The sequence below is a fragment of the Saccharopolyspora taberi genome (assembly GCF_039534165.1).
GTDB classification, from domain to species: Bacteria; Actinomycetota; Actinomycetes; order Mycobacteriales; family Pseudonocardiaceae; genus Saccharopolyspora_D; species Saccharopolyspora_D taberi.
Genome location: NZ_BAAAUX010000013.1, coordinates 9,855 through 67,107, shown reverse-complemented (window position 1 = coordinate 67,107; position 57,253 = coordinate 9,855). Strand labels below are relative to the sequence as shown.

At 71.1% G+C, this 57,253-nt stretch carries 53 protein-coding genes and 1 tRNA gene (1 of these 54 running past the window's edge); 21 read left to right on the top strand and 33 right to left on the bottom strand.

Annotated elements, in window-relative coordinates; all coding sequences use genetic code 11:
- The 3 genes from ABD691_RS13670 to ABD691_RS13660 form a co-directional block, all read left to right on the top strand.
- On the top strand, positions 1–1,982 hold the 3' portion of the coding sequence (locus ABD691_RS13670) for an ATP-dependent Clp protease ATP-binding subunit (protein WP_344680015.1). It extends 577 nt beyond the left edge of the window; 1,982 of the gene's 2,559 nt are visible here — the last part of the coding sequence; its start codon lies off the left edge, out of view; the stop codon is at positions 1,980–1,982.
- Between the two features lie 306 nt (positions 1,983–2,288).
- Complete coding sequence (locus ABD691_RS13665) at positions 2,289–2,480, top strand: hypothetical protein (RefSeq protein WP_344680014.1); 192 nt, start codon at positions 2,289–2,291, stop codon at positions 2,478–2,480.
- On the top strand, positions 2,477–3,886 hold the full coding sequence (locus ABD691_RS13660; RefSeq protein WP_344680013.1) for an MFS transporter: 1,410 nt from the start codon (positions 2,477–2,479) through the stop codon (positions 3,884–3,886). Before ABD691_RS13665 ends, ABD691_RS13660 begins: the two co-directional genes overlap by 4 nt.
- 10 nt (positions 3,887–3,896) lie before the next feature.
- Here the strand turns inward: ABD691_RS13660 and ABD691_RS13655 are convergent, their stop codons facing one another.
- On the bottom strand, positions 3,897–4,613 hold the full coding sequence (locus ABD691_RS13655) for a DedA family protein (protein ID WP_344680012.1): 717 nt from the start codon (positions 4,611–4,613) through the stop codon (positions 3,897–3,899).
- Positions 4,614–4,638: 25 nt separating this feature from the next.
- Between ABD691_RS13655 and ABD691_RS13650 the strand changes: the two genes are divergently transcribed.
- A complete protein-coding gene (locus ABD691_RS13650; protein WP_344680010.1) occupies positions 4,639–7,887 on the top strand; it encodes an ATP-binding protein in 3,249 nt (1,082 codons plus the stop codon).
- A 380-nt stretch (positions 7,888–8,267) separates the two neighbouring features.
- Here ABD691_RS13650 and ABD691_RS13645 read toward each other — a convergent pair whose 3' ends face one another.
- From ABD691_RS13645 to ABD691_RS13635, 3 genes are all read right to left on the bottom strand, one after another.
- Positions 8,268–9,149 (bottom strand): MIP/aquaporin family protein, encoded by an 882-nt coding sequence (locus ABD691_RS13645; RefSeq protein ID WP_344680009.1) that lies wholly within the window; start codon positions 9,147–9,149, stop codon positions 8,268–8,270.
- Positions 9,150–9,357: 208 nt separating this feature from the next.
- On the bottom strand, positions 9,358–10,182 hold the full coding sequence (locus ABD691_RS13640; protein ID WP_344680008.1) for an ABC transporter permease: 825 nt from the start codon (positions 10,180–10,182) through the stop codon (positions 9,358–9,360).
- Positions 10,179–11,132 (bottom strand): ATP-binding cassette domain-containing protein, encoded by a 954-nt coding sequence (locus ABD691_RS13635; RefSeq protein WP_344680007.1) that lies wholly within the window; start codon positions 11,130–11,132, stop codon positions 10,179–10,181. The genes ABD691_RS13640 and ABD691_RS13635 overlap by 4 nt, the downstream gene beginning before the upstream one ends.
- Before the next feature lie 122 nt (positions 11,133–11,254).
- Between ABD691_RS13635 and ABD691_RS13630 the strand changes: the two genes are divergently transcribed.
- Positions 11,255–12,253 carry an endonuclease/exonuclease/phosphatase family protein gene (locus ABD691_RS13630; RefSeq protein WP_344680006.1) on the top strand — a complete coding sequence of 333 codons (999 nt, stop codon included), beginning with the start codon at positions 11,255–11,257 and terminating at the stop codon, positions 12,251–12,253.
- Positions 12,254–12,291: 38 nt separating this feature from the next.
- Here the strand turns inward: ABD691_RS13630 and ABD691_RS13625 are convergent, their stop codons facing one another.
- From ABD691_RS13625 to ABD691_RS13590, 8 genes are all read right to left on the bottom strand, one after another.
- Complete coding sequence (locus tag ABD691_RS13625; protein WP_344680005.1) at positions 12,292–13,674, bottom strand: FAD-binding oxidoreductase; 1,383 nt, start codon at positions 13,672–13,674, stop codon at positions 12,292–12,294.
- A gap of 436 nt (positions 13,675–14,110) precedes the next feature.
- A complete protein-coding gene (locus ABD691_RS13620) occupies positions 14,111–14,413 on the bottom strand; it encodes an antibiotic biosynthesis monooxygenase family protein (protein ID WP_344680004.1) in 303 nt (100 codons plus the stop codon).
- A gap of 144 nt (positions 14,414–14,557) precedes the next feature.
- Positions 14,558–15,343, bottom strand: coding sequence for a type I methionyl aminopeptidase (gene map / locus ABD691_RS13615; RefSeq protein WP_344680003.1), 786 nt, complete (start codon positions 15,341–15,343; stop codon positions 14,558–14,560).
- Positions 15,344–15,437: 94 nt separating this feature from the next.
- Positions 15,438–17,378: a YhgE/Pip family protein gene (locus tag ABD691_RS13610; RefSeq protein ID WP_344680002.1), complete on the bottom strand. Its 1,941-nt coding sequence runs from the start codon at positions 17,376–17,378 to the stop codon at positions 15,438–15,440.
- Positions 17,375–18,052 carry an ATP-binding cassette domain-containing protein gene (locus ABD691_RS13605; protein ID WP_344680001.1) on the bottom strand — a complete coding sequence of 226 codons (678 nt, stop codon included), beginning with the start codon at positions 18,050–18,052 and terminating at the stop codon, positions 17,375–17,377. The genes ABD691_RS13610 and ABD691_RS13605 overlap by 4 nt, the downstream gene beginning before the upstream one ends.
- Positions 18,053–18,186: 134 nt before the next feature.
- A complete protein-coding gene (locus tag ABD691_RS13600; protein WP_344680000.1) occupies positions 18,187–18,705 on the bottom strand; it encodes a 2'-5' RNA ligase family protein in 519 nt (172 codons plus the stop codon).
- Complete coding sequence (locus ABD691_RS13595; RefSeq protein WP_344679998.1) at positions 18,705–19,604, bottom strand: HhH-GPD family protein; 900 nt, start codon at positions 19,602–19,604, stop codon at positions 18,705–18,707. The genes ABD691_RS13600 and ABD691_RS13595 overlap by 1 nt, the downstream gene beginning before the upstream one ends.
- 76 nt (positions 19,605–19,680) lie before the next feature.
- Positions 19,681–20,202 carry a beta-class carbonic anhydrase gene (locus ABD691_RS13590; RefSeq protein WP_344679997.1) on the bottom strand — a complete coding sequence of 174 codons (522 nt, stop codon included), beginning with the start codon at positions 20,200–20,202 and terminating at the stop codon, positions 19,681–19,683.
- Between the two features lie 189 nt (positions 20,203–20,391).
- On the opposite strand from ABD691_RS13590, the gene ABD691_RS13585 reads away from it, so the two are divergent.
- Positions 20,392–20,952, top strand: a complete 561-nt coding sequence (locus ABD691_RS13585; RefSeq protein ID WP_344679995.1) for a hypothetical protein — start codon at positions 20,392–20,394, stop codon at positions 20,950–20,952.
- Positions 20,953–20,989: 37 nt separating this feature from the next.
- On the opposite strand, the gene disA is transcribed toward ABD691_RS13585, so the two are convergent.
- From disA to ABD691_RS13570, 3 genes are all read right to left on the bottom strand, one after another.
- A complete protein-coding gene (gene disA / locus ABD691_RS13580) occupies positions 20,990–22,099 on the bottom strand; it encodes a DNA integrity scanning diadenylate cyclase DisA (protein WP_344679994.1) in 1,110 nt (369 codons plus the stop codon).
- A 58-nt stretch (positions 22,100–22,157) separates the two neighbouring features.
- Positions 22,158–23,537: a DNA repair protein RadA gene (gene radA, locus ABD691_RS13575; RefSeq protein ID WP_344679993.1), complete on the bottom strand. Its 1,380-nt coding sequence runs from the start codon at positions 23,535–23,537 to the stop codon at positions 22,158–22,160.
- Positions 23,538–23,701: 164 nt separating this feature from the next.
- On the bottom strand, positions 23,702–24,343 hold the full coding sequence (locus ABD691_RS13570; RefSeq protein ID WP_344679992.1) for a copper chaperone PCu(A)C domain-containing protein: 642 nt from the start codon (positions 24,341–24,343) through the stop codon (positions 23,702–23,704).
- A 276-nt stretch (positions 24,344–24,619) separates the two neighbouring features.
- Here ABD691_RS13570 and ABD691_RS13565 point away from each other — a divergent pair, with 276 nt between their 5' ends.
- The 7 genes from ABD691_RS13565 to rlmB all read left to right on the top strand — a co-directional run bounded on the left by ABD691_RS13565 (position 24,620) and on the right by rlmB (position 29,868).
- Positions 24,620–25,108, top strand: coding sequence for a CarD family transcriptional regulator (locus ABD691_RS13565; RefSeq protein WP_344679991.1), 489 nt, complete (start codon positions 24,620–24,622; stop codon positions 25,106–25,108).
- A gap of 20 nt (positions 25,109–25,128) precedes the next feature.
- Positions 25,129–25,803 (top strand): 2-C-methyl-D-erythritol 4-phosphate cytidylyltransferase, encoded by a 675-nt coding sequence (ispD, locus tag ABD691_RS13560; RefSeq protein ID WP_344679990.1) that lies wholly within the window; start codon positions 25,129–25,131, stop codon positions 25,801–25,803.
- Entirely contained in the window at positions 25,800–26,276 is a 477-nt protein-coding gene (ispF, locus tag ABD691_RS13555) for a 2-C-methyl-D-erythritol 2,4-cyclodiphosphate synthase (RefSeq protein WP_344679988.1), read from the top strand. The genes ispD and ispF overlap by 4 nt, the downstream gene beginning before the upstream one ends.
- A gap of 85 nt (positions 26,277–26,361) precedes the next feature.
- A complete protein-coding gene (locus tag ABD691_RS13550) occupies positions 26,362–26,562 on the top strand; it encodes a hypothetical protein (RefSeq protein WP_344679987.1) in 201 nt (66 codons plus the stop codon).
- 58 nt (positions 26,563–26,620) lie between these two features.
- Positions 26,621–27,304, top strand: coding sequence for an HAD family hydrolase (locus tag ABD691_RS13545; protein WP_344679986.1), 684 nt, complete (start codon positions 26,621–26,623; stop codon positions 27,302–27,304).
- Between the two features lie 109 nt (positions 27,305–27,413).
- Positions 27,414–28,808 (top strand): cysteine--tRNA ligase, encoded by a 1,395-nt coding sequence (gene cysS / locus ABD691_RS13540; protein WP_344679985.1) that lies wholly within the window; start codon positions 27,414–27,416, stop codon positions 28,806–28,808.
- A 100-nt stretch (positions 28,809–28,908) separates the two neighbouring features.
- Positions 28,909–29,868, top strand: coding sequence for a 23S rRNA (guanosine(2251)-2'-O)-methyltransferase RlmB (gene rlmB / locus ABD691_RS13535; RefSeq protein WP_344679984.1), 960 nt, complete (start codon positions 28,909–28,911; stop codon positions 29,866–29,868).
- Positions 29,869–29,871: 3 nt separating this feature from the next.
- Here rlmB and ABD691_RS13530 read toward each other — a convergent pair whose 3' ends face one another.
- Complete coding sequence (locus ABD691_RS13530; protein ID WP_344679983.1) at positions 29,872–30,699, bottom strand: LURP-one-related family protein; 828 nt, start codon at positions 30,697–30,699, stop codon at positions 29,872–29,874.
- A gap of 140 nt (positions 30,700–30,839) precedes the next feature.
- Here ABD691_RS13530 and ABD691_RS13525 point away from each other — a divergent pair, with 140 nt between their 5' ends.
- From ABD691_RS13525 to ABD691_RS13515, 3 genes are all read left to right on the top strand, one after another.
- A complete protein-coding gene (locus ABD691_RS13525; RefSeq protein WP_344679982.1) occupies positions 30,840–32,273 on the top strand; it encodes an MBOAT family O-acyltransferase in 1,434 nt (477 codons plus the stop codon).
- Positions 32,274–32,427: 154 nt separating this feature from the next.
- Entirely contained in the window at positions 32,428–32,763 is a 336-nt protein-coding gene (locus ABD691_RS13520) for a hypothetical protein (RefSeq protein ID WP_344679981.1), read from the top strand.
- A gap of 102 nt (positions 32,764–32,865) precedes the next feature.
- Positions 32,866–34,146 (top strand): alginate O-acetyltransferase AlgX-related protein, encoded by a 1,281-nt coding sequence (locus ABD691_RS13515; RefSeq protein ID WP_344679980.1) that lies wholly within the window; start codon positions 32,866–32,868, stop codon positions 34,144–34,146.
- Positions 34,147–34,567: 421 nt separating this feature from the next.
- Here ABD691_RS13515 and ABD691_RS13510 read toward each other — a convergent pair whose 3' ends face one another.
- From ABD691_RS13510 to ABD691_RS13490, 5 genes are all read right to left on the bottom strand, one after another.
- On the bottom strand, positions 34,568–35,722 hold the full coding sequence (locus ABD691_RS13510) for an SGNH/GDSL hydrolase family protein (protein WP_344679979.1): 1,155 nt from the start codon (positions 35,720–35,722) through the stop codon (positions 34,568–34,570).
- A gap of 12 nt (positions 35,723–35,734) precedes the next feature.
- On the bottom strand, positions 35,735–36,622 hold the full coding sequence (locus ABD691_RS13505) for a metal ABC transporter permease (RefSeq protein WP_425565074.1): 888 nt from the start codon (positions 36,620–36,622) through the stop codon (positions 35,735–35,737).
- Complete coding sequence (locus ABD691_RS13500) at positions 36,619–37,467, bottom strand: metal ABC transporter ATP-binding protein (RefSeq protein WP_344679978.1); 849 nt, start codon at positions 37,465–37,467, stop codon at positions 36,619–36,621. Before ABD691_RS13500 ends, ABD691_RS13505 begins: the two co-directional genes overlap by 4 nt.
- Before the next feature lie 106 nt (positions 37,468–37,573).
- The gene (locus ABD691_RS13495; protein ID WP_344679977.1) at positions 37,574–38,779 is read right to left on the bottom strand and encodes a metal ABC transporter solute-binding protein, Zn/Mn family; all 1,206 of its coding nucleotides are present in this window, start codon (positions 38,777–38,779) and stop codon (positions 37,574–37,576) included.
- A gap of 187 nt (positions 38,780–38,966) precedes the next feature.
- Complete coding sequence (locus tag ABD691_RS13490; protein ID WP_344679976.1) at positions 38,967–40,052, bottom strand: ABC transporter ATP-binding protein; 1,086 nt, start codon at positions 40,050–40,052, stop codon at positions 38,967–38,969.
- A 184-nt stretch (positions 40,053–40,236) separates the two neighbouring features.
- Here ABD691_RS13490 and ABD691_RS13485 point away from each other — a divergent pair, with 184 nt between their 5' ends.
- A complete protein-coding gene (locus ABD691_RS13485; protein WP_344679975.1) occupies positions 40,237–41,337 on the top strand; it encodes a LacI family DNA-binding transcriptional regulator in 1,101 nt (366 codons plus the stop codon).
- Positions 41,338–41,442: 105 nt separating this feature from the next.
- Here the strand turns inward: ABD691_RS13485 and ABD691_RS13480 are convergent, their stop codons facing one another.
- The 8 genes from ABD691_RS13480 to ABD691_RS13445 form a co-directional block, all read right to left on the bottom strand.
- Complete coding sequence (locus tag ABD691_RS13480) at positions 41,443–43,041, bottom strand: polyamine aminopropyltransferase (RefSeq protein WP_344679974.1); 1,599 nt, start codon at positions 43,039–43,041, stop codon at positions 41,443–41,445.
- A 12-nt stretch (positions 43,042–43,053) separates the two neighbouring features.
- Positions 43,054–43,479 (bottom strand): DUF350 domain-containing protein, encoded by a 426-nt coding sequence (locus ABD691_RS13475; protein WP_344679973.1) that lies wholly within the window; start codon positions 43,477–43,479, stop codon positions 43,054–43,056.
- A 39-nt stretch (positions 43,480–43,518) separates the two neighbouring features.
- The gene (locus tag ABD691_RS13470; protein WP_344679972.1) at positions 43,519–44,673 is read right to left on the bottom strand and encodes a hypothetical protein; all 1,155 of its coding nucleotides are present in this window, start codon (positions 44,671–44,673) and stop codon (positions 43,519–43,521) included.
- Positions 44,670–45,107: a DUF4247 domain-containing protein gene (locus ABD691_RS13465; RefSeq protein ID WP_344679971.1), complete on the bottom strand. Its 438-nt coding sequence runs from the start codon at positions 45,105–45,107 to the stop codon at positions 44,670–44,672. The genes ABD691_RS13470 and ABD691_RS13465 overlap by 4 nt, the downstream gene beginning before the upstream one ends.
- Positions 45,104–45,724: a DUF4178 domain-containing protein gene (locus ABD691_RS13460; protein WP_344679970.1), complete on the bottom strand. Its 621-nt coding sequence runs from the start codon at positions 45,722–45,724 to the stop codon at positions 45,104–45,106. The genes ABD691_RS13465 and ABD691_RS13460 overlap by 4 nt, the downstream gene beginning before the upstream one ends.
- A 283-nt stretch (positions 45,725–46,007) precedes the next feature.
- Positions 46,008–48,560, bottom strand: a complete 2,553-nt coding sequence (gene otsB / locus ABD691_RS13455) for a trehalose-phosphatase (protein ID WP_344679969.1) — start codon at positions 48,558–48,560, stop codon at positions 46,008–46,010.
- 150 nt (positions 48,561–48,710) lie between these two features.
- Positions 48,711–50,150 (bottom strand): alpha,alpha-trehalose-phosphate synthase (UDP-forming), encoded by a 1,440-nt coding sequence (locus ABD691_RS13450; RefSeq protein WP_344679968.1) that lies wholly within the window; start codon positions 50,148–50,150, stop codon positions 48,711–48,713.
- 370 nt (positions 50,151–50,520) lie between these two features.
- Positions 50,521–51,975 carry a threonine/serine exporter family protein gene (locus ABD691_RS13445; RefSeq protein ID WP_344679967.1) on the bottom strand — a complete coding sequence of 485 codons (1,455 nt, stop codon included), beginning with the start codon at positions 51,973–51,975 and terminating at the stop codon, positions 50,521–50,523.
- Between the two features lie 234 nt (positions 51,976–52,209).
- On the opposite strand from ABD691_RS13445, the gene ABD691_RS13440 reads away from it, so the two are divergent.
- Positions 52,210–52,282: transfer RNA gene (locus ABD691_RS13440), tRNA-Thr, on the top strand.
- On the opposite strand, the gene ABD691_RS13435 is transcribed toward ABD691_RS13440, so the two are convergent.
- The 4 genes from ABD691_RS13435 to ABD691_RS13420 form a co-directional block, all read right to left on the bottom strand.
- Positions 52,274–52,564, bottom strand: coding sequence for a hypothetical protein (locus ABD691_RS13435; protein WP_344679966.1), 291 nt, complete (start codon positions 52,562–52,564; stop codon positions 52,274–52,276). The genes ABD691_RS13440 and ABD691_RS13435 overlap by 9 nt on opposite strands.
- A 127-nt stretch (positions 52,565–52,691) precedes the next feature.
- Positions 52,692–52,904, bottom strand: a complete 213-nt coding sequence (locus ABD691_RS13430) for an antitoxin (RefSeq protein ID WP_344679965.1) — start codon at positions 52,902–52,904, stop codon at positions 52,692–52,694.
- A 74-nt stretch (positions 52,905–52,978) separates the two neighbouring features.
- Positions 52,979–53,575: an NPCBM/NEW2 domain-containing protein gene (locus tag ABD691_RS13425; protein WP_344679964.1), complete on the bottom strand. Its 597-nt coding sequence runs from the start codon at positions 53,573–53,575 to the stop codon at positions 52,979–52,981.
- Between the two features lie 4 nt (positions 53,576–53,579).
- Positions 53,580–54,248 carry an NPCBM/NEW2 domain-containing protein gene (locus tag ABD691_RS13420; protein ID WP_344679963.1) on the bottom strand — a complete coding sequence of 223 codons (669 nt, stop codon included), beginning with the start codon at positions 54,246–54,248 and terminating at the stop codon, positions 53,580–53,582.
- A gap of 258 nt (positions 54,249–54,506) precedes the next feature.
- Between ABD691_RS13420 and ABD691_RS13415 the strand changes: the two genes are divergently transcribed.
- The 3 genes from ABD691_RS13415 to ectB all read left to right on the top strand — a co-directional run.
- On the top strand, positions 54,507–55,235 hold the full coding sequence (locus tag ABD691_RS13415; RefSeq protein WP_344679962.1) for a S1 family peptidase: 729 nt from the start codon (positions 54,507–54,509) through the stop codon (positions 55,233–55,235).
- Between the two features lie 406 nt (positions 55,236–55,641).
- On the top strand, positions 55,642–56,142 hold the full coding sequence (gene ectA / locus ABD691_RS13410) for a diaminobutyrate acetyltransferase (protein WP_344679961.1): 501 nt from the start codon (positions 55,642–55,644) through the stop codon (positions 56,140–56,142).
- A gap of 102 nt (positions 56,143–56,244) precedes the next feature.
- Positions 56,245–57,253: diaminobutyrate--2-oxoglutarate transaminase (gene ectB, locus ABD691_RS13405; protein ID WP_425565070.1), on the top strand; the 1,009-nt coding region annotated here is incomplete at its 3' end.

The following is a 57,253-nucleotide window of genomic DNA, read 5'->3' as shown; positions in this document are numbered from 1 at the left end:
TCGAGCGGATCATGCAGGTCCTCTCGCGGCGCACCAAGAACAACCCGGTCCTGATCGGCGAGGCCGGCGTCGGCAAGACCGCCGTCGTCGAGGGGCTGGCGCAGAAGGTCGTCAAGGGCGAGGTGCCCGAGACGCTCAAGGACAAGCAGCTCTACACCCTCGACCTGGGTTCCCTGGTCGCGGGCTCCCGCTACCGCGGTGACTTCGAGGAGCGCCTGAAGAAGGTGCTCAAGGAGATCAAGACCCGCGGCGACATCATCCTGTTCATCGACGAGATCCACACCCTGGTCGGCGCGGGCGCCGCCGAGGGCGCGATCGACGCGGCGAGCATCCTCAAGCCGATGCTGGCCCGCGGTGAGCTCCAGACGATCGGTGCGACCACGCTGGAGGAGTACCGCAAGTACGTCGAGAAGGACCCGGCGCTGGAGCGCCGCTTCCAGCCGATCCAGGTCGGCGAGCCCTCGCTGGAACACACCATCGAGATCCTCAAGGGCCTGCGGGACCGCTACGAGGCGCACCACCGGGTGTCGATCACCGACGGCGCGCTGGTGTCGGCGGCCACCCTGGCCGACCGCTACATCAACGACCGCTACCTGCCGGACAAGGCGATCGACCTGATCGACGAGGCAGGCGCCCGGATGCGCATCCGCCGCATGACCGCGCCGCCGGACCTGCGGGAGTTCGACGAGAAGATCGCCGACGTCCGCCGGGACAAGGAGTCCGCGATCGACGCGCAGGACTTCGAGCGCGCCGCCCGCCTGCGGGACGAGGAGAAGCAGCTCCTCGGCCAGAAGGACGAGCGGGAGAAGCAGTGGAAGGCCGGTGACCTCGACGTGGTCGCCGAGGTCGACGACGAGCAGATCGCCGAGGTGCTGGCGAACTGGACCGGCATCCCGGTCTTCAAGCTCACCGAGGAGGAGACCACCCGTCTGCTCCGCATGGAGGACGAGCTGCACAAGCGGATCATCGGCCAGGACGACGCGGTCAAGGCCGTGTCGCAGGCGATCCGCCGCACGCGGGCGGGCCTGAAGGACCCGAAGCGCCCGTCCGGCTCGTTCATCTTCGCCGGTCCGTCCGGTGTCGGTAAGACCGAGCTGTCCAAGGCGCTGGCGGAGTTCCTCTTCGGTGACGACGACGCGCTCGTGCAGATCGACATGGGCGAGTTCCACGACCGCTACACCGCCTCGCGGCTGTTCGGCGCCCCTCCGGGCTACGTCGGCTACGAGGAGGGCGGCCAGCTCACCGAGAAGGTCCGCCGCAAGCCGTTCTCCGTGGTCCTGTTCGACGAGATCGAGAAGGCCCACCAGGAGATCTACAACACCCTGCTGCAGGTGCTGGAGGACGGTCGCCTGACCGACGGCCAGGGCCGCACGGTGGACTTCAAGAACACGGTGCTGATCTTCACCTCGAACCTCGGCACGCAGGACATCTCCAAGGCCGTGGGCCTGGGCTTCTCCGCCGGTAGCGACACCGAGTCGAACTACGAGCGGATGAAGAACAAGGTCAACGAGGAGATGAAGAAGCACTTCCGGCCGGAGTTCCTCAACCGGATCGACGACGTGATCGTCTTCCACCAGCTGACCGAGAACGAGATCATCCAGATGGTCGACCTGCTCGGCGGCCGGGTGGAGAAGGCCCTCAAGGGCAAGGACATGTCGCTGGAGCTGACCACGCTGGCCAAGAAGCTGCTGGCCAAGCGCGGGTTCGACCCGGTGCTGGGCGCCCGGCCGCTGCGCCGGACCATCCAGCGCGAGATCGAGGACAAGCTGTCCGAGAAGATCCTGTTCGGCGAGATCGAGCCCGGTCAGATCGTGATCGTCGACGTCGACGGCTGGGACGGCGAGGGCTCCGACGACAAGGCCCAGTTCACCTTCCGCGGTGAGGCGAAGCCGTCGCTGGTGCCAGACGCGCCGCCGGTCGACCTGGCCGGTTCCGCCGGTTCGTCCGAGGACAAGCAGGAGGGTTCCTCCGACCAGGAGTGACCCGCCGCAGCTGACGAGGGCCCCGCCGTTGAGGCGGGGCCGTCGTTCGTTTCAGGGGGCTGTTTGGCGCGAACCCGCTCGCCGACGACGTGAAGGTCATGAGCGCGGCGAACCTGTGCTCGGACGCCACCCCGGCCGTGGGATCATCCAGGCGTATGTCTTCCGGATGTTCGGGACGAAGAAAGCACTGTTCCTGGAGCTCGTTCAGGCTTCGTTCGAGCAGGTCAGCGACGGCATGCGGGTGAGGGGAGGACCGGCCTGGATGCGCTCTCGGTGAGGGCCGCGGTGCGGGCGTGCTTCGCACGGATGTGGGAGGCAGCCGAGGACGGCACCGGACTCGAACCGGTGACGGTCAAGACATTCCTCGCGTTCGGGATGCTGCTGAACGCCGGTGCTGCGATGGGCGTCGAGCAGGTCGACGCGGCGTGGGCCGATGGTGTCCGCACCCGGATCCAGCCGGGTCTGTTCGCGCATATATCGACCGAGGCGAACCGATGAGCGCCCGCAGCGACGTCGCAGCCCAGCGGGATGGACGGCTGAGCGTCGCCCTCGTCTGCACGGCGCTGGCCGGAGCGGTGATCGGCAGTGTCGGAGCGCCGCTCATCACTCCGGTCGCCACGGGAATGCACGTGTCCCTGGATGCCGCGCAGTGGACGTTGACGGTGACGTTGTTCAGCGGCGCGATCGCGGGCCCGGTTCTCGGCAGGCTTGGCAGCGGCCCGTACCGCCGGGTCACGATCCTGGCCACCCTCGCCCTGGTCATGGCGGGTGGGCTGCTCACGGTGCTCCCGCTTCCGTTCGCGGCGTTGTTGATCGGACGTGGACTGCAGGGGCTCGCGGTCGCGGTTGGGGCGCTGTTGATGAGTGTTGCCCGCGCGCACCTGCCACCGGAGCGCTCGGCGTCCACGATCGCCGCGTTATCGGTCGCGTCGACCGTCGGCATCGGGGTCGGCTACCCGGTGGTCAGCCTTCTCGACCAGCTCGCAGGACTGCGCGCCGCCTACGGACTCGGATTCCTCCTTTCCGCCGCCGCGCTGGCCATCGCCTGGCGGGCACTGCCCGCGGAGGCACCCGGGAAGCTGCCCCGGATCGACATCCCGGGGGCGCTGCTCCTCGCCGCCGGCACCCTCGGGCTCCTTCTGGTCATCGCCGACCCCGCGGTGTGGGGGACCGCGTGGCTGACCGGTGGTCTCCTCGTCGGTTCCGCCGTGGTCCTGGCCGTGTGGGCGTTCGTCGAACTGCGCTCCACGGCGCCACTGGTGGACCTCCGGCTGCTCGGTCAGGGGCCAGTCCTGCGCGCGAACCTGGCGGTACTCGTGGCCGGGACGGGGTTGTACCTGCTGTTCAGCCTGTTCACCCGTTACGTGCAGACCCCCGCCGATGCCAACTACGGATTCGCGCTTCCCGGTGTCGCCGCAGGTGCAGCGCTGATCCCGTTCTCGCTGCTCGGATTCGTCGCAGGAAAATCAGTTCCGCGTCTCATCGCGCGCATCACCGAACGTTGGACGTACGCGTTCTCGCTCCTGATCGCCGTTGCCGGCGCACTGCTGTTCGTCGTCGCCGACGAGTCGCTCATCGCCGTCCTCGGCGCGATCGCCCTGCTCGGCTTCGCCGTCGGGGGTGTCTTCGCGGTGATGCCCAAGCTCGTCCTCGTCGGCGTGCCCCAACAAGAAACGGCCAGCGTGCTTTCGATCAACCAGATCGCCCGCAGCATCGGAATGAGCATCGGCAGCGCACTCGCAGGCTTCCTGCTGGCGGCCACCACCCCGAACGGCGCAATGCTGCCGGACCAAGACGGCTACCTCACCGCCGCACTGTGGGCACTGCCCCCGCTCGCCGCCAGCGCCCTCATCATCGCCACGAACCGATCCCGGCGACCAGCTCAAGCGTCACCAACGTCCTGACCCGCAACATCTAGCGCACGCGGGGCAGCTGCTCGGTGGGGGCGTTGTCGGCGCCGACCGCGGCGAACTGCTCGGTCGGGGCCTCGGCGACCCGCCGCTCCTCGCGGTTGCCCCGCACCCGCTTGACCACGAACCACACCAGGCCGAGCACGACGGCCACCACCACGGCCTTCGACAGCACGCCCGCGTACTGCTCGACCAGGTGCCAGTTCTCCCCGAGGTAGAAGCCCGCCAGCACGAACACCGTGTTCCACAGCAGGCTGCCCAGGGTCGTGAACAGCACGAACGTGCCGATCCGCATCCGGTCGACGCCCGCGGGCAGCGAGATGAAGCTGCGGAACAGCGGGATCATCCGGCCGAAGAACACCGCCTTGACCCCGTGCCGGGCGAACCACGCCTCGGTGCGGTCCACGTCGGAGAGCTTGACCAGCGGCATCCGCGCCGCGATCGCGCGGGTGCGCTCCCGGCCGAGCCGGGCGCCGATGCCGTAGAGGGTGAGCGCGCCGACCAGCGAGCCGAGCGTGGTCCACAGGATCGCGCCCGGCACGGTCATCCCGCCGCGGCTGGCGGTGAAGCCGGCCAGCGGCAGGATGACCTCGCTGGGGATCGGCGGGAACAGGTTCTCCAGCGCGATGATCAGGCCCGCGCCGGGTCCGCCGAGCGCCTCCATCACGCCGATCACCCAGGCGGTGAAACCCGTTGGTTCGGCGGGGACGGCTGACTGCATCGGCGGGCTCCAAACGACGGGCGGTATGTCCGTTATCGCCATGATCCCAGCCGGTGCGGCCGATGCCGCCGTCGCGGGCGTGATCTGCGTCATGATCTGCCGGTCCGGCGGCGGAGAAACCGGCAGCGCGGTCCCGGAGATCTCTGCGAAGCTGGGGGGCGTGCGTCTGGCGTTGCTGGGACCGTTCCAGCTGTTCGCGGCCGATGGCCGCCCGATCGAGATCGGCGGCGCGCGGGTGCGGATGCTGCTGGCGCGCCTGGCGCTGGCCGCCGGCCGCAGCACGTCCACCGAAACCCTGATCGACGACCTCTGGGGCGCAGCCCCGCCCACTGGCGCCCTCAACGCCCTCCAGTCCCTGGTCTCCCGCGCGCGCCGCGCGCTCCCCGCCGACGTCCCGCTCCGCTCCACCTCCACGGGCTACGCCCTGGAGCTGGACGCCGACTCCGTCGACGTCCACCGCTTCGCCCGGCTCGCCGCCGAAGGCCGCCGCCTGCTCCGCGACGGCGGTCCGGCGCCCGCGGCCGAGGCGCTCCGCGAGGCGCTGCGCCTCTGGCGCGGCGAACCGCTCCTCGACTTCGTCGACTCGCCGTTCGCGGCGGCGGAGGCCGCACGGCTCGCCGAGCTGCGCCTGAGCGCGCTCGCCGACCGCGTCGAGGCGGACCTGCGCGCTGGGCGCGGTTCGGAACTGGTCGCCGAGCTGGGCGGACTGCGCGCCGCGCATCCGACCAGCGAGCGCTTCGCGGCGCTGCACCTGCGCGCCCTGCTCGCGGCCGGGCGGCGGGCGGACGCGCTGGCCGCGTACGACGGGCTGCGCCGCAGGCTGGCCGACGAGCTCGGCACGGACCCTTCGCCGGAGCTCCAGGAGCTGCACGCGGCGATGCTCCACGGCGAGTCCGTGGATCCGAAGGAGGACGCCGAGCTCGTGCTGCCGACCAGGTTGAGCAGCTTCGTCGGCCGGGAGACCGAGATCGAGCAGGTCCGGACCGAGCTGGAGCGGTCGCGGTTGGTGACGCTGTTCGGGCCGGGCGGAGCGGGCAAGACGCGGCTGGCGGTGGAGACCGCCGCGGGGACGTCCGGGCGGCGGTGGTTCGTGGAGCTGGCCCCGGTCCGGCAGGACGAGGACTTGGTGTCGGCGGTGTTGACAGCGGTCGGCGTCCGCGACGGGCGGCTGCTGGAGACCGCTCACACCGACGCGCTGACCAGGCTGGTCGAGGTGTTCTCGGCGGGGCCGGGGCTGCTGGTGCTGGACAACTGCGAGCACGTCATCGGTGCCGCCGCGCAGTTCGTGCACGAGCTGCTGGGGTGGTGCCCGGGGCTGCGGGTGCTGGCGACCAGCCGGGAGCCGTTGGCGCTGACCGGGGAGGCGCTGCTGCCGGTCGGTCCGCTCGGGCTGCCCGACGGCGGGGCGCCGGAGGACTCCGACGCGGTCCGGCTGTTCGCCGACCGGGCGCGCGCGGCGCGACCGGACTTCGCGCTCGACGAGCGCACGATCGGCGACGTGGTGGAGATCTGCCGCAGGCTGGACGGCATGCCGCTGGCGATCGAGCTCGCCGCGGCCCGGTTGCGGGCGATGGGCGTGCGCCAGGTCGCGGCCCGGCTCGACGACCGGTTCCGGCTCCTGACCAGCGGCAACCGGACCTCGATGCCCCGGCACCGGACGCTGCGCGCGGTCGTGGAGTGGAGCTGGGACCTGCTGGAGAAGCCGGAGCGGGTGCTGGCGCGGAGGCTGTCGGTGTTCGCCGGTGCGGTGCGCCCGGAGTCGGTAGCCGAGGTGTGCGGGGACGCCGAGCTGCCCGCCGAGGACGTGTTCTACGTGCTCGCTTCGCTGGTGGAGAAGTCGTTCGTGGAGGCGGTCGACGGTGACCGCTACCGGATGCTGGAGACCGTGCGGGCCTACTGCGACGACCGGCTGGTGGAGGCCGGGGAGCGCGACCGCGTCCGGACCGCGCACGCGGAGCACTTCCTGGCCGCGTCGGAGCGGGCGGCGGCGGGACTGCACACCGCGGACCAGATCGAGTGGCTCCAGCGGCTAGACGCGGATCAGGACAACGTGCTGATCGCGCTGCACTGGGCGATCAGCACCGAGGACGCCGACCGCGCGGTCCGGTTCTGCGCGGCGCTGGCCTGGTACTGGTCGATGTCGGCCCGGCAGGGGGAGCTGACGGCGAGGCTGGACGCGGCGTCGGCGCTGCCCGGGCAAGCGCCCGCCGACGCGCGGGCGCTGGTCGAGCTGATGCGCGCGGTGATGGCGGACAAGAAGGGCTGGACCGAGCGGACCCGCGACGCGGTGACCAGGGTCCGCGACTCCGGTGCGATGCGCCGCTACCTGCACGCGGCGGTGATGGAACCGGTGGCCTGGATGATGGTCGGTGATCACGAGGCGATGGCGGACTCGGTCCAGCGGGCGCTCGCCCACCCGGACCCGTGGGCACGCGCGGCGGGCACGTTCGCCCGCGGGTTCGGCGCCGAGCACCGCGGCGACCCGGCCGCGGCGGAGGAGGACATGCGGGCGTCGGTCCGGGCGTTCCGCGAGGTCGGCGACCGCTGGGGGATCGCGCAGAGCATCGGCAGCCTCGCGGGGTTCCGGGGCCTGCGCGGCGACCACGCCGGAGCCATCGAGGCGCTGGAGGAGTCGGCCGCGTCGCTGCGCCAGCTGCGGGCGAGCGAGGACATCGTGCCGACGACGGTCCGGATCGGAATGGAACACGTGCGCTCGGGCAACCTCGCCGAAGGCAGGCGAAGGCTGGAGGAGGCGGCAGCCGTGGCCGAGTCGGGCTACGCGATCTTCAACCGGGTCACAGCGCTGACGGCCCTGGGCGACACGGCGAGACTCGCGGGCGACCACGACCAGGCCCGAACCTGCTTCGCCAAGGCGGCGGAATGCCTGACCAGCTCCCCCGGCGACAACCACCCGGCGGCCCAGCTGATGTTCGCTTCGGAAGCCAGGCTCGAACTCGACTCCGACGACCTCCCGGCCGCCCGCGACCGCATCCGCCGAGCGGTCGAGGTCGCGATGGAACTGCCGGTGATGCCGCTGATGGCCCTGCTGGCGGAGAACGCGGCCCTGGTCCTGTTCGCCGAAGGCGACCAGGCCGAAGCGGCCAGGATGCTCGGAGTGGCCGTCGCACTGCGCGGCCTCCTGGACGAGGGCGACCCCGAGATCCGCGCGCTCCGAGCGAAGCTCGACACCCCGGAGCTGCGCGCGGAGCGCGCCCGCGGAGCGGCGCTGCCGCACGAGGAGGCCCTCGCCGCGCTCCGCGAAGCGGTGCGGTGAGGTGCGGGACGAGAACCCGAAGCACCCAACGCGCCCAGCAAATGCCCCCACCTACAAGGGCGGGGTTTGGTTCTCATCCCGTCGACCTGGCAAAGCCCGATCAGGCCGTGTCAAGGGGGCACCAACGCACAAACCGCAGCGCCCAAGCAGAACGGCCCCCTTGACGCGGTCTGATAGCCCTCCGTGGAGGTCGACGGGATGAGAACCACCCCAACCGAACCGCAGCGGACAGCGGAGACTCATCCCGGAGACCTGCCAGGGGTCTGGGGCCGGCGAGGACCCCAGAAACCACCCACGAAACCGCAGCCGAACCGGCAGAGCCGCTTCGCCCCGAACCGGCAGAGCCGCTCCGCCCCCAACCCGGAGACCCGAGCAGCCCCCTAATCCCCCACCCGCCCGGGCTCGGGCCCGGAAACGCGAGCGGCAACGACGTGCCCGATGAACAAGTCGTACACGACGGCCCCGATCACGGCCCCGACCAAAGGCCCGACGATCGGAATCCAGAAATAAGCGCTGAACCACTGGTAACTCCCAGGCAGCGCGATATCACCCCAACCGGTGAAGAACGTCCACAGCCGCGGGCCGAAATCGCGAGCCGGATTGATCGCGTATCCGGCGTTGGGCCCGAACGTCAGTCCGATCGTGGTGACAACCATTCCGATCAGGAACGGGCCGAGGTTCGCCGCGGGCGCCGTGTTCCGGTTGTCGATCAGCGCGAAGATCAGCATCACCAGGACGCCGGTGCCCACCACCTGGTCGAGCAGCGGGCCCCACCAGGAACCGTCGAAGTACTTCGCCGGGAACGTCGCGAAGATCGCGAAGGTGTCCAGCGACTGGTCGCGGGCCACGCCCGCCTTGGTGTTGAACGCGTCGATCGCCCAGCTGTACACCGAGTAAACCAGCGCGGCTGCCAGGAACGCCCCGACCAGCTGCGCGATCCAGTACGGCACGACCTTGACCCACGGGAACGCCCGCCGCACCGCGAACGCGAGCGTCACCGCTGGGTTGATGTGGGCGCCGCTGACCCCGCCCGCGACGTAGACGCCGAACACCACGGCGAACCCCCAGCCGAAGGCGATGATCAGCCAGTTCGCCGGTCCGAACGCCACTTCCTGCCTGCCGGAACCGGGAAGCCCGGCCACGGCCACCGCGACCGACGCGCAGCCCAGCAGGATCAGCACGAAAGTCCCCAGGAATTCGGCGAGCATTTCGCCGCCCAGCCCTTGTCGATAACCTGGTCGACGTTGGTTTTGCTCGGCCATCGGTCCACCCCCGCCCGAATAGCACGAGACCGCGGTGAACCCGCTCGTCCCGAATTGTCAATCGACACCGGCAGTGTAGGACGCACCGGCCATTCGGGCCGCCGAGACAATTCGCGCCGGGGGCGGGCCCTCCCCGTTCCCCGTGGGGAGAGCCCGCCCGGACCGCCGCCGGTGCGCCCCGAATCGCACCGGCGGCCGGGGCGCCGGGTCAGACCCGGCGGCGGTAGGCCCACATGGCCAGCGGGAAGAAGACCGCGACCAGCACGACCATCCAGATCAGGGTCGCGGTCAGCGGCCCGGCGACCGGTCCGCCGATCATCAGCCCGCGCGCGGTGTCGGCGAGCTTGGTGACCGGGTTGACCGAGTTCCACGCCTGCAACCAGCCGGGCATGGTCTCGGTGGGCACGAACACGTTGCTGCCCATGGTCAGCGGGAACATGAACGACATCGCCACGCCGGGCAGCGCCTGCGGGCTCTTGACCAGCATGCCCAGGAACACCGAGATCCAGCACATGGCCAGCGCGAACGCGATCACCACCACGATCGCCAGCGCCACCGACGCCACGTCGGTCCGGATCCGGAAGCCCATCAGGGTCGCCACCAGCAGCAGCACCGCGATCGACACCAGGTACCGCACGACGTCGCCGAGCACGGCGCCGATCAGCGGCGCGGAACGGGCCACCGGCAGGCTGCGGAACCGGTCGAACACGCCCTTGGTGATGTCGGTGTTGAGCTGCATGCCGGTGCCCAGGCTGGCGAAGACCATGTTCATCGCCAGCACGCCGGGCAGCGTGATGTGCAGGTAGCCGGTGGTGTCGCCGTGGTTGATCGCGCCGCCGAACAGGTAGACGAACATGACCAGGAACAGGATCGGCTGGAGCGTGACGTCGAGCAGGCCCGCGGGCGACTTGCGGATCTTGAGGATGCTGCGCCCGGCCAGCGTCAGCCCGTGCCGGATCGTGCGCAGCGGCCCGATGCGGGTGGGTGGCGCGGCGGTGGCCGCCGGGGCGGGTGCTTCCAGGGTCGTGGTCATGCGGCGTTCTCCTCGGAGGTCGGCTGGCCGGTGATCGCGAGGAAGACCTCGTCCAGGCTGGGCAGCCGCAGCGCCAGCTCGTCGGCCGTGATCCCGGCGTCGTCGAGCCTGCGGACCAGCGTGGACAGCAGCACCGGGTCGTCGACCGGCGCGGTCAGCAGCCCGGTGTCCTCGTCGACGTGCGGCGCGGCGTCGGTCAGCTCGGCGAGCAGGCCGCGCACCACCGGCAGGTCGGACAGGTCGGACGGGCGGACCTGGAGCGTCTGGCCGCCGGTGCGCCGCTTGAGCTCGTCGGCGCGGCCGTCGGCGACCACGCGGCCCCGGTCGATCACGCTGATCCGGTCCGCCAGCTGGTCGGCCTCCTCCAGGTACTGGGTGGTCAGCAGCACCGTCACGCCCTCGTCGGACAGGGTGCGGACCAGGTCCCACACCTGGTTGCGGCTGCGCGGGTCCAGTCCGGTGGTCGGCTCGTCCAGGTACAGCACGTCCGGGCGGCCGACCAGGCTGGCGGCCAGGTCGAGCCTGCGGCGCATGCCGCCGGAGTAGGTGCGGATCGCCCGGCTCGCGGCGTCGGTGAGGTCGAAGCGTTCGAGCAGCTCGGTCGCGCGCGCCCGCGCGTCCCGGCGCGAAAGCTCCAGCAGCCTGCCGATGAGCACCAGGTTCTCCAGCCCGCTCAGCTCCTCGTCGACCGAGGCGTACTGGCCGGTGAGCCCGATCCGGGCGCGGACCGAGACGGGTTCGCGCGCCACGTCGTGCCCGGCGACGACGGCCCGCCCGGCGTCGGGCCGCAGCAGGGTCGCCAGGATCCGCACCGCCGTGGTCTTGCCCGCGCCGTTCGGGCCGAGCACCCCGAGGATCGTGCCGGTGGGCACCTCGAGGTCGATCCCGGCGAGCGCGGTGGTGTCGCCGAAGCGTTTGACCAGGCCCTCTGCCTGGATCGCGAATGACATGAAACCTCCCTGTCGGGCACTGCGTCCTACTTTCGGGGGGACTGCTGACATCGGGCGCACAGCGCGCTGACAGGCTGGGTGACCCGGATGACACGAGCTGTCAGCGGCTGACAGGGGGAGATGTGGACCAGACGCTCACCGAGCTCGAACCGGCCGAGCAGCCGCCGGTGCGGCGCAAGTCCGCGAAGGTCACGGCGCTGCTGGTGGTGCTCGGGTCGGGGTTCGTCGCCTGGGCCGCGCTGCCGCTGGCCGACCTGGACTCCAACCGGTACACCGCCGCGCTGGTCGCGCTCACCCCGTACGCGGTCCCGCTCGGGCTGGTGGTGACCCTGCTGGCGCTGGTGCTGCGCCGCTGGCTGACCGCGCTGGTGGTCGGCGCGGTCGCGGTGGCGCTGGTGACGACCGTCGTCCCGCGCGCGATCCCGGACTCGCCGACGCCGGTCCAGGGCGTCCCGCTGCGGGTGCTGTCGGCGAACCTCTACTTCGGAGAGGCCGACCCGGTCCGCGTGGTCGAGCTGGTGCGCGACAACCAGGTCGACGTGCTCAGCCTCCAGGAGCTCACCCCGGACGAGGTCGAGGCGCTGGACGCGGCCGGGCTGCGCTCGCTGCTGCCGCACCGGGTCTTCCAGGACCACGCCGGCGCTGAAGGCAGCGGGATCGCGTCGCGCTTCCCGCTGCGGGAGCTCTCGCTCGTGCCGCCGACGACGATGCGCCAGCCCTCGGCGCTGGTCGACGTTCCGGGGCCGCGGGACGTGGAAGTGGTGGCCGTGCACCCGGTGATCCCGGTCGGTTCGGACTCCAACGGCGACTGGGTGCGGGAGCTGAACGCCCTGCCGCACGCGGGGAAGACGCCCCGCGTACTGGCCGGCGACTTCAACGCCACCCTCGACCACAGCCCGCTGGGCGCCCTGCTGACCCGCGGCTACCGCGACGCGGCGGCGATCACCGGTTCCGGGCTCAGCCCGACCTGGCCGGTCCGGGACACCTGGCTCGCTCCGCCGCCGGTGACCATCGACCACGTGCTGATCAGCGACGGGATCGCGGTGCAGGACTACCGGACGTTCGAGGTCGCCGGGGCCGACCACCGGGCCGTGCTGGCCCACGTCGTCGTGCCGGGCTGAGACCTGGATTCGCAGACTCGTCCTGCTTGGCGGTTCCCTCAGACCGATTGCGGGAAGCGGAACACGCCCTGCGGGTCGAACGTGCGCGAAACCCCTTGGAGCCGCGCCAGGTTCGGCCCGTAGTACGCCTGCTGCCAGTTCGGCAGGTCCGGGTCGATGTAGTTCACGTACCCGTTGCCGACGCCCATGCCTTCGAGCGCGGTCACCATCTCGTGCACCATCGCCCGCGTCGCGGGCTCGTCCTCGACCGTCGTGTCCGCGTAGACCTGCACCGCGGCCAGCGCGTCGCGGTGCGGGAACGCGGTCGCCGTCGAGTCCACTTCGGACACCGCGCCGCCCAGCGGGTCGATGATCAGCAGGCTGCCCGGGTGCTTCCTGCTCAGCTCCACGACCGCGTCCGGATCGGCCGGGGCGCCGATGATCCGGGAGGACGCGACGTACGCGCCGCGGGAGCCGTCGGTGCCGAAGTGCCGCATCGCTTCGAGGTAGGTCGTCTCGCGCACCATCCGGTCGGGCACCTCGACGCCCGCGCGGCGGACGAGGTCGTCGAGCAGGGCGGTGGCCTCCGGCGCGCCGCCGACGAAGCAGCCGCCGATCCGGATCTCCGGCTGGGGGCCGCCGAACAGCAGCACGTTCGCCCACATCTCCGGCGGCGCGGCGGCGATCCACGACTGCCACGCGCCGAGCACCGCCGCCGGCGCACCGGTGCCGAACGGCAGCGAGAAGACCGTGACCCCGGGCGCCGGGTCGGTCCGGAAGGTCATCGACGTGACGATGCCGAAGTTCCCGCCGCCGCCACCGCGTAAGGCCCAGAACAGGTCGGGTTCGCTGCCTGGGGAGGCAGTGCGCACATGGCCGTCGGCGGTGACGACCTCGGCGGCGGTCAGGTGGTCGCAGGTGAGGCCGTACTTGCGGGTCAGCACGCCGATTCCGCCGCCGAGGGTCAGGCCCGAGACGCCGACGCTGCTGCACGTCCCGCCGGGCAGCGCCCGCCCGGCCCCGGCGACCGCGGTGTAGACGTCGCCGATCCTGGCGCCCGCGCCGACCGTCACCAGGTCGCCCTGGACGTCCACTGCGGACAGATCCGCCACGTCCACCACGAGCCCGTCCGGCGGGACGGAGTAGCCGGCGTAGCTGTGGCCGCCGCTGCGGGCGGCCAGCGGCACGCGGGTTCCCGCCGCGTCGAGACACGCCTGGACGTCGGCGACGGAAGCGCACCGCGCCACGGCGGCCGGGATGTTCGAGTCGTACAGCTTGTTGAAGGGAAGCCGGGCGGTGTCGAAACCGGGTTCGCCGGGCAGGAACAGCTGTCCGCCGAGGTTCGCCCGCAGCGCCTCCCAGTCGACGGCGGGTGCGGCGGTGGCCCTCGGGGCGGTCCGGCCGGCGAAGGTGGCAGCGGCGGCGACGCCGATTCCGCCCAAGAATGCTCTCCTGCTCCACGTCATGGTCGTCTCCCGATTTCTTCGTGGTGGTTGATCAGCGAAGACGACAGGAGGCTAATCCGGGCTCACCGGAATGCGGACGGAATTCGGCTGTTCAGCGGCTCAAGTTGCGGCCATTGGTCTACACCAATAATTCCCGCATTGCACAGGGTGAAACGCGGGCAGAACGGATCGGGCCGTGCGGGACCGCAGTGAGTGGGGGAAGATCGCGCGAAATGCGCGCTGGGGGAATCCGCGTTCGGCGCGGGAGCCGGCCCGACGTGCGGGTCGATCAGTGTCCGGCTGCGGGGCTCGATCAGGGCCCGGCCGCAGGGCTCGATCAGGGCCCAGGTGGCGCGGCGTGATCAGCGCGAAGGGCGCGGGATGCGGCCCTGCGGCCCGGGCCGAGCGCGGGCCCGGGCCGCAGGGCAGACCGTCACTTGTGGCTTTCCAGGACCAGCTCGAACTCCAGCAGGTTCGCGCCGGTGGCCACCGGGTTCTTGCTCTCGCGGGCGTGCGCCTCCTTCGCGCCGCCCTTGGCCCAGTTCTGGAAGTCCTCCTCGGTCTCCCACTTGGTGTAGACGAAGTACCGGGTCTCGCCGCCGACCGGGCGCAGGAGCTCGAAGCCCAGGAAGCCCGGCGCGTCGTCCACCGAACCGTGCCGGTCGGCGAACCGCTTCTCCAGCTCGGGGCCCTTGCCCTCGGGAACCTCGATCGCGTTGATCTTCACAACTGCCATACCGCCAGCCTAGCCCGCGTCCGGGCCACTGTCGCCAACGAGCCCGGCCCGGAAAAGAGCCGGTGAACATCGAACAACCGGAGAACACCGCTTTTTCGAACTCAACAGTTCCTGGCAATTCAATAAATCAGCGCGGAAACAGCACTACGGCCGCTGGGTTTCCGATTCGCGCCGGGTGAGCACCAAGGCGGCGTCCTCGGTGATGGCGACCGTGTGCTCGGAATGCGCCGTGCGCGAGCCGTCGGCCGACCGGATGGTCCAGCCGTCGGCGTCGTGCACGATCCGGTCGGTCGTGCGGGCGAACCAGGGTTCCAGCGCGAGGGTCAGCCCCGGCCGGAGCGTGAGGCCGCGCCCCGCCCGGCCCCTGTTCGGGACGTGGGGCCCCTCGTGCATGGTGCGGCCGAGGCCGTGGCCGCCGTACTCGTCGTTGACCGGATAGCCGTAGTCGCGGGCCACCGCCCAGATGGCCGCGGAGATGTCGCCAAGGCGGTTGCCCGGACGCGCCACCTCGATCGCCGCCTCCAGCGCTTCCTCTGTGGCGCGGATGATCCGCAGGTCCTCCTCGGCGGCGGTCCCGACGACGACCGTGCGTGCCGAGTCGGCCACCCAGCCGTCGACGCTGACCGCGAGGTCCGCGGTGAGCACGTCGCCATCGCGCAGCGCGTAGTCGTGGGGCAGCCCGTGCAGGACGGCGTCGTTTACCGACAGGCAGATGACGTTGCGGAACGGGCCCCGGCCGAAGGACGGCGCGTAGTCCCAGTAGCACGACTCCGCCCCGCGCTGCTTGATCATGCCGCGAACGTGGTGCTCCAGGTCGAGGAGGTTGACGCCCACGTCGGCGAGCTCGCCGACCTCGGAGAGCACCTCGGCCACGAAACGCCCGGCCACGTGCATCCGTTGGACCTCCGCGGGCGTCTTCAGCTCGATCACGAGTACCTCACTTGCTCGGTGTGTCGGTATTTCTATACCGGCACTGTACCGGTTGCCGGTATAGAAATACCGCGCGCGGTCGATCGAGCCGTGCTCAGAGCTCCAACTGCGGGTGCAGCCTCCCGATGGTCCAGGTCCGCTGCCGCATCACGGCGAAAGTCGTCAGGAACAGCGAAACCACGAGGAACCCGGCGAGCACGACCGCGTCGCGCAGCAGGTTCTCCTCCAGGCCGCCGGAGATCGTCACCCGCAGGCCGTCGACCAGGTAGGTCATCGGCAGGTACGGGTGGATCGCCTGGAACGGCGCCGGAGTGGTCTCCATCGGGTACAGGCCGCCGCTGGCGGTGAGCTGGACGATCAGCAGCACCAGCGACAGCAGATCACCGACGGCGCCCAGCGCGGTGCGCAGGAAGTGGTCGATGGCCACGAACGCCGTCGCTGCCAGAGCCACCAGCCCGAGCGTCCACAGCACGTGCACGGGCTGGAGCCCGAGCCCGAAGTCGACCGCCGCGTACAGCACCATGCCGCCGATGATCCCCAGCGCCGCCGCGGGCAGGAACCCGGCGAAGGTGATCGTCGCGGCGCCGACCCGGTTCGCCAGCGCGCGCGTGTTGACCGGCTTGAGCAGCAGGTACGCGAACAGCCCGAACACCCACAGGGCGATCGAGAAGAAGAACGGCGCCAGGCCGCGCCCGTAGACCTTGGCCGGGTTGAGGTTGACCGTCTCGATCGTCGTCGGCGATCCGAGGACGTCGGCGGCGTGGGCCACCTGCGTCGGGTTCGTCGGCGGGATCCGCTGCAGCCCACCGTTGATCAGGTTCTCCAGCCGCTTGGCGCCGTCGTTGAGCTGGTCGGCGCCCGTCTTGAGGACACCGCTGCTGGCCACCAGCGTGCTCAGCCCGCTGGTCACCCCGTTCGCTCCGCCGGAAAGCTCCGAGGTACCCGAGGTCAGCTTGTCCATCGGCGCCGTGCTCTCCCGGACGTGCTTCTGCAACGGCTCGATGTCCCGCTGCAACGCGAGGGCCTGCTTGTTCGCGTCCTGCGCCGTGCGCAGCGCCTGCTGCGCGTCGCTGTCGGCGGTCGCGGTGGCGTCGGCGAGCTTGCGCGCGTTGTCCAGCGCGCGCTTGTAGACCTCGTCCTCGGCGACCGCCGGGAACTTCCGGCCCAGCTCTTCGAGATCGGCCACGCCGCTCCCCGCGCGGTCGCGGATGAACCCGGTCGCGGTCTTGATCGAGCTGAGGCTGCTGACCGCCGTGCTGCTGGCGTTGACCAGCGAGTTGACCGCGCCCGGCAGCCGATCGGCGGTGAAGTCGGTGACGTCGTCGAGCTTGGCGTCCAGTTCGGCGGTGGCCTCCGAGATGTCGCCGACCCCGCGCGAGATCCGGCCCGCGCCGTCCCGCACCCCGCCCAGCCCCCTGGTCATCGCCGCCGTGCCCTGCTGGCTCAGCTCGGTGCCCTTGACCAGGTCCTTCGACGCCTGCGACGCGAGCTGGAGCTTCTCCCTGGCCTGGTCCAGCTCCCCGTAGAGCGCCCGCGCGTAGGTCGCGTGCGCGGCCGCGTTGATCTGGTTCTGCAGCTCGGACTTGACCGTGTCGGCCATGATCCCGGCGATGTAGCCGTTCGCGTCGTTCTTGGTGATCAGCAGCTCGGCCCGCTTCGGATCGGCCTCGGCGGCGCTGGCGAGCTTCGAGCTGAACTCCGGCGGCACCTCGATCGTGAAGTAGTAGCGACCGTGCTCCAGCCCCCGGCGGGCGTCGGCGGAGTCGGTGAAGTGCCAGTCGAAGATGCGGTTCGCCCTGAGCTGCCGGACGAACTGGTCGCCCGCGTCGATGTGCTCGCCGTTGGCGTCCACCGGCCGGTCGGCGTTGACCACCGCCACCGGGACCGTGTCGAGCCTGCCGTAGGGGTCCCAGTTCGACCACAGGTAGAGCCCGCCGTAGAGCAGCGGAACCAGGATCAGCACCACCGGCACCAACCGCCGCAGCGGTCCGCGGAAGCGCCGCAGCTCCAGCCATGCCAGCCGGATCGCCTTCACCAGCCACCTCCGCCCCAGGCCAGGACATCGGTCGGTTCGTCGTACTCGGGCCGCGGCAACCGGATCACCACGGCGTCCCCGGACGGCGCCTCGGTGCTGCTGGCGATCACCGTCATCCCGGTCTGCACCAGCAGCCGCAGCGCCGTCCACACCCGGGTCCGCCCGGCCGCGGTGAGCCCGGCCTCCACGTCGTCGACCACGATCGCCGCGGGCGCGGCGGCGGCTGCCAGCGCGATGGACAGCAGCAGCCGTTCGGCCGGGTGCAGCTCCCAGATCAGGTCGGACGGGTACGGGTCGACGCCGACCCTCGCGAGCAGTTCGTCGACGGCGGGCCTGCTGATCCCGCTGATCAGCCGCCGCTCGGTGATCACCCCGCGCACCGTGTGCTGCTCGTCGAGCTCGAAACCGGGGCGCAGCCGGGCGGGCAGCACCAGCTGCCGCACCGCCCTCGCCTGCGACGGCAGCACGTGCCCGGACACCTCCAGGTGCCCGGAGGCGAGCCGGAGCCTGCCGGAGAGCGCGAGCAGCATCGCGGTCCTGCCGCTGCCGCCGGGTCCGGTCAGCACGCCGAGCTCGCCCGGCCGGACGCGCAGGTCGATGCCCTCGAACACGATGCCCTCGGGGCCGATGGCGGTGATGCCCCTGGCGAGGAAGTCGGCGCCGTCGATGTCCATCGGGCTCCTCACGTCGCTGACCGATCCAAAGTGGCTGCCCGCGCGGAAGCGGGCAACTCGTAGCATCAGCCACCGGCGGCGTCCACTGTGGAACATCGCGCCCGCATCGCCCGTTGGGGTGATCTCCGGCCGTGTCAGCGGGTCAGCAGGACCTCGGTCTCGCCGGTCCGGGTGTCGGTCACGCCGACCTCCGCGATCGGCGCGCGAACCGCTTCCGGCGGCGCGAGCTCGGCGAATCCCGCCGCGAGCTGGGCCGCGGTGAGGCCCTGCGCGAGCGTGCAGTGCGGGATCCACGCGCCGGGGAAGTAGTACGCCGACGGCGCGGTGACCTTGCCCGCGAGGACGTCGTGCACGGCCGAGTGCACCGCGAGCAGTTCGGTGTCGACGACGGCACCCAGCAGCAGCGCCGAATCACCGCCGGGGAACGTGCCCAGCGTGTGCAGCCAGAGATCGGGGATCGACAGCAGCTCCAGCTCGGAGCGGAGATTCCGGCGCGCCGAGGCGGGAATCGCGCCCGCGACCGCCAACGTCACGTGCGGCCTGCCCCCGCGGCTGCCCGCGCTCGGCACGCCGCGGTCGTCGAGCCTGCGCCACAGCTCCCGCACCGCCCGCTCGGCGGAGTCGTCGAAGAACAGCTCCAGCGCCTGGGCCATCAGTGCTCGCCGGGCAGCGCGAACCGGCCGTCGTCGGTCTGCTCCAGCAGCCCGTCGACCAGCAGCGAGTCCAGGCAGCGGTCCCGCTGTCCGGCGTCGGACCAGACCGCGTCCAGCTGCTCCCTGGTGACCGGCCCTTCGGTGCCGCGCAGGACGTCCAGCAGCTTGCCGCGCACCTGGCGGTCGGTGCCCGCGAACTTCTGGACCTTCTTCGGCGGTCCCGCGTAGGCGGGGCGTCCCGCGTGCTGCCACGCGCAGTCGTGCGCGATCGGGCAGCGGTCGCAGACCGGGGAGCGGACGGTGCACACCACCTGGCCCAGCTCCATCAGCGCCGCCGACATCCGCGCCGCCTCCGCGTCGGCGGTGGGCAGCAGCGCGTCGACGTCGGCGAGATCGCGGTTCGTCGACGGCGGGCCCGCGTCGCCCGCGCCGTGGACCGCGCGCGCGACCACCCGGCGGACGTTGGTGTCGACCACCGGCGCGCGCCTGCCGTAGGCGAAGGCCGCCACCGCGCGAGCGGTGTAGGCGCCGATGCCGGGCAGCGCCAGCAGGGTGTCGACGTCGGCGGGGACGACGTCGCCGTGGTCGGCGGCGATCGTCGCCGCGGCCTGGTGCAGGCGCAGCGCGCGGCGCGGGTAGCCGAGCTTGCCCCAGGCGCGCAGCACCTCGGCCTGGCTCGCGGCGGCGAGGTCGGAGGGGCGCGGCCAGCGCGCCATCCACTCCTCCCAGATCGGTTGCACCCGGGCGACCGGGGTCTGCTGGAGCATGGTCTCGCTGACCAGCACGCCCCAGCCGGTGACGTCCGGCGCCCGCCACGGCAGCGGCCGGGCGGTCGCGTCGAACCACTCGATGAGCTCGGTCGGGTTCACGGTTCCGGCCGTCGTGTTCCGGGTCTCCATAGCACCCGGAATCCTGCCAGCCGTGCCCGACGCGCCGGCGCCTGGCCCGGTTTTCGGGCCAGGCGCCGGAAAACCGTCAGCTCGCTGCCTGCTCGGCGGGCGCGGACTCGAAGACCTCCGTCAGCGCGCCGTTGTCGATGTCCTTGACGAACCCGCGGAGGCTGGTGGTCAGCCCCAGGAACGGGCTGCGCCGGATGCGCGCCATCGACTGCCGGACGTCCTGCGCCGCGTCGGTGTAGGTCTCCACCGACCACGCGGGCCGCTGCCCGGTCTCGCGCTCCAGCTCGTCCTTGAACTCGCCCTCGGTGAAGGTCGCCATCCCGCAGCGGGTGTGGTGCATCAGCATCACCTCGCGGGTGCCGAGCTTGCGCTGGCTGACCGCGAGCGAGCGGATCACGTCGTCGGTCACCGCGCCGCCGGCGTTGCGGATCACGTGCGCCTCGCCGGTGCGCAGGCCGAGCGTCTCGTACAGGTCGATCCGGCAGTCCATGCAGGTCACGATGGCCACCCGGAGCGAGGGCTCGGTGGGCAGGTTGCGATCCTCGGCGCCGCGCACGTGCAGTGCGTTGCGGCGCAGGATCTCGTCGCTGGCGGTCAATGCTCCTCCTGATGACTGGGGGACGTCGTTGGCCACCGCGGCTTCGCGGCGCGGGTCGTTCGGACGAGCGAATACCCGAACCCGTCCGCTGACAAGTGATTACTGGTCAACGCCACATTTCAGGATACCCCTGAACGGGTGAGTGTCGGATCGACTACCGGGAGTAGCGTTCGGGTTACGGTCCATGACGTGCTGGATCCGACCGGACCGCTCCCGCCCGCGGTGTACTGGCGACGCCGCGCGGTGGCGCTGTCGGTCGCGGTGCTGGTGCTCGCCCTGGCCGGGTGGGCGGTGATCGCGAGCGTCGGCACCGAGCCACCGCGGGCCGCGGTGCAGATGCTCCCGCCGCCGGAGCCGGGCGCGTGCGCGGACGCCACCACCAGGGTCGTCGCCGAACCGCTCAAGCCCGAGTTCCGCGTCGGCGACCGGATCGGCCTGCGCATCGTGACGATCAACGACGGGCGCGAGCCCTGCTACCGCGACACCAGCCGCGACCTGCGCGAGCTGGTCGTCACCACGCCGGACGGCAAGCACGTCTGGTCCAGCAACGACTGCTACCGCGAGACGACGAACGAAGCGCCGCTGCTGCAACCGGGCCAGTCGGTGCACAACGACGTGCACTGGGTGGGGCTCGCCTCGACACCGGAGTGCCTGCCCCTCCAGCAGATCGCGCCCGCCGGGCCGTACCTGCTGGTGGCCAAGCTCGGCGACCTCAAGAGCGCCCCGGTGCCGTTCCGGCTGATCAGCTGAGGCTCAGGCGGCTGCCGCTGCTTTCGGAAAACCGCGCTCAGGCGTAGCGGTCCATTATGGACGTCTCGGCGAGCCGGGAGAGGCCCTCGCGGACCATCCGGGCCCGGCCGTCCCCGATCGACTCCACCTCGCGCAGGTCGTCGGCGGTGGCCGCGAGCAGGTTCTGCAGCGAGCCGAAGTGCTCGACGAGCTGCTTGCGGGCCTCCGCGGGCAGCCGCGGAACCCGGGCCAGCAGCCGGTACCCGCGCGGTTCGAGGTGCTGGTCGAGGGCCTCCGGCGCGGGCTCGTAGCCGAACGCCCCGGCGATCGCGGTCAGGTCCAGCAGCTCGGTCCCGTCGAGCTTGGCCAGCGCCGCCGCGACCTGCGCGGAGGTCGGCATCTCGCCGCTGGTGGGCAGGTACTCCTGCACCATCAGCTCGCGGTCGACGTCGATGCGGTCGCGGGTGTCGGAGTCGCGCTTGGTGCCGACCAGCTCGTCGAGCTGGAGCTCGATCAGCCTGCCGTCCTGGCCCAGCTCGACGACGTCGCCCTCGATCTCGTCGGCGATCCGGCGCACCATCTCCAGCCGCTGCACCACGGTCATCGCGTCCCGCAGCGTCACGTAGTCCTCGATCTCCAGCGCGGACAGCGCCTGGGCGACCTCGGTCAGCCGGGCGGTGTAGCGCTCCAGGGTGGCCAGTGCCTGGTTCGCGCGGGAGAGGATGTCCGGCGAGCCGATCAGCACGTGCCGGTGGCCCTGGAAGTAGAGGCTGATGATGCTCATCGACTGGCTGACCGACACCACCGGGTAACCGGTGTGGATCGCGGTCCGCTCGGCCGACCGGTGCCGGGTGCCGGACTCCTCGGTCGGGATCGCCGCGTCCGGCACCAGCTGCACGTTGGCCCGCACGATCCGGGTCGCGTCCGTGGACAGCACCACCGCACCGTCCATCTTGGACAGCTCGCGGAGCCGGGTGGCGCTGAACTCGACGTCGAGGTGGAACCCGCCGTCGCACAGCGACTCCACGGTCTCGTCGTAGCCGAGCACGACCAGCCCGCCGGTGCGCCCGCGCAGGATGCGCTCCAGTCCGTCGCGCAGCGCCGTGCCCGGCGCGAGCCAGGCGAGCGTGGCGCGCAGCTGCTCGTTCACGTGGATCTGTGCACTCATTTGCGGGGGTGGTCGGCCTGCTTGTGTGGGCTAAGCGGCTGCGCCGCTTCGAAGAACATCAACGACCACCTCTCAGTACCCGCAGTGCCGACTTGATGTCAGGTACCACGGTGGTCTTCACCCCGCGCGGCAGCGGGCCCGAGTCCGGCGGGACGAGTGCGTGGTCGAAGCCCAGCCGCGCCGCCTCGGCGACCCGGCGGCCGACCGAGTTGACCCGCCGGATCTCGCCCGCGAGCCCGACCTCGCCGACCGCGACCACGTTCGACGGCAGCGGCACCCCGCGCCGCGAGGACGCGACGGCGAGCGCGACCGCGAGGTCCGCGGCCGGCTCGGAGACCTTCATCCCGCCGACGGTCGCCGCGAACACCTCCTGGTCGCCGGTCTTGACGTTGCCGTGCTTGTCCAGCACCGCCAGCATCATCGACACCCGCGCCGAGTCCAGCCCGCTGACCGCCCGGCGCGGGATCGTCATCTGGGTCGGCGTCACCAGCGCCTGGACCTCGGCCAGCAGCGGGCGCTTGCCCTCCACCATGACCGTCACCGCAGTGCCCTCGACCTGCGTCTCCTGCCGGTTCACGAACAGCCCGGACGGGTCGGCGACCTCGGCGATGCCGTCGTCGCGCTGCTCGAAGCAGCCGACCTCGTCGGACGGGCCGAACCGGTTCTTGACCCCGCGCAGCATCCGCAGCGAGGAGTGCCGGTCGCCCTCGAAGTGCAGCACCACGTCGACCAGGTGCTCCAGCACCCGCGGCCCGGCGACCGCGCCGTCCTTGGTCACGTGCCCGACCAGCAGCACCGGCAGCCCGCGCTCCTTGGCCAGCGCGACCAGCGCGGTCGTCACCGCCCGCACCTGCGTCACCCCGCCGGGGCTGCCCTCGGCGTCGGGGGACTGCACGGTCTGCACCGAGTCGACGATCAGCAGGCCGGGCCTGACCGCGTCGACGTGCCCGAGCACCGAGCCCAGGTCGCTCTCCGCGCCCAGGTACAGCCGGGGGTGCACGGCGTTCGTCCGCTCGGCCCGGAGCCGTACCTGACCAGCGGATTCCTCGCCGGTGACGTACAGCGAGGGCCCGCCGGAACCGGTCCGCGCCCAGCGGTGGGCGACCTCCAGCAGCAGCGTCGACTTGCCCACCCCGGGCTCGCCTGCCATCAGCACCACGGCGCCCGGCACGATCCCGCCGCCGAGCACCCGGTCGAGCTCGCCGATCCCGGTCGACACCGCGCGGGCCGAGTCGAGGTCGACCTCGGCGATCGGCCGCGCGGGAGTGGCCGGTGCCCCGGCGGTGACCTTGGCCAGCGCCGGCCTGGCGGCGGCGACCTCGTCGATCGTGCCCCAAGACTGGCAGCTCGGGCACCGCCCGACCCACTTGGCGACCTCGTGGCCGCAGTCGGCACACCGAAATCCTGGACGTGCGGTACGAGCGCTCTTCGGGGGCACGGCGGCAGGTTACGCGACTTGAAGCCCCCGATGGGGCTTCAAGGGGCGCGCTAGCGCCATCCGACCGAAGGGCGGATCCTGATCCGCCACTTTCAGCCCCGGCCGCTCAAAACCCAAGAAGGGCCGCTCGCCAACGGCGAACGGCCCTTCGACGTCTGGAGCGGTCAGTGCCCGCCGCCGCCGTGCCCCTCGGGGCGCGGGTTGTGGTCGGCACCGATCGGCACCTGCACGGTCACCGGTCCGGCCTTCTCGAACACGAAGGTCACCGGGATGGTCACGCCGGGCGTGATGTCCTGGGTGAGGCCGTTGACGGTGATCCGGACCTCGCGGCGCTCGGACGGGCCGCCCTGCGCGGCTGGCGGCGCGGTGGGCTCGCCGCTGGCGGTCGGCTGGGCGCTGCCCGACGGCTCGTGCTGGATCGTCGGCTGGCCGGACTTCTCACCGGTGGCGTGCAGCGCGGTCCCCGCGGGCAGGGCGGTGTCGCCCCTGACCTCGACGGAGGCGGCGTAGGTGCTGCTGACCTGGACGAGCCGGTCGTCGATGCCGCCCTCGTTGGCCAGCACCAGCTCCAGCGGTGCCGACGAACCGGCGCGGTACGCCGAACCGTGCGAGGGGAACGTCAACTCGGCATCGCGGATGGCGATGTCCTGGACCGTCCCGCTACCGCCGTTGACGGCGGCGACCTGGGTGTCGGTCTCGGTCACCTGACCGGCACTGCAGCCGGCGAGTGCGACGACGGCGCCGATTCCGAGCGCGGCCGAGGCCAACCGCAGGCGAACGGCCTTCTGGTGCTGTGGGCGGCTCACGGTTGCAGCGTCCTTCCTGATTGCCGGACAACCGGGAAGGAGCTTAATCCCCCGCGTGCGCGGGCGGCCCGTGGCCCCTCCGCGGTCCGCCGCGGATGATCTTCCCGGTTTGTCCACAATGGATCATTCGATGGTCTCGAAAGTGTGTGCCTTGCACGGCCGGTTGTCGTTTGTCAACCCCCGTCCACGGTCTGACCTGCGATTACGGATGAGAGGCGGTCGAGGGCGGGTTGTGGCCCGTGTTAAACTGGGCATAGCGAAAGGGGCAGAGGACACATGGTTTTCAAGGTCGGAGAGACCGTCGTCTACCCGCATCACGGTGCCGCACTCATCGAAGCAATCGAGACTCGTGTGATCAAGGGCGAGGAGAAGCAGTACCTCGTCCTCAAGGTCGCGCAGGGCGATCTGACCGTCCGCGTTCCCGCCGACAACGCCGAGATCGTCGGTGTCCGGGACGTCGTCGGTCAGGAGGGTCTCGACCGGGTCTTCGATGTCCTGCGCGCCCCCCACACCGAGGAACCAACGAACTGGTCCCGGCGGTACAAGGCCAACCTCGAGAAGCTCGCCTCCGGCGATGTGAACAAGGTGGCCGAAGTGGTGCGCGACCTCTGGCGACGCGAAAAGGATCGTGGCCTGTCCGCAGGCGAGAAGCGCATGCTGGCGAAGGCTCGTCAGATACTGGTCAGCGAGCTCGCGCTGGCCGAGGGGACTGACGAGGGCAAGGCGGAGAGCCTGCTGGACGAAGTCCTCGCCACAGCGGTCTGAGCAAGACGGACCTGCCTGGCGTGAACGTCGTCGCACTCGTTCCCGCGGCCGGCCGCGGGGTGCGGTTGGGTGCCGGGAGGCCCAAAGCGCTGGTCGAAGTGGCCGGCGAGTCGTTGTTGTTGCGCGCGGTCCGGGGTCTGGTGGACTCCGGCCGCGTGCAGTACGTCGTGGTGGCGGCGCCCGTCGACGAGGTGAGCACCGTCGAGGCGGAGCTGGCGCCGTTGCGGTCCTTCGTGCACGTGGTGCCCGGAGGAGCGGAACGGACCGACTCCGTCCGCATCGCGCTCGCCGAGGCGGAGCGGATCGCCCCCGACCTGGACGCCGTGCTGGTGCACGACGCCGCACGCGCGTTCACCCCGGTGTCGGTCATCCGCGACGTCGTGCGCGCGATCGAGGACGGCGCTCCGGCCGTCATCCCGGTCCTGCCCGTTTCCGACACCGTCAAGCAGGTCGACGCCTCCGGCGCGGTGACCGCGACGGTCGACCGGTCGCAGCTGCGCAGCGTCCAGACGCCCCAGGGCTTCGCGATCGAGGTGCTCCGCGAGGCGTACGCGGCGGCGGGGGACGCCGCGACCGACGACGCCGGACTGGTCGAGCGCATCGGGGGGAAGGTGAGCACGGTGCCCGGGCACCCGCACGCGTTGAAGATCACGACGGCGTTCGACCTCGCCGTGGCCGAGGCGGTGCTCGCGTGATCCCCAGGATCGGCCAGGGCGTCGACGTGCACCCGGTGGAGGCCGGCCGCGAGTGCTGGATCGCCGGGCTGCTGTGGCCGGGCGAGGACGGCTGCTCCGGTCACTCCGACGGCGACGTCGCCTCGCACGCGCTGTGCGACGCGCTGCTGTCGGCGGCCGGGCTGGGCGATCTCGGAGCGGTGTTCGGCACCGGTGATCCGCGCTGGACCGGCGCGCACGGCGCCGAGCTGCTCGCCGAGGTCCGGGCCAGGGTCACCGCGGCCGGGTTCGGGATCGGCAACGCGACCGTCCAGGTGGTGGGCAACCACCCGCGGATCGGCAAGCGCCGGGAGGAGGCGCAGCGGGTGCTCTCGGAGGTGGTCGGCGCGCCGGTGTCGGTGTCCGGGACGACGAGCGACGGGCTCGGGCTGACCGGTCGCGGTGAGGGCATCGCCGCGGTCGCGACCGCCCTGGTGTTCCCCATCGAGAGTTAACGCGCTGGTACCAAGGGGCGAAGTCAGGGAAAGCTCAGGGGTGCGGCCCTAGGCGCGCACCCCTTCCGCGCGCCATGCTCGACACATGGTGATCGAGCGGTATCGGTGGGTGCGTCGACTGCTCGTGGGGCAGCCGGCGGTGGTGTGGCCGTGCAGTTGGCTCCTGTGGTCGGGCGGGACCAACATCGGCCTGGCGGCGGCGGTGGTCCTGCTCTGGGCGAGCGCACTGGGTTGCGTGGTGAGCATCGTCGCCCCGATGCGCAGGCAGGAGACGCGGCGCTGCTGAGGTGTTCTCCGCCTCAGGAGCCTGCCGGTCCGGGGGCCGGCCGCCTACGGTTGCGGACGTGACCTTGCGCGCGGTGTTCTTCGACTTCTCGGGCACGCTGTTCCGGCTGGAGCAGGACGAGTCCTGGCTCACCGGGATCACCGACCAGGACGGGGTTCCGTTCGACCTGGAGGCGCAGGCCGAGCTGATGCGGCGGATGACCGCGCCGGTCGGCCAGGTCGCCGAGCTCACCGCGGAGTACCAGCACGCCTGGGAGAACCGGGACCTCGAACCCGAGCTGCACCGGAAGGTGTACCTGGAGGTCCTGCGGCAGAGCGGGGTCGCGGTCCCGGAGCAGGCCGAGTCGCTGTACGGCAGGCTGATCGACCCGGGCTGCTGGACCCCGTACCCGGACACCGCCGAGGTGCTGCGCGAGCTGCGCGGCGCGGGCGTCAAGATCGCCGTGATCAGCAACATCGCCTTCGACATCCGCCCGGCTTTCGAGCGGCTCGGGGTGCGCGACCTGGTCGACGAGTTCCTGCTGTCCTACCTGGAGGGCGTGATCAAACCCGATCCGAAGCTGTTCCTGCGGGCCGCCGAGCGGGTCGGCGTCGACCCGGCGGAGGCGCTGATGGTCGGGGACAGCGAGGAGGCCGACGGCGGGGCCGCCGAGGTCGGTTGCCGGGTCGCGATCGTCGATCCCGCCCCGACCGCGCAGCGGCCGGACGCGCTGCTGTCGGCCGTCGCGGCGCACCGGTCGTAGCCGCCGCTCCCGCACTCGGCGGGGCTGTGCGGTCCTTAAAGCTCAGCGGTCTTGACTCACCCGCCCCTGTCGTGGTTGGGGGTTGGGGCGTCCCCGTACCATCGGGGGCGTGAGCCTGCACCTCCATGACACAGCGACCCGCACGATGCGCGAATTCCACCCGCGCACGGCCGGAGTGGCGTCGATCTACGTGTGTGGTGCGACGGTGCAGGGCGTGCCGCACATCGGGCACGTCCGCGGCGGGCTGAACTTCGACGTGCTCCGCCGCTGGCTCGTCCACAACGGCTACGACGTCCGGCTCGTGCGCAACGTCACCGACATCGACGACAAGATCCTGACCAAGGCCGCCGAGAACGGCAGGCCGTGGTGGGAGTGGGCCACCAAGCACGAGCGCGCGTTCGAGGACGCCTTCGACCGCCTCGGCTGCCTTCCGCCTTCGGCGCTGCCCCGGGCAACCGGGCACATCACGCAGATGGTCGAGCTGATGCAGCGGCTGATCGACAAGGGGCACGCCTACGCCGCGGGCGGGGACGTCTACTTCTCGGTCCCGTCGTACCTCGACCACTACGGCAAGCTCTCCGGGCAGCGGCTCGACGAGGTCCAGCAGGGCGAGTCGCTGGCGGGCGGCAAGCGCGATCCGCGCGACTTCACGCTGTGGAAGTCGGCCAAGCCCGGCGAGCCGAGCTGGCCGACGCCGTGGGGCGACGGCCGCCCCGGCTGGCACCTGGAGTGCTCGGCCATGGCGACCTACTACCTGGGCGGCGAGTTCGACATCCACGGCGGGGGACTGGACCTGGTCTTCCCGCACCACGAGAACGAACTCGCCCAGTCCAACGCCGCGGGCGACGGGTTCGCCAGGTACTGGATGCACAACGCCTGGGTGACCATGGCGGGCGAGAAGATGTCGAAGTCGCTGGGCAACACGGTCTCGATCCCGGCGGTGCTGGACCGGGCCGCCGCGCCGGAGCTGCGCTACTACCTGGTCGCGCCGCACTACCGGTCCACGATCGAGTACTCCGAGCCCGCGCTGGCCGAGGCGATCACCGCCTACCGGCGGATCGACTCGTTCGTGCGCCGGATCGCCCAGCGCACCGGTGCGGTCGGGCACGGCCCGGTGTGCGCGGAGTTCACCGCGGCGATGGACGACGACCTGTCGACGCCGCAGGCGATCGCGGCCGTGCACAACGTGATCCGCGAGGGCAACGCGGCCCTGGACGCGGGTGACGACGAGGCGGCCAACCGGGCCGCGGCGTCGGTCCGGACGATGACCGGTGTGCTCGGGCTGGACCCGCTGTCGGAGACCTGGGGCGAGGCCCGCGGTGCCGACGACGCCGCGCGGCACGCGCTGGCCGGGCTGGTGGAGGGCCTGCTGGAGCAGCGCAAGCAGGCCCGCGCGGAGCGCGACTTCGCCACCGCCGACGCGGTCCGCGACCGGTTGCAGGCGTGCGGCATCGCCGTCGAGGACACCCCCGACGGTCCGATGTGGACATTGAAGGACGAGTAAGCGCGGGGAACCGCAGTGCGATGACGTTGCTCGGGTGGTCACCGGTTCGCCGGTGACCACCCACGCGCGATGGGCTTCGCTCAGGTGAAAGGAGCTCTCAGTGGCAGGCAACGACCGGCGCCGTGGCGCGATGCGCAAGCCGGGCACCAAGAAGGGCATGGTGGTCGGCTCCGGCGGCCAGCGGCGCCGCGGCCTGGAAGGCAAGGGGCCGACGCCGAAGGCCAAGGACCGGGTGAGCCACCCGGCGAAGCGGCGCGCCGACGCCAAGGCCAAGGCCGAGCAGCAGCGCCAGCGGCAGCGGGACAAGAAGGCCGAGGGGCCGGAGCTGATCGCCGGGCGCAACCCGGTCGCCGAGTGCGTCCGCGCGGGCGTGCCCGCGACCGGCCTGTACGTCGCGCAGGGCATCGACGCCGACGACCGGGTCACCGAAGCGGTCCGGGACGCGGGCATGCGGGGCATCTCGGTGATCGAGGTGCAGCGCAGCGAGCTGGACCGGATGACCGGCGGGGCGCTGCACCAGGGCCTCGCGCTCCAGGTGCCCGCCTACGAGTACGCGCACCCAGACGACGTGCTGACCGCGGCCCACGACTCCGGGATGCCGCCGCTGATCGTCGCGCTGGACGGGGTCACCGACCCGCGCAACCTCGGCGCGGTGATCCGCTCCGCGGCGGCCTTCGGCGCGCACGGCGTGATCGTGCCGCAGCGCCGCAGCGCGGGGCTGACCGCGGTCGCCTGGCGCACCAGCGCGGGCACGGCGGCGCAGCTGCCGGTGGCGCGCGTGGTCAACCTGACCCGCACGCTCAAGGACCTCAAGGCCGAGGGCCTGATGGTCGTCGGGCTGGACGCGGACTCCGACATCACCTCCGACGAGCTGGACCTGGCGACCGGGCCGCTGGTCGTGGTGGTCGGCTCGGAGGGGCGCGGTCTGTCGCGGCTGGTCCGCGAGACCTGCGACCAGACGGTGTCGATCCCGATGGCGGGCAGCGTCGAGTCCCTCAACGCTTCGGTCGCCGCGGGCGTAGTGCTGTCAGAAGTAGCCCGCAGGCGACGGCAGCGCTGACACCTACCGCTGCTTGAAAGCGGTGTCGAAGGCCATGGCCGAGGCGATGACCATCGACAGCAGCGGATCCTGGAGCGGGCGGAAGATCTGCAGGACGTAGTTGTCGGCCGTGGTGAACACGGCCTTGGCCAGACCCTCCCAGCTCTTGGAGATCTGGCCGATCTGCTGCTCCTGGTGGTCGACCAGGCGCAGGTCCCAGCCGCGCAGGTTCTCGGCGATCATCGCGCCGCAGACCTGGCCGCCGACCTCGAAGTTCAGCCGGGCCTTGCCCCAGAAGTTGGCCAGCTTGATGGTGCCGATCTCGGCGCCGTCCGGGCGCTGGACGTGGATCGCGGGCTTGAACATCGTCGCGGCGGGCCGGTGCAGCAGCAGCACCGGGTTGCCGTGCGCGTCCTTGATCTGGAGCTTGACCGTCAGCAGGCTGTCGGCCTTGCTGAGGAACCGGAACGCCTTCTGCGCGGCGTTCTGCCCGTACTGGACGCAGCTGCCCAGCTGCCTGCCGTGCTGGTCGAAGATGCCGAACTCGTTGGAGATCTCGACCAGCTTGGCCTGCTGGTTGATCACCAGGACCGGCTCGCTGAACAGCGTCCCGCCGCCGCCTCCGGCGGGGCCGCCCGCGTGCCGCTGCACCTGGTCCCGCACCGAGGCGGCGTCGCCGGTGCCACCGAGGGCCAGCTCGATCGCGGACGCGTCGTTCTGCGGCGGCGCGGGGCGCTGCTGCGGCGGCCGGGCGGGCTGCACCTGCTGCGTCCACTGCCTGCCGTCCCACCAGCGCACGTACCGCGGATCTGCCTGGTCGGGATACCAGCCGGGCGGGGGCGGGGCGTTCATGGCGGTCAGGCTAAGCGATCGACCGGGCGGCTGTCCGAGGTTTGGCCGCAGCATTCCGCACTGATCGTGAATCCGGCTCGGATAGAGTCATCCGCAGTGCAAGGAGGGAGGCCGGGGCCTCCCGAACCCCGAGGCCCACCATGTCCTTCGCAAGCCCGCTGTTCCTGTGGTACTTCCTGCCGGTCGTGCTCGCGGCCGTGCTGATCGCACCCCGCAGCGGGCGCAACGCGGTGATCGCGGTGGCCAGCCTGGTCTTCTACGCCAGCGGGGCGGGCGGCACGACGTTGCTGCTGCTGGCCTGCGTCGTGGTGAACTTCGTGGCCGGGCGGTACCTCGAACCCGACGAGTGGGGCCGGAACCGCGACCGGCGCAGGCTGGTGCTGATCGGCGCGGTGTCGTTCAACCTGCTGATCCTGGCGGTGTGGAAGTACGCGGGCTTCGCCACCGAGCAGCTGGCGGTGCTGTCGAGCTGGTTCGGCGGGGACTTCCCGGTGCTGCACCTCGCGCTGCCGATCGGGATCTCGTTCTACACCTTCCACCACATCTCCTACGTGGTGGACATCTACCGAGGTGAACGCCCCGCGCTGCGCGACCCGGTCTCGTTCGTCACCTACATCGCGATGTTCCCGCAGCTGGTGGCCGGTCCGATCGTGCGGTACCGGGAGATCGCCGACCAGCTGCCGCAGGAGCGCACGCACCGGCTCGACGACATCGCCGCCGGGTTCCCGCGGTTCGCCTGGGGGCTGACGAAGAAGGTCGTCATCGCCGACACGCTGTCGCCGATGGTCGACACCGCGTTCGCGACCCCGGCCGAGGACATGACGTTCGCGATCGCCTGGCTCGGGGCGATCGGCTACGCGATGCAGCTGTACTTCGACTTCTCCGGCTACTCGGACATGGCCATCGGCCTGGGCCGGATGCTGGGCTTCCGGCTGCCGGAGAACTTCGCCCGCCCGTACTCGGCGGTGACGGTGACGGAGTTCTGGCGGCGCTGGCACATGTCGCTGTCGCGGTGGTTCCGCGACTACGTCTACATCCCGCTCGGCGGCAACCGCCGCGGCGTGGCGCGCACCTACGTCAACCTGGCGATCATCTTCGTGCTGACCGGTTTCTGGCACGGCGCGGCGTGGACCTACCTGGTGTGGGGCCTGTTCCACGGGCTGCTGCTGGTGATCGAGCGCGCTTTCGGTCTGGACCGCGCCCCGGCCGCGCGCGCGGCGTGGATCGGAAGGCGCGCGCTGACGCTGGTGCTGGTGGTGATCGGCTGGGTCTTCTTCCGCGCGGCCGACCTCGGCACCGCGTTCACGATGCTGGGCCACATGCTGGTGCCGGACCTGTCCGGGCTCACCGACATCGTCGCCGCCTCGGTGACCAACCAGCGCCTGGTCTTCCTGCTGCTGGCCCTGGTCGTGGTGTTCCTCCCGGCGAACTCCGGCACCGGCCCGTTCCTGGAGTCGGTGCGCTCCCGCCCGGCGAACGCCCTGCGGATCGGCGTCCTGACCGCCGGGCTGGCTTATTCGGGACTTCTCGTCGCCACCGGGTCTTTCAGCCCTTTCCTGTACTACCAGTTCTGAGCGTTCCGAGCGCTGAAACGGGTCGGATCGACGCACCTTCGAGGTATCGGGTGATCTCGTTCGGCGGAGATCGCCGTGTCTCGGATGCGGTCGGTGCCGGGGCGTCCGAGGGTCGAAGTGCAAGTGCTCCACCCCATTTGATCAGGAGGAAACCGTGTCGCGAACCGCAGTTCGACTGGCCGTGGCAGCCAGCATCGCCCTTGGGATCGGGTTGGCCGGAGGCACCGCCTTCGCCGACACCCCGCCGATTCCGGGACTGTCCGACTCCTCGAAGACGCAGAGCGAGGGCCAGAGCGAAGGCCAGGGCGAGGGCCAGGGCGAGGGCCAGAGCGACGGGCAGCAGGGCAGCAGCCAGCCCGGCAAGGCGTCATCGAGCGTCGAGGACGGCTCGGGCGAGAGCACGTCGTCGGACGACTCGCAGCAGAGCCAGTCGGACTCGCAGCCGACGACGCGTCCGAGTGGTGAGGGAGAGCCGATCGGCGACTCCTGAGGCCCAGCACCTGCATCGCCCCGGCCCGCGCGGGCCGGGGCGATGCGCGTTTCGGCCGGGTTCCGCCTCCCGCGGCAACCCGGTCCGGCTAACGTGAAACCCGTGCCGGGACAACATCCGACGGAGCTGCCAGCGGTCCACGAGGCGTGGTTGCCGCGCGAGCACCCGTTGCACCGGCCCCGGCACGGCCGCCGCCAGCTCACCGCACTGGTCTGCGCGTTGCTGTTCTTCGCCGCACCGGTGCTCACCTGGACCTTCGGGGCCCGCGCCGAGCCGCTGGAGAACCGGCCGCTGGCGGAGTTCCCGAGCATCACCGACGGCTGGGGAATGTTCACCGGCCTGAACGCCTGGGCCACGGAGAACCTGCCGTTCCGCCGCGACGCGGTGCAGTCGGTCGACGCGCTCAGCCGCGGGGTGTTCGGCGAACCCGCCAGGCTGGAGGGCAGCTCGCACACCGCACCGATCGGGACCGGCCAGGTCGACGCGAAGCCGCCGCTGGACGAGAACGTCTTCCCCAACGTCATCGAGGGCAAGAACGGGTGGCTCTACCTGGGGCACGACGTGTCGTACCGGTGCGTGCCGAGGATGCGGCCGGAGCAGGTCATCGCCGGGTTGCAGCGGTGGCGCTCGGTGGTCGAGGCGTCCGGCCGCAGGTTCCAGCTGGTCATCGCGCCGGACAAGTCCACTGTGTACCCGGAGAACATGCCGGATGCGTACGCGGGCGAGGACTGCGCGACGCGGGAGCGCGAGCGGTTCTGGCAGCGGGTCCCGGGCGCGACCGGGGCCATCGACATGCGCAGCAGGCTCCGCCAGATCGCCGAGCGCAACAAACGCCCGATCTACCACGACATCGACACGCACTGGACGCACGAGGGCGGCGTGACGATGGCCTACACGCTCGCGGAACGGCTGGCGCCGGGCAGCACGGCGAACTGGAAGGTGGCGCCGAGCCGCCAGTACGAGCACAGCGCGGACATCCCGGACCTGCTCGGCCAGGACCGAAAGGTACCGATCCAGGCGTACTCCCTGGCCCCGGACGGCGGAGCCGACAACACCCAGTTCAAACCGAGCGACTTCCACACCCCGCTGCACCTGGAATCCCCACCGAAGCCGGGAATGGTCGACCGCCCGACCCGGATGATCGCGGACTCGTTCACCCAGTTCGCCAGCCCCTATCTGGCGGCGTCGTTCACCGACCTGACCATCGCCCACCCGGAGACGGTGGCGGAGAACCCGCAGGCCATGGGCGCGATGCTCGCCGAAGGCGAGATCGTGACCCTGGAACTGTCGGAGCGGTTCGTGGCCGGCGGCCGATACGCGATGCTGGACCCGGCTGTGGCCGACCAGGTCGGCGCAGTGCTGGCCCAGCACCCGGTGCGCTAGGGCAATTTCGCCCAGCCCAAGCAAAGAGAGAGGGGCTGGCCTTGTCCCCACCCACAAGGGCGGAGACAAAGCCTCCACCTACAAGGGCGGGGTTTGGTTCTCATCCCGTCGACCTGGCGCCAGCCCGATCAGGCCGTGTCAAGGGGGCACCGACAAGCAAAACCGCAGCGGCCAAGCAATAAGGCCCCCTTGACGCGGTCTGATAGCCCTCCGTGGAGGTCGACGGGATGAGAACCACCCCAACCGAACCGCAGCGGACAGCCCCATCTCATCCCGGAGACCTGCCGGGGGTCTGGGGGCGGCGAGCGCCCCAGAACCACGAACGCAACGGAACCCGAACCGGCAAAGCCGCTTCGGTCCCGGAGACCTGCCGGGGGTCCGGGGGCGGCGAGCGCCCCGGAACCACCCACGCAACGGAACCTCAACCCCCAAAAACCCCACCCCGACCGAAAACCAGCCCCCCGAACCGCTCCCCGATAACCCGATGCGTACCCGCATCAGGATGCAAAGCGTCAGGCAACGGCAACTCCTGAAAATCCCCCTCCCCATAAAGCTCCCGCCCGTCGAGATAGAACAACGCCGGATCCTCCCCGCAGCGCTGCTTGACGATCCGAGCGAGCTCGTCCCGGATGACGCTCAGCGTCAGCTTCCCGGCGGCCCGATCCGCGGGATCCCCGGTCGCCCGGAACAGCACCTCGCCGCGCCGAAGCGCCTCGACGTCGAAAGCGCCGGGACCGGGTGTGTCCTCGTGGATGGGGCACAGGATCGGCGACACGACCAGCAGCGGAGCGGTCGGATGCCCCTCGCGGATGGTGTCGAGGAACCCGTGCACGGCGGGCCCGAAGGCGCGCAGCCGCATCAGGTCGGCGTTGACGACGTTGATCCCGATCTTGACGCTGATCAGGTCCGCGGGTGTGTCGCGCATGGCGCGCGCGGTGAACGGGTCGAGCAGGGCGCTGCCGCTCATCCCGAGGTTGATCAGCTCCACGCCGCCGAGCGAAGCGGCCAGCGCGGGCCACGTCGTGCTCGGGCTGGCGGCGTTGGAGCCGTGGCTGATCGAGCTCCCGTGGTGCAGCCACACGCGACGGCTCGTGGCCACCGGCGAGACCGGGGCGTCCGTCCGCAGCGCGACGAGTTCGGTGATCTCGTTGTGCGGCAACCAGATCTCGACGTCCTTGACCCGGTCCGGCAGACCGGAGAACCGGACCGTGCCGACCGGGCCGGGCTCGGTCCCGGTCTCGCCCGTGGCCAGGTCGACGGTGACGACGTTGCCGCCGGAAGTCCCGGCCTGGCCGCTCAGCCGGCCGTCCACGAGCAGGTCGTACACGCCGTCCGGGCGGGCAGGCGCGCCCCGGTAGTCCAGCTTCGTGCGGAGCGTGTCCAGCTCGACGGTCGTGGCCCGGGTGCGCAGGACCAGCCGCACGCCGGAGGGCTGCGCCTCCGCGTTCACCAGCTGTCCGTCGGCGCACTGCGCGCGGGCGCGCGCGGGCAGTCGGTGCGGCAGCAGGCCGTGTTCGGTGCGCTCCAGGTCGAGCGCGCCGCGCAGGAGGTCCGCCGTGATCTGCTGTTCGTTCACGGCCTCACCCTGTCAGCGAGCGACCTGAACCGCACTCGGTTTCTGGGCGGACTCCCGGGTACGGCGACCCACGGCCCGGCAGACCAGGTAGATGACGAACGAGATGATCGTGACGAACGCGCTGACCGGCGCGCCGGGCGCGAGCGACAGCACGATCCCGCCGAGCACCGCGACCTCGGCGAACACCACCGCGAGCAGCGTCGCCTTGACCGGGCTCGCGGTCACCCGCGCCGCCGCGGCCCCCGGGGTCACCATCAGCGCCAGCACCAGCAGCGCGCCGACCGTGTAGACGCCGAGCGCCGTGGCGACGCCGACCAGCACCGCGAACAGCGGCGTCAGCACCCGCGCCGGAACACCGCGCGCGGCGGCCACGTCCGGGTCGACGCTGGCGAACAGCAGTGGCCGGTACACGAACGCGAGCACCACCAGCACCGCGGCGGCGCAGACCGTCAGCAGCATGACGTCGGAGGAGTCGACCCCGACGATCTGGCCCACCAGCAGGGAGAACTTGTTCGCCGTGCGCTCCGGGTTCATCCACAGCAGCAGCACGCCCACGCCGAGGCCGAACGACAGGATCGCGCCGATCACCGAGTCGCGTTCGGTGCCGCGCTGTCCCAGCAGGCCCAGCAGCAGCGCGGCGACCACCGCGCCCGCAAGCGCCCCGAGCCCGACGCCGAAGCCGAGCAGCAGCGCGGCGGCGGCACCGGTGAAGGCCAGCTCGGCGGTGCCGTGCACGGCGAACGACATCTTGCGCGCGACCACCAGCGGGGCGAGCGCGCCCGAGACCAGGCCGAGCGCGGCGGCGGCCAGCAGCGCCTGCTGGACGAACGGGTAGCCGAGCAGGTCTGCGGTGACCCCGAAGTCCAGCAGCCTGCCCAGCGCGTCGATCAGTGCGTTCACGCCTGCTCCACCTCGTGCACGTGGCAGCGCTCCTCGTCGGTACCGCTGACCACCAGCCTGCCGCCGACGCGGGCGACCTCGATGTCGGTGCCGTAGAGCTCGGAGAGCGTCGCCGAGTTCATGACCTCGTCCGGGGTGCCGATCCGGAACCTGCCGTCGACCAGGTACAGCACCCGGTCGACCAGCGGCAGCACCGGGTTCAGCTCGTGGGTGACGAACAGCACGGCCGCGCCGGACTCCCGCGCCTGCTGCGCGATCAGGTTGCTGACCCTGCGCTGGTGGGCGACGTCCAGCGACAGCAGCGGCTCGTCGCAGAGCAGCACCGCCGGGTTGCCGACCAGCGCCTGCGCGACCCGCAGCCGCTGCTGCTCACCGCCGGAGAGCAGGCCCAGCGGTCGCTTCGCGTACGCGGTGGCCTCGACCGCGCGCAGCACCTCGTCGACCCGCCGCCTGCGCTCGCGGCGCCGCCGGAGGCCGAGGCCCCAGTGGTGGCCGTCGAGCCCGAGGCCGACCAGGTCGCTGCCGCGCAGCGTGAGCGTCGCGTCGACGGACCGCTGCTGCGGGACGTAGCCGATCTTGTTGCTGCCGCGTTGCGCGGGCGCGCCCGCGATCCGCACGGTGCCGGCGCTCAGCGGCTGGAGTCCGAGCAGAACCCGCAGCAGGCTCGTCTTGCCCGACCCGTTCGGGCCGAGCACGGCCAGGAACTCGCCCGGCTCGACGTCGAGGTCCAGGCCGTCCCACAGGACGCGCGGGCCGTAGCTGAGCTCGGCGCCGCGCAGGCGGACCGCCGGGGCGGGCACCGCGACGCGGGCCGCCTCGGGTTCCGTCTCGGATTTCGCAGTCATATCAGTACCCGCCTAGTTCTTCGAAGCGGCGCAACCGCTTAGCCCACACCAGCAACAGGCACCGCCAAGTGACCACCTGCGTAGGTCGAGTTCGAAGACATGGTCCTCAGGGGTTTCGGTTGAGGGCGGTTTCCAGCGCCGTGATCTGGTCGCCCATCCACTGCACGTAGGTCCTGCCCTCGGGCAGCAGCTCGGTCATCTCCACGACCGGGGTCTGATTCTGCTCCGCGGCCCGGCGGACGGACTCGGTGACCGGGGATTCGGTCTGCGGGTTGTAGATCACCGCGGCGGCCTGCTTGCTGTTGACCGCGTTCTGGATCTCGGCCACCGCCGCCGCCGACGGGTCGCTCTCGGACTCGATCGCCTTGACGAACTCCGGCGGGGTGACGTCGTCCAGTTTGGCGGCTTCGACCAGGTAGTGCGCGACGGGCTCGGTCACGATCACCTTCTTGCCCTGCTGGGCGGCGGCGAGCTGCTGGGTCCTGGCCTCCAGGCCGCCGACCTCGTCGCTGAACCGGGCCGCCGAGTCCTTGAACGCCTGGGCGTCGGCTGGCTGGAGCTTGCCCAGCTCGTCGGCGATGCGTTCGGCGGTCTCGTGGACCAGGTGCAGGTCGTACCAGACGTGCTCGTTCACCGAGTGGTCGTGGCCTTCGTGGCCGTGTCCTTCGGCCGGGGCCGGTTCGGCGGGGGCGGGCTCGGCGTGCCCGTGCTCGTCGGCAGGTGCGGGTTGGGCCGGTTCAGAGTGGCCGTGCTCGTCCGCCGGAGCGTGCCCGTCAGCCGGAGCGGGCGCCGGGGGCCCGTGCCCGTCGGCCGGTGGGGGCGCCGGGTGCCCGTGCTCGTCCGCCGGGGCAGGCGCCGGGTGCCCGTGCCCGTCGCCGGGAGCGGGCTCGGCCGGCGGAGCCGGTTCGGCAGGGTGAGCCGGTTCGGCAGGGTGAGCCGGTTCGCCGTGCTCACCCGCGAAAGCCTCGACCACCGGCTTCGGCTTCCCCGCGAGGATCTGCTCCACGAATTCGTCGTAGCCGCCGCCGTTGAGCACCACCAGGTCCGCGTCGGTGACCTTGGCGGCATCCCTCGGAGTGCTCTCGTAGGAGTGCGGGTCGGTCGCGGGATCGCTGATCAGCGCCTCGACCTCGATCCGGTCCCCGCCGACCGCCTGCGCGACGCTGGCCCACACGTTGGTGGACGCGACCACCTTGAGCTTGTCGCCGGAGCCGCCCTGGGCGCCCGAACCGCAGGCGGTCATCGCCAGCGCGGCGGCGGTCAGACCGGCCAGCGCGGTTGTGGTGCGGAAGCGTCGACTACTGACCGTCATCGGGGGCTCCTCCAAGGTGCGCCGGTGTCACATTTCGCCGAAGAAACGTAAACGGAAACCGTTGTCATGTGCACTCTACGCGGAGGACGAGCCGCGATTCCACCGACCGGGTGATTTGTGCGCGAAAAGACGCCCCCGCCGACCGCTTGAGTTCCAGGGGTCGGCGGGGGCGTCGTCCCGCGCGGGATCAGGCGGCCAGCCGGGCGCCCGTCTCCGGGTGGAACAGGTGCACCTCGCCCGCGTCGCGCAGCGCGACCTTCACCCGCTGGCCGAGCGCGGGCGGCGTGCGGCCGTCGGTGCGGACGACGAACCGCTCCTGGCTGCCGCCGATCTCGATGGCGCCGTGGACCAGCGCGTCCGCGCCCAGCTCCTCGACCAGCTCGACGGTCATGTCCATGCCCTCGGCGGACTCCGAGGTCAGCGTCAGCGCCTCCGGCCGGACCCCGAAGGTGACCTCCTTCAGGCCCTCGGTCGCCGCCCGCGGAACCGGGACGGTCTGCCCGTCCAGGACGGCTCCCTCGCTGGTCAGCGGCACCGTCTTGAGGTTCATGGCGGGGGAGCCGATGAAGCCGGCGACGAAGGAGTTGGCCGGGTTCTCGTACAGCTCGCGCGGCGAGGCGACCTGCTGGAGCAGGCCGTCCTTGAGCACCGCGACGCGGTGGCCCATCGTCATCGCCTCGACCTGGTCGTGGGTGACGTAGATGGTCGTGGTGCCCAGCCGCTTCTGCAGCGCCGCGATGTTGGCGCGGGTCTCCACCCGCAGCTTGGCGTCCAGGTTGGACAGCGGCTCGTCCATCAGGAACACGCTGGGCTCGCGGACGATCGCCCGGCCCATCGCCACCCGCTGGCGCTGGCCGCCGGAGAGCGCCTTCGGCTTGCGGTCCAGGTACTTCTCCAGGTCGAGCAGCTTGGCCGCCTCGGTGACCTTGTCCCGGATGACCTGCTTGGGCGTCTTGCGCAGCTTCAGCGCGAAGCCCATGTTCTCGGCCACCGTCATGTGCGGGTAGAGCGCGTAGGACTGGAAGACCATCGCGATGTCGCGGGACTTCGGCGGCGTGTGGGTGACGTCGCTGCCGCCGATGGTGATCGCGCCCTCGTCGACGTCCTCCAGACCGGCGAGCATCCGCAGCGCGGTGGACTTGCCGGAGCCGGACGGTCCGACCAGGACGAGGAACTCCCCGTCGGCGATGTCGAGGCCGAGCTCGTCGACCGCTTTGACCGGTGGGTTACCGGGATACACGCGAGAAGCGTTGACGTATGCAACCTCAGCCATCTGTGACGCACCTTTCACACGCGGGTTTGGTCACAGTAGCCACAGAATCGGTAAAGGTCAGCCCCCGCTCGCCCACATTTTCGTTCCGTGACGGAACGGTTTCGCTGCGTGTCCGGGTGTGACCTTTGCGAATATTGCATGATCAGTGCTTCACCCCGGGGTACTGAACCGTTACGGTTCCTGCATGGCGCGGTCAACGAATGCCCGGCGGCCTGCGACTCTGGCTTCGCTCGCTGCGGAGCTGGGAGTTTCCAGGACTACGGTGTCGAATGCCTACAACCGACCCGACCAGCTCTCCCCGGAGCTGCGCAAGCGGGTCCTCGACACCGCTCGCAGGCTCGGTTATCCGGGACCGGACCCGGTGGCGCGCTCGCTGCGCACCCGCAAGGCGGGCGCGGTCGGGCTGCTGCTCACCGAGAACCTCTCCTACGCCTTCCGCGACCCGGGCGCCGTCAGCTTCCTCGAAGGACTGTCGCTGGCCTGCGAGGACGCCGGCCACGGCCTGCTGCTGATCCCGGCCAGCCCGGAGCGCGAGGACGTCGCCTCGGTGCACCGCGCGGGCGTCGACGGCTTCGTCGTCTACTCGGTGCCGGAGGACGACCCGCACCTGGCCGCGGTGCTGGAGCGCCCGGTGCCGGTGGTCATCTGCGACCAGCCGCGCATCGACAACCTCGACTGGGTCGGCCCGGACGACTCGCGCGCGATCAAGAGCGTCGCCGACCACCTGATCAAGCTCGGCCACCGCCGCATCGGCGTGTCCTGCATGCGGCTGGCGCGGGGCCGCAACGACGGCCTGGCCTCGGTGCAGCGGCAGGCCAACGCGAGCTTCCACGTGCAGAAGGCCCGGCTGACTGCGCTCGCCGAGGTGTTCAGCGAGGCCGGGGTGGACTGGTCGAGGGTGCCGGTGGTGGAGCGGTTCGACCACACCACCGCCTCCGGCGCGTCGGCGGCCCGGCAGCTGCTGGACCTGGACCCGGACATCACGGCGATCATCTGCACCTCGGACATCCTCGGGCTGGGCGCGCTTGAGGAGGCGAAGCGGCGCGGGCTGCGAGTGCCGGAGGACCTGACCGTCACCGGCTTCGACGGGATCGTCGACGCCGAGCGGGCGGGGCTGACGACGGTCCGCCAGCCGGTCCTGGAGAAGGGCCGTGCGGCGGGACGCCTCCTGCTGGAATCCAGCGAACCGGGCCGAGCCCGCGAGGTGGTGCTGGAAACCCAACTGATCACGGGCGAAACGGCTGCCCCACCCCGCTCCCGCGAGGAACGGTGGTTTGGGCCTTGAAAGCCCCCGATGGGGCTTTCAGTGGCGCGAACGCGCCATCCGGCGCCAGCCGGATCCTCTTTAAAGCCCCCTTTACCCCCCAACCCCACCTAGCCCCCACCTCGCTCAGTAGTTCGCCCACTCGCCCTGAGCGTGCTGGAGGATCACGGGGTGCATGAGCGTCGACGCCTCCATGCCGGGAATCCGGCGCCGGTCGGGCGGAAACGTCCCCGCGGCGCGCAGCGTCGGCTCGTCGAGCGACCGCAGCGGCGGCGCGTCGGCCGGTAACCGCGGCGGACCGCCGCTGAGGTGGAAGCCCCACTCGCCGAAGCTGGGCACCGACACCTCGTACGGCACGGTCTCGACTCCCGCACTGCGCAGCGTCGACTCGACGCACCAGAACGCCTGCGGGGCGAAGAACGGCGATCCGGCCTGCACGTTCATCCGCGCGCCGTCGGCCATCGCGTGCCGGGCCAGGGCGTAGAACTCCGTCGAGTAGAGCTTGGCCGTCGCGGTGGAGTCCGGGTCGGGCATGTCGACCAGCACCACGTCGTAGGTCTCGCGGTTCTCCCGCAGCCAGGCGAAGGCGTCGGCCGCGACCGTGCGCACGCGAGGGTCCTCGAAGGCGCCCCGGTTCAGCGCCGAGATCCGGGGATCGGTGCGGGCGAGGTCGACGACCGCCGGGTCCAGCTCCACGAGCGTGACCTGCCGGACGTCCGGGTAGCGCAGCACCTCCCGCAGCGCCAGGCCGTCACCGCCGCCGAGGACCAGCACGCGCTCCCGCGGGCCTGCCATCGCCGGATGCACCATCGCCTCGTGGTACCGGTACTCGTCGACCGAGCTGAACTGGAGATCCCCGTTGAGGAACAGGCGGGTGTCGCTGTTGCCGGTCAGCGACACCGACTCGGTGAGCACGACCTCCTGGTAGTCGGTGCGCTCGGCGTGCACCACGGGGTCGGCGTAGAGCGCCTGCCTGGCGGTGACCTCGAAGTCGTCGGCGAACACGTAGGCGCCGACGAGGATTCCGCCGACCAGCGCCGAAGCGGCGATCAGCAGCAGCCGCACCTGGCTCGACAGCTCCCGGCGGAACACCGTCAGCACCAGGCCCAGCCCGGCGGCGGCGTTGAGCATGCCGACCAGCAGCGCGCCCTGGATCTGGCCGAACAGCGGCAGCAGCACGAACGGGAACGCCAGGCCGCCGATCAGCCCGCCGACGTAGTCCGCGGCGAACAGGTCGGCCACCGCCGAGCCCGCGTCCTGCCTGCGGATCCGCTGGAGCAGCACCATCAGCAGCGGGATCTCCGCGCCGATCAGGGTTCCGAGCACCAGCGCGGTGACGATCAGCGCGGGCAGGTAGAGGCCGACCCACGCGAACGCCGCGTAGAGCAGCAGCACGCTGAGCCCGCCCAGCAGCGCCAGCGCCAGCTCGATCAGCGCGAAGGCCGCCGCCGACCAGCGCTGCAACGGCTTGGCCGCCAGCGCGCCGACGCCCATCGCGAACACCATCAGGGACAGCACGATCGAGGCCTGACCGATGGTGTCGCCGATCAGGTAGCTGCCGAGCGCGACCAGCGCCAGCTCGTAGACCAGCCCGCAGGCCGCGCAGACGAAGACCGCCACTAGCACGGCGGTGCGGGCCAGCCGACCGCGCGGCTTCGGTTCGGCTGCTCCGGGCTCGCCGTGCTGCGCTGCGGTTTCGCTGTGCTGGTCAGCGGTGGTGGACATGGGCGAACAGCGTCACCAGATGGCGGCGGCGATGAGCACACTGATCACGACGTGCGCCACCGCCGACACCCAGGTGCCCGGGTGCAGGTTCGGCGAGGACAGCTCGTCGCCGAGCTTGCCGGGCGTGAGGGCGTCGATGAGCAGGAACGACACGCTCATCAGGACCAGCCCGAGCAGGCCGTAGGCGACGGTGCCGACGAGCCCGGCGACCAGGTCGTCGGCGCTGGCGGCGATCGCGGTGGTCAGGATGACGCCGACGCCCAGCAGGCCGGAGACCAGCAGCAGCGCGGCGTTCGGGTTGCGGTGCACCCAGATCAGGTCCCGCAGCCTGCCGGGCGTGGCCAGGTCGACCAGGACGTAGCCGAGCGCCATCATCAGCACGCCGATCACGCCGTAGGCGACCGCCGCGAGCAGGCCGGAGAGCAGTTCCTGGAGCAAGGTTTCGGGCCCTTCTCGTGTCGTGGGGGTTCGGTCGGGTCAGTGCCGGGGCGGTCCGGGCGGCGGGCCCTGCGGGGGTTGGGGTCCCGGCGGCCACGGCGGGCCGGGTTGGCTCGGCTGGTGCGGCTGGTGCGGCTGATCCGGCTGGTGTGGCTGGCCCAGCTGGTGCGGCTGGCCCAGCTGGTGTGGCTCGCCCGACTGGTGCGGCTGCACCGGCTGGTGCGGGGAAGCGGGCGGCGAGCCGGGCTGCTGCGGGCCCGGGTGGCCGGGTTGCTGCGGGGGAGCCGGCTGCTGGGGTGCCGGCTGCTGGGGGGTGAACCACCCAGGCTGTTCCGGTTGGCGCGGCGCAGCTCCCGGGTGCGGCTGATCCGGCGCAGCTCCCGGGTGCGGCTGATCCGGCGCGGGCGCGGTCGCCGAACCGGCAGAACCGGCAGAACCGGCCGAGCCCGCCGCCCCGGCGGCCTTCCGCTTCGCCACGCCGCGAACCCCGACGACGGTGAACAGCACCGCCGCGACCCCGAGCCCCGCGAGCCAGAGCCACGTCGCCCACCCGCCGTCGGAACCGTCCGCCTCCGGCAGCGGCGCCTGGACCGGCCCGTTCGGATCGCCTTCGGCGGCAGGCACCGCCGTCAGCTGGCCGCTCTCGGTCAGCAGCAGCGGCAGCATCAGCGCCGCGTGCCCGGTCGTGCTGACCGGCGTCTCGACCAGCGCCTCCGCGTCCACCCCGACCGCCGGGTACTCCGTGGTCCCGGGCAGCCCCGAACGGTCGAAGTCCGGTGACGCGTCGACCGCGATGTCCGCTGCGGCGAGCCCGCTGCCGCTGGACGCCGCGACCGCCACCCGCACCTCCGCCCACCGCGGGCAGCTGCTCGCCGGAACCCCCGGGCCCCGGCTCGAACCCTGGTCGAACTGCTCGGTGCTGCCGTCGGTGAGCTTCCAGCCGAAGCAGACGCCGTGCTGGCGCTCGGCCTCGGCGAGCTGCTGCGCCAGGGCCTTCGCGTCGGCTGGGGTGAACCGCTGGATCGGCGGGCCGTAGTAGACGGAGTACTCGTCGTAGAACGTGGTCTCGTCGTCGACGAACGTCGGCCGGTCGTCCCGGTCGTTCAGGCAGGAGCTGACCCCGCCCCCGGCCATGACGACCGCCACGAACGCCAGCATGGACCAGGCGGCGGACTTCGCCTTCCCCGCGCTCATTTGCCCGCCCCCGGACCCCGGCCGCGGAAGTCCTCGCCGTGCGCGCTGCCCCAGCCCCACGAGCTGCCCACTCGGCTGTAGTAGCGGCGGTGCGCGTGGTCGACGTCCATCACGTGGATCACCGAACCCAGGTCGCGCGGCTGGATGACCACGGCGTCGTCGGAGTAGCGCAGGTAGATCCCGGAACCGTCGGCGAACTGCGAGACCGGCTTCCACTTCGCCGTGATGTCGCGGGAGACCGTGCTCGGCGGCAGCGGGCTGGTGTAGGCGCGGTTGTCGTCGTCACCGCGCAGGTCCAGCTGCGCCGCCCGCTGGTAGTGGTTGCCGACGTACCCGCGCGGCCCGGTGCCGCTGGACAGGACCACGACCAGCCCGATGATCAGTGCGAGCAGCGCGCACGCACCGGCGAGCACGAACCATAATCTGGGTTTCATCGACCGTCTTCCGCGCTCGTCCCGGCCGGGTAGATCAGCACGTCGTACCGGCTGAGCACCTCACCGGTGCTCGCCTCCCAGCCGGCCTCGCCGTAGCGCTCGAAGCTCAGCAGCGAACCGTCCGGCGCCTCGTAGTCGTGGTACTGGATCGCGCCCTGGCCCTGCAGCCCGGTCGTGGCCTCGCTGCGGAACGCCGCGGACCCGGACTCGTCGGAGGTGTAGGTGCGGCCACCGAACTCGACCGTCCTCGGCCCCGGCTCCCCGGCCCCGGCCGCCTCCGTCCACAGCGCCAGCTCCAGGTCGGGGTCCTCCTCGACCGACAGCCACACCTGCGTGCCCTTGGCGTCGTCGAGCAGGTGCTCGGACCACGCCCAGCCGCCCTCGGACAGCCGCAGGCTGCCGCGCACGCTGTAGGAGTGGCCGCGGATCTCGACGATGTCCCCGGCCTTCAGGCCGCGCGGGTCGCCCCGCAGCGAGTCCTGGTCGCCGGTGCCGAACGGGTCCTGCGGCGGCTGTTCGGCGGAGTCCTGCTTCCGCGCGTTCAGCACGTACACCACGGCGGCGACCGCGATGATCGCCAGAACCACGATGACGATCGTCAGCACAATCGTGAGCAAGCCGCGTCCTTCCCCGTTGACCCGATCCGTTGACCCGATCCGCGCAAAGAGTATGGGGCCGATGCGACGCATCGGGCGCGGATCGCCCAAATCGTGACCCGCACCCCTGGACGCGGAAAGGCGGGGCCGGTGGGTTCACCGGCCCCGCCTCCACGGGGTGGTCGCGCCTGCGCGGAGAGCGACCGTCCTGTCCGGAAAGCCGCCTCCTGTCCGGAGCGACCGTCTGTCCGGAAAGCCGCCGTCCTGTCCGGCAAGCGGCCGTCCTGCGCCGAGAGCCGCCGTCCTACTCGGAGAGCAGCTGCGCGCAGCGGATCAGACCGAGGTGCGAGTACGCCTGCGGGTGGTTGCCCAGCGACCGCTCCGCGATCGGGTCGTACTCCTCGGTCAGCAGCCCGGTCGGACCGGCCGTGTCCACGATCTGCTGGAACAGCTCCTCCGCCTCGGTGCGCCTGCCGATCAGCAGGTACGCCTCGATCAGCCACGCGGCGCAGAGGTGGAAGCCGCCCTCGTCGCCGGGCAGCCCGTCGTCGCGCCGGTACCGGTAGACCGTCGAGCCGCTGCGCAGCTCGGCCTCGATCGCGGTGACGGTCGCGCTGAACCGCTCGTCGGACGGGTCGATCAGCCCGGACAGGCCGACGTGCAGCGACGCCGCGTCCAGGTCGGAGCCCTCGTAGGCCGTGGTGAACGCCTGCACGTCCGGGTGCCAGCCGTTCTTGATGACGTCCTGGGCGATCTGGTCGCGCAGCGGCGTCCACGACGCCTCCGGCTCCCGGCCGTAGGTCTGCGCGATCTTGATCGCGCGGTCCAGCGTCACCCAGCACATGACCTTGGAGTACACGTGGTGCCGGGGCACGTCGCGCTCTTCCCAGATGCCGTGGTCGGGCTCGAACCAGCGGTGCGAGACGGCCTCGGCCATCGCCTTGACCAGTTCCCAGTCCACGTCCCGGACCCGGCCGGTGGCCTCGGCCAGGTGCGCGATCAGCTCCACCACCGGGCCGAACACGTCGAGCTGGACCTGCTGGTCGGCCAGGTTGCCGACGCGGACCGGCCGCGAACCGGCGTAGCCGGGCAGGCTGTCGATCACGGCCTCCGGGCCGAGGCTGGTGCCCGCCAGCGTGTACAGCGGGTGCAGCCGCTCCGGACCCGGGATGGTCTCCAGCACCCGGTGCAGCCAGTTCAGGAACGCCTCGGCCTCGGCGGTGGAACCCAGCGTGACCAGGGCCTGCGCGGTCATCGCGCCGTCGCGCAGCCAGCAGTAGCGGTAGTCCCAGTTGCGGACGCCGCCGATCTCCTCCGGCAGCGAGGTCGTGGCCGCGGCCATGATCCCGCCGGTGTCGGAGTTGCACAGCCCGCGCAGGGTCAGCGCGGACCGCTGCACCAGATCGCGCTCCAGCTCGGGCAGGCGCAGCTTGTTCGCCCACTCCGCCCAGTAGCTGTCGGCCGACTCGCGGCGCTCCGGTTCGGTGCGCTCCGACGGCGACAGGTCCTCGGTGCCGCACCGCAGCTCAAGCACGATCGGCTTGTCGTCGTTCGGCTCGACCACCGCGTGCGCGGACTCGTGCATGCCGTCGGAGGTGATCTCCCACTGCACGCCCGGCGAGTGCAGCACCATCGGCTCGGCGGTGCCCAGCACCCGCAGCCCGCCCGCCTCGGCGGCCAGCCGCACGGCGACCTGGCCGAACTCCGGCCGCGGCGCGAACTCCACCGACACCGGCGCGCTGCCGCTGATGACCCGGATCAGGTCGGTGCGGTGGCTGTCCACGCCGTGTTCGAGGTAGTCGGTGACCAGCAGCCGGGACCAGCGGGTCTCGACGGTCATGGTCCCCGGCACGTACCGCTGGCCCAGCGGCAGCGGGTTGCGCGGCGCGCCGTTGGAGGTGTTCGGCCGGATCGAGAAGTGCCCGGCGCCCGGACCGCCCAGCAGGTCGGCGAACACCGCCGCCGAGTCGGGGCCGGGGTGGCACATCCAGGTCAGCCGCGCGTCCGGGGTCAGCAGCGCGACCGTGCGCTCGTTGGACAGCATGGTCAGCCGCTCGATCGGCGGGGCCTGCTCGCCGTAGAGCCAGGTCCGCCGCTCCTCCATGAGGAACGCGAGCACGGTGGCGACGTCGGTGCTGTCGCTGATCCGGTAGGCGGCCAGGGTGTCCCCGTCACCGACCTTCAGGCCGACGTCGGGGCCGTGCAGCCGGGCGAACGCCTTCTCGTCGGTGACGTCGTCACCGAGGAAGATCGCGGCGGTGGCGCTGACCTGGTGGCGCAGCGTGTCCAGCGCGTTGCCCTTGTCGGTCTGCACCACGGCGAGCTCGATGACCTCCTTGCCCTCGGTCACCTGCACGCCGTCCCAGGCCGCCGGGCCGGTGCGGACCGCGTCCAGCACGGCCTGGGCGACGTCGGGTTCGGCGCGGCGGACGTGCACCGCGACGCTGGCGGGTTTGTTCTCCAGGCTTACCCCGGCCCGCCCGTCGACGATCTCCTGGAGACCGCGTTGCAGGTCGGTGCGCAGCTGGGTGGCCTCGGGTTCGAGCTCGTGCACGAACCCGACGTCGAACTCCGAACCGTGGCTGCCGACCAGGTGCACTTCGGCGGGCAGCCGGGACAGGGTGGCCAGGTCGCGCAACGCCCGGCCGGAGATCACCGCGGTCGTGGTCGCGGGCAGCGCCGCGAGCGATCGCAGCGCGTGCACCGACTCGGGGAGCGGTTTGGCCAGGTTCGGGTCCGCCACGATGGGGGCGAGGGTGCCGTCGTAGTCGCAGGCGACCAGAAGTCGAGGTGTCCGCGCGAGCTGCACGATCACGCGGCGCAGCTCGGCAGGCAGGGCTTCGGCGGTCAACGCCATACTCCTCAAAGACGTGGTCGGGATATTCGGGATCGATCCGGTGCTGGCGCCTAGTCGGGTCCGTGGCGAGGTCGGTTGCCGCTGACGCCGTCCGGGGTCGACGGTGTCACCACGCGTTTTTCCCGGGATGTGGGAAGAAACGCGCGTGCACTACTCCGCGAGGGGCGTGCCCAGTGCTTCGAGGAACGACCGCGCCCAGCGATCGACGTCGTGCGTGAGCACTTGCCTACGCAATGCACGCATCCTACGTCTCCCTTCGGCCTCGTCGATGTCGAGGGCGGCGAGAAGTGCGTCCTTAACGCCGTCCAGATTGTGCGGATTCACCAGGAAAGCGCTGGTGAGTTCGGCTGCGGCACCGGCGAATTCGCTGAGCACCAGCGCCCCGCCGAGATCGTGGCGGCAGGCTACGTATTCCTTGCAGACCAGGTTCATGCCGTCCCGCACCGGCGTCACGACCATGACGTCCGCCGCGCAGTACAGCGCCACCAGGTCCTTGCGGTCGACGGAGGTGTGCAGGTAGTGCACCGCGGGGTGGCCGACCCGGCCGAACTCGCCGTTGATCCGGCCGACCTCGCGCTCGATGTCCTCGCGCATCTGCTTGTAGTGCTCGACCCGCTCCCGGCTGGGCGTGGCGACCTGGATCATCGTCACGTCCTCGGCCTTGATCTGGCCCTCCGCCAGCAGCTCGTGCATCGCGTGCAGGCGGACGTCGATGCCCTTGGTGTAGTCCAGCCGGTCCACCCCGAGCATGATCCGGCGCGGCTCGCCCAGCTCGGCGCGGATCTGCCGGGCCCGCTGCTGGACCTCCTTGCTGCGGGCCAGCTTGTCCAGCTCGGTCGAGGCGATCGAGATCGGGAACGCCCCGACCCGCACCGTCCGGTCCCCGACCTGCACCACGCCCGGCCGGGACCGCACCCCGACCTGGCCGCGGCTGGGTTCGAACCCGGCGAGCCTGCGGGCCAGCCACAGGAAGTTCTGCGCCCCGCCGGGGCGGTGGAAGCCGACCAGGTCGGCGCCGAGCAGCCCGCGCACGATCTCGGTGCGCCACGGCAGCTGCATGAACAGCTCCACCGGCGGGAACGGGATGTGCAGGAAGAACCCGATCCGCAGGTCCGGGCGCAGCTCCCGCAGCATCGCGGGCACCAGCTGGAGCTGGTAGTCCTGCACCCACACGGTCGCGCCCTCGGCGCTGACCTCCGCCGCGGCCTCCGCGAACCGCCGGTTGACCCGCTGGTAGGCGTCCCACCAGGACCGGTCGAACACCGGTGGCACGACCACGTCGTGGTAGAGCGGCCAGAGCGTGGCGTTGGAGAACCCCTCGTAGTAGTCCCGGAACTCGTCGGCGGTCAGCGGGACCGGGTGCAGTTGCAAGTCGTCGTCGGTGAACGGTTCGACCTCGGTGTCGGCCACACCGGGCCAGCCGACCCACGCGCCGCGGCGGGCGCGCAGGAACGGTTCCAGCGCGGTGACCAGCCCGCCCGGGCTGTGCTTCCACCGCTCGGTCCCGTCCTCCAGGCGCTCGAGATCCACCGGCAGTCGGTTGGCGACGACGACGAAGTCCGCTCGTGCGGGCGTGCTGCCCTTGCTCACCGGTGCTCCTCCTCCAGGCTGCCGGGCGGTCCCGGCTGAGGCTGTGTTTTTTAAGGTCTGCGGCGGTGTTCACGGGTCCGCGGCGGTGTCCGAGGTCCGCGGGCGCTCCCACCGCGCGTTCGGCGAAGCTGGGGGTTGAGCTGGGCGGGCCCTCGCACGGCGGGGTGCGGGACGAGAACGGCCGGCCTGACCGGGAGGTGCCGGAGCCGGTCGCCTGCGAGCCGGGCGATGAGGTCCGTGCCGACCCCCGACCCTAGCCAATCGGGCAGCCGCGCGCGGGGTTCGTGGGCTTCGACACGATCGCGCAACCTCCGCTCAACGCCCGCTCAGGTCCGGGCATATGCCGGAAGGAGACCTGCCGCCGGCGTCCCTAGTCCAACCGCCGCTTGGCGGGGCGCAGCGGGCCGGACATGCGGGGGCCGGCGATGCGGCGTTCGAGCCTGCCCAGCCGGGTTCGGACCGGCTGCGCCAGGTACTCGCCGAGGACCACCCCGGCGCCCAGCGCCAGCCCGATCGCCACCGCCAGCATCAGCGTGGACACCCCGGTCGGGCTGCCCAGCACCGACAGCTCGTAGAGCCCGCGGTAGGTCGCCAGACCGGGCAGCAGCGGCGCGACGCCGGACACCGCGATCACCAGCGCCGGGATGCGCAGCCGCCGGGCGATGATGCCGCCGACGAAACCGACCACGGTCGTCGCGACCGCCCCGGCGAGCACGGTGTGCACGCTCGCCAGCGTCGTCAGGGCGGCGTGCACCGCCGCCGCGACGGCGCCGCCGATGCCCGCGACCAGCAGCGGGCGCGGCGGCGCGTAGCTGGCCAGGGCGAAGCAGGCCGAGGTCGACGCACCGGCGAGCAGCTGCACCGGCAGGTGCAGCACCGGCGAGCCCACCTGCGCGCGCCCGAGGTCCTGCAGCATCGCCTCGTCGATGCCGCCAGCGCCCAGCCCGTCCGCGCCGATCAGCCGCAGCCCCGCGTACAGGGCGACGACGACACCGGCGATCAGCCCCGCCGACATCAGCGCCAGTTCGGTGATCCGCCCGGCCGCGGTGACGTTGTAACCGGTGATCGCGTCCTGCATCGAACCGACGACGGTCATCCCGGACAGCAGGACGATGATCGACGAGGCGACCGCGAGGCTCGCGTTGGGCAGGATCCCGGTGACTATGCACAGCATCGCGATGGCGGTGGCGATCGCGCCGCCCACCGCCTGCTGGAAGAAGAACGGCAGCGCCCGCTTGTTCAGCAGCCTGCCGACCCGGTCGATCAGCGCCGCGGTGCCCGCCGCGACCAGCGGGAGCTGCCACTGCGAACCGCCCCCGAGCAGGACCGCCAGCGAGGCGGCCATGCCCGCCCACGCCAGCGTGGCGACCCAGCGCGGGAACGGGTGCGGGGCGGTGCTGATCCGGTTCAGCTCGGCGTAGGCCTCGGCCGCGCTGAGCTCGTTGGCGGTGATGCGGCGGACCAGCTGCTCGACCTCGGCGAGCCGGGTGTAGTCCAGCGAGCGGTTGCGGACCACGCGCAGCGAGGTGATCGGCAGCGACTCGGTACCGCGGTAGCAGGAGACGGTGATCGACGTGTAGATCACGTCGACCTCGCAGTGGGGCAGACCGTAGGCGCTGACCACGCCGATGATCGTCGCGGTCACGTCGGAGGCGCCCGCGCCGCCGGCCATCTGGATCTCGCCGATGCGCAGACCCAGGTCCAGCACGAGGTGGACGGCGGACTCGTCGGGCAGTGCCGGCCCGTAGACGACGTTGCGAGGGGCCTCGTCCTGCGTGGCCTCGCGCCGTCGCAGCACACCTCGGGCGCGCTGCGTGATACCCACTGATGCTCCTTCTCCAGGTCGCGCGGTTGGATCTTCCCCTCGGCCATCGGCCGCCGCGCGGTGACCGTTGCACCAATCTTCTGTGCTGTCCATCACGATTCGGTCACCGCTGCCCCAACCGGCAACAGCGTGCGTCATCCGGGCGCTGACCCGCATCTTCGCCCCGCGCGGCGACCGGCTTCCGGCCGCCGCGCGACGCCGCTTACGATGTCTGCGCGCGAGAAGCCCTCGCAGGCCGCTGTAGCTCAGCTGGTAGAGCGCCCGCCTTGTAAGCGGACGGTCAGGGGTTCGAGTCCCCTCAGCGGCTCCCAAGGTATCTGACCAGCGCTTTCGGTGGACGCCGACGATCTGTCGAATTGGGCACACCGGTGCACCCCGCCCGGGAGCTGCCGAGCGGGGTGCGGTCAGCGGTGGTCAGCGCCCCTGGAGCGCCCCGACGTTGTCGCCGAAGGTCCAGGACCTGGAGCCGTCCCAGTTGGACGCGGATCGTGGTGCCCTGCACGAGCTGGTTGATGTCGCCGCTGCTGCTGAGCCCGGTCTCGATGTCGATCCCGTCCTCCCACAGGACGGTGCCGTCCGAGCGGATCACCGGGAACTGTTATGGCAACTTCCGGGACCGGAAACAAGAGTTCTGAAAGATTGGCATTTACCAATCTGGGCCGAAGGCACCACCCCCGGACCGCGTTCGCGAAACCGGTTGCGCCGCAACGGAAAGGTCACTGCGGCGGCGGCCCGCCCTCGGGCTTCCGGCCCTCCTGCTCGCCATGCTTGTCGACGTACTTTCGGGCCTGGTCGGCGCCCTTGTCGATGTGCTCGGAGTACTTCCCGCCGGTCTTCTCGTCGGCGGTCCGCGCCGCCTTGTCGATGCCCTGCCGGAACTTCTCCGGGCTCTTGCCCAACAGTTCCTTGAGCTTGTCCATGACGCTCATGCCGGGACCTCCTTTCCGGTCCGGCGGTTACCCGCCGGCCGGGGAGGCAAACGTGGATCTCAGGGACCCCGATCTCAGGGACGCAGCACGGGGTCGATCAGGACCGGGGTCGCGCCGCAGAACTTCGTGTCGGCGGCGAGGTCGATCCGGGTTCCGCTGCCGAGGTCGCCGGTGAGCTCGGCGACCTCGCCCTTGCGGACCTGGACCCGCTTCTCCGGCTCCCCGTCGACCCGCAGCTCGAAGGTCACCTCGCAGTCGGCCGAACCGTCGTCGACGCCCGCGCGGGCGTGGAAGCTCCTCGCGGTGGTGACGCTGTAGGTGATCGACGCCGTGCCCGGGTAGACGAGGGCGCGCTGGAAGGACTCGCCGGCCACCGTGGCCGACCGGACCTCCACGTAGTCACCGCCTTCGACCGGATCGGCGTCGAGCAGGTTCTCCTCGCCCGACGCCGTGGATTCCGAGTCGGCGCTCCCCGTCGAGTCGCCGTTCGGCGGTTCCGCCTCACCGCTTCCCCGCGGCTCCGGCTGGGCGGAGCCCGCGGGCGGCTTGAAGCGGTCCCAGATCGCCAGGCCGTCGTTGATGTAGCTGGTCATGCCGAACACCAGCGCCAGCGAAGCCACGACGACGCCGGCCACGGTCAGCTTGGTGTTGCGGTCCCATCCCTGCGACACGCGCTCACTCCGGTCGCAGCACGGGGTTCATGACCACCGGGGTCGCGTCGCAGGTGGATCCGCCGGAGTCGGCCGTGATGCTGAGCCGGAACCCGCCGCCGACCGGGGCCATCAGCTCCACCGACTGGCCGACCTGCACGGTCTCCCGGCGCACGGTGGTGCCGTCGACCTTCACGTCGAACGCCAGCGCGCAGGTCTCGGAGTCGTCGGTCATGCCGATCAGCGCGCGGAAGGTCCGCATGCTCGGCTCGATGTTGTAGGAGACCGAGCTCGACGTGCTGGAGAACAGCAGCGAGCGCGGGTACTCCTGGTACCGCACGGTGGCGCTGCCGACCTCGACGGAGCTGCTGCCCTCGACCGGCGTGCGGTCGGTCAGGTAGATCTCGCCGTTGGGCGCGGGCGGCGGGGTGCTCTTGGTGCTCGAACTCGTCGACCGGCTGGTGGTCGCGGTCGTCGTGGAAGTCGGGGCCGCGGTGACCGTCTCGGGCGGCGGCGTTTCCGTGATCACGGTCGCGGGCCCGGCGTTCTGGGCGCCCTGCGAACGCCCGACGAAGTACGCGGCGATGATCACCACGAGCGCCACCGCGAGTGCGATGAGCGCGCGGACGAACCGGCGCTTGGCCTGGCCGGGCTGGGGCGGGAAACCACCGTCGCCGTTGGGGGATGCAGTCACGGGGCGAGGCTAGTGGAGCACGCTCGGTCGCCGCGGGCGCTTTACCGAGCTGTTGCCTGCTCCGGCGGCACGATCACCGGGTGATCGGAATCGACTTTCGATTGCTCGCAACTACGCCGAAGGTCGGCACTGTGCGCAGCTGTGCGCACGACCTTGGTGGCGATTTGTGTCCAAGTGATGGACATGACACTCCTTCGGGTGAAATCTGAGGCGCGTTTTCGGATCTGTTGCACCCCACGGCAACTGAAGGAGACCAGCGTGTCCATCGCACGAGCCCTCACCGGCGCTGTCGGCGCCGCCATCGCTCTGGCCGCGTTCGCGGCCCCCGCCCAGGCCGCCGAGCCGACCCCGCCGCCGGACGCGCGGCCGATGATCATCGATGGTTCCGAGGTGGACAGCGCGCCGTGGGCGGCGCGGCTGTTCGTCAACGGTCAGGAGAACTGCACCGCCTCGATCATCGCCCCGGAGTGGGTGCTGACCGCGCAGCACTGCGTCGAGGGTGCCGGGGACGGCGTCAGCTTCAACATCGGCAACGTCGACCAGACCCAGGGCGAGAAGGCCAGCGCCAAGCCGGGCGGCGTCCACATCCACGACACCGCCGACCTCGCGCTGGTCAACATCGACCACGCCGTGCAGACCGAGTACGCGCCGCTGGGCGCCACCGGTGACGTCAACGTCGGCGACACCGTGCAGACCTACGGCTGGGGCGCGACCTGCACCGACAAGCCCGAGATCGAGTGCCAGTCGCAGATCCTGAAGGTCGCCAACGTCGACGTCACCGACATCGCGTGCCAGGACTACCGCGGCGGCACCGCGGTCTGCGCGACCCGCGGCGACGGCATCCCGGCGGGCGGCGACTCCGGCGGCCCGATGTTCTCCAACAACAAGCAGGTGGGCGTGGCCTCGACCAGCGACCGCCAGCAGAACACCGCCTACACCAACATCACCGAGTACCGGGACTGGATCAAGCAGCTCGCCGGCGTGTGATCGATCGAGGTGTGACCACGTTCACCCGGGTGCCCGTCGGTGCCCGGGTGAACTCGTTTCCGGCGGATTTCACCCGAAGCGCGGCACAAGCGGAGAAAGCACCGGTTGATCGATTCGAAGCGTGCTCCCCACATCATCCGATAGGCGGGTTTTCGCAGGTCACGCGGAGGTCAGCGCGATTGATCCGCAATCGCGCAGCAGACTCTTATCATTGTCGAACATTATCTTGCAACAATCCTGTCGGGCTCGTCACGTGTAAAATCGGGTATCTCCTGGTAGAGCGGCCAGGAAACGCGTTCGAACCTGACGCGTTACGGATGTTCTGTTAAGTTGGCGCAGCATGACCGGCGACAAACCGAGCCATAACGGCGACAAGCGGAATGGCGGAAGCGGTTCAGCCGGGCGGTTGGAGATCGAAGCTCCGGTCGTCGCGGACGGCCCCGAACTCCACCGGATCACGGTGGATTCGCGAGTGCTCGACGTGAACTCGTCGTACTCGTATCTGTTGTGGTGCAGGGACTTCGCGCAGACCTCGGCGGTGGCGCGTGTCGACGGCGCTGTCGTGGGATTCGTGACCGGCTACGTTCGGCCGGACGCACCCGACACCATCGTGGTGTGGCAGATCGCCGTCGATGCCTCCCAGCGCGGTGGTGGCGTGGCGGGCAAGCTCCTGGCGCACCTGGTCGACCGGGTGGTCCCGCGGGGCATCCGCTACCTGGAGACGACGATCACCCCGGACAACGCCGCTTCGATCAGGCTGTTCTCCGCCCTGGCCAGGGACCGGGACGCCGAGCTGGTGCGCAGCGAGCTGTTCACCGCCGACATGTTCCCGGACGCCCACCTGGGCGAGGACCTGTACCGCATCGGTCCCTTCGCCGCGGTTCCGGCCGCGGCCGGAGGGGCGTGAACCGGCGCCACCACGCCGCAGCCGCATCTTGGTGGAACTGATCTTGTTGCAGCCCGCGACCGAAGAGCAGCAAAGCCCGTCGCAGGGCGCGAACGGAGGATCGTGAACGACATCTTCACTACCCTGGAATCGGAAGTCCGGAGCTACTGCCGAACCTGGCCCGCGGTGTTCGACCGCGCCAGCGGGAGTTGGCTCTACGCCGAGGACGGCACCGCGTATCTCGATTTCTTCGCCGGTGCCGGTGCGCTGAACTACGGGCACAACAATCCGATCCTGAAACGAAAACTGATCGAATATCTCGAGCGGGACGGCGTCACCCACGGACTTGATCAGTCCACTGTGGCCAAGCGCGAGTTCCTCGAAACGCTCGAGGAGAAACTGCTGAAACCGCGCGGCCTGGACTACAAGGTCCAGTTCCCCGGGCCGACCGGTACCAACTCGGTCGAGTCGGCGCTGAAACTCGTCCGCAAGATCACCGGACGGGAATCGATCATCAGCTTCACCAACGCGTTCCACGGCATGACGCTGGGTTCGCTGTCGGTGACCGGAAACTCGATGAAGCGCGGCAGCGCGGGCATCCCGCTGGTGCACGCCACCCCGATGCCCTACGACGACTACTTCGACGGCACCGTCCCCGACTTCCTGTACTTCGAGCGGATGCTGGAGGACAGCGGCAGCGGCCTCAACGAGCCCGCCGCGGTCATCGTCGAGACGCTGCAGGGCGAGGGCGGCATCAACTCGTCCCGGCCCGAGTGGCTGCGCGGCCTGTACGAGCTGTGCCAGCGGCACAACATGCTCATGATCGTCGACGACGTGCAGATGGGCTGCGGCCGGACCGGCCCGTTCTTCAGCTTCGAGGAAGCCGGCATCCAGCCCGACATCGTCTGCCTGTCGAAGTCCATCGGCGGCTACGGCCTGCCGCTGGCGCTGACCCTGATCAAGCCCGAGCACGACGTCTGGGACCCGGGCGAGCACAACGGCACCTTCCGCGGCAACAACCCGGCGTTCGTCGCCGCCACCGAGGCGCTCAAGCAGTACTGGAGCGACGACGTGCTGGAGAAGTCCACCATCGCCAAGGGCGAGCGCGTGGGCGAGGTGCTCGACGAGCTGG

Excerpts from the sequence above, each read along its gene's own strand:
- ABD691_RS13665 (WP_344680014.1), top strand. The coding sequence starts at position 2,289 with ATGTGGGAGGCAGCCGAGGACGGCACCGGACTCGAACCGGTGACGGTC.
- ABD691_RS13660 (WP_344680013.1), top strand. The coding sequence starts at position 2,477 with ATGAGCGCCCGCAGCGACGTCGCAGCCCAGCGGGATGGACGGCTGAGC.
- ABD691_RS13655 (WP_344680012.1), bottom strand. The coding sequence starts at position 4,613 with ATGCAGTCAGCCGTCCCCGCCGAACCAACGGGTTTCACCGCCTGGGTG.
- ABD691_RS13650 (WP_344680010.1), top strand. The coding sequence starts at position 4,639 with ATGTCCGTTATCGCCATGATCCCAGCCGGTGCGGCCGATGCCGCCGTC.
- ABD691_RS13645 (WP_344680009.1), bottom strand. The coding sequence starts at position 9,149 with ATGGCCGAGCAAAACCAACGTCGACCAGGTTATCGACAAGGGCTGGGC.
- ABD691_RS13640 (WP_344680008.1), bottom strand. The coding sequence starts at position 10,182 with ATGACCACGACCCTGGAAGCACCCGCCCCGGCGGCCACCGCCGCGCCA.
- ABD691_RS13635 (WP_344680007.1), bottom strand. The coding sequence starts at position 11,132 with ATGTCATTCGCGATCCAGGCAGAGGGCCTGGTCAAACGCTTCGGCGAC.
- ABD691_RS13620 (WP_344680004.1), bottom strand. The coding sequence starts at position 14,413 with ATGGCAGTTGTGAAGATCAACGCGATCGAGGTTCCCGAGGGCAAGGGC.
- ABD691_RS13605 (WP_344680001.1), bottom strand. The coding sequence starts at position 18,052 with ATGGACATCGACGGCGCCGACTTCCTCGCCAGGGGCATCACCGCCATC.
- ABD691_RS13600 (WP_344680000.1), bottom strand. The coding sequence starts at position 18,705 with ATGGCCCAGGCGCTGGAGCTGTTCTTCGACGACTCCGCCGAGCGGGCG.
- ABD691_RS13595 (WP_344679998.1), bottom strand. The coding sequence starts at position 19,604 with ATGGAGACCCGGAACACGACGGCCGGAACCGTGAACCCGACCGAGCTC.
- disA (WP_344679994.1), bottom strand. The coding sequence starts at position 22,099 with ATGAGTGCACAGATCCACGTGAACGAGCAGCTGCGCGCCACGCTCGCC.
- ABD691_RS13565 (WP_344679991.1), top strand. The coding sequence starts at position 24,620 with ATGGTTTTCAAGGTCGGAGAGACCGTCGTCTACCCGCATCACGGTGCC.
- ABD691_RS13550 (WP_344679987.1), top strand. The coding sequence starts at position 26,362 with ATGGTGATCGAGCGGTATCGGTGGGTGCGTCGACTGCTCGTGGGGCAG.
- ABD691_RS13530 (WP_344679983.1), bottom strand. The coding sequence starts at position 30,699 with ATGAACGCCCCGCCCCCGCCCGGCTGGTATCCCGACCAGGCAGATCCG.
- ABD691_RS13525 (WP_344679982.1), top strand. The coding sequence starts at position 30,840 with ATGTCCTTCGCAAGCCCGCTGTTCCTGTGGTACTTCCTGCCGGTCGTG.
- ABD691_RS13500 (WP_344679978.1), bottom strand. The coding sequence starts at position 37,467 with ATGACTGCGAAATCCGAGACGGAACCCGAGGCGGCCCGCGTCGCGGTG.
- ABD691_RS13495 (WP_344679977.1), bottom strand. The coding sequence starts at position 38,779 with ATGACGGTCAGTAGTCGACGCTTCCGCACCACAACCGCGCTGGCCGGT.
- ABD691_RS13490 (WP_344679976.1), bottom strand. The coding sequence starts at position 40,052 with ATGGCTGAGGTTGCATACGTCAACGCTTCTCGCGTGTATCCCGGTAAC.
- ABD691_RS13485 (WP_344679975.1), top strand. The coding sequence starts at position 40,237 with ATGGCGCGGTCAACGAATGCCCGGCGGCCTGCGACTCTGGCTTCGCTC.
- ABD691_RS13480 (WP_344679974.1), bottom strand. The coding sequence starts at position 43,041 with ATGTCCACCACCGCTGACCAGCACAGCGAAACCGCAGCGCAGCACGGC.
- ABD691_RS13470 (WP_344679972.1), bottom strand. The coding sequence starts at position 44,673 with ATGAGCGCGGGGAAGGCGAAGTCCGCCGCCTGGTCCATGCTGGCGTTC.
- ABD691_RS13465 (WP_344679971.1), bottom strand. The coding sequence starts at position 45,107 with ATGAAACCCAGATTATGGTTCGTGCTCGCCGGTGCGTGCGCGCTGCTC.
- otsB (WP_344679969.1), bottom strand. The coding sequence starts at position 48,560 with ATGGCGTTGACCGCCGAAGCCCTGCCTGCCGAGCTGCGCCGCGTGATC.
- ABD691_RS13430 (WP_344679965.1), bottom strand. The coding sequence starts at position 52,904 with ATGAGCGTCATGGACAAGCTCAAGGAACTGTTGGGCAAGAGCCCGGAG.